Annotated in this window: 49 protein-coding genes; 29 read left to right on the top strand and 20 right to left on the bottom strand. The window is 41.7% G+C overall.

Going from position 1 to position 57,155, the window contains the following annotated elements; genetic code table 11:
• Window positions 1–100 precede the first annotated feature (100 nt).
• Window positions 101–5,776, top strand: coding sequence for a DUF8693 domain-containing protein (locus tag OQ279_RS14470; RefSeq protein WP_266070712.1), 5,676 nt, complete (start codon window positions 101–103; stop codon window positions 5,774–5,776).
• A 102-nt stretch (window positions 5,777–5,878) separates the two neighbouring features.
• On the opposite strand, the gene rsmG is transcribed toward OQ279_RS14470, so the two are convergent.
• A complete protein-coding gene (gene rsmG / locus OQ279_RS14465; protein ID WP_266070711.1) occupies window positions 5,879–6,508 on the bottom strand; it encodes a 16S rRNA (guanine(527)-N(7))-methyltransferase RsmG in 630 nt (209 codons plus the stop codon).
• Window positions 6,509–6,617: 109 nt separating this feature from the next.
• On the opposite strand from rsmG, the gene OQ279_RS14460 reads away from it, so the two are divergent.
• Together OQ279_RS14460 and OQ279_RS14455 are read left to right on the top strand one after the other, a co-directional pair.
• A complete protein-coding gene (locus tag OQ279_RS14460) occupies window positions 6,618–7,718 on the top strand; it encodes a fatty acid desaturase family protein (protein WP_266070710.1) in 1,101 nt (366 codons plus the stop codon).
• A 35-nt stretch (window positions 7,719–7,753) separates the two neighbouring features.
• Window positions 7,754–8,944 carry a pyridoxal phosphate-dependent aminotransferase gene (locus OQ279_RS14455; RefSeq protein ID WP_266070709.1) on the top strand — a complete coding sequence of 397 codons (1,191 nt, stop codon included), beginning with the start codon at window positions 7,754–7,756 and terminating at the stop codon, window positions 8,942–8,944.
• A 53-nt stretch (window positions 8,945–8,997) separates the two neighbouring features.
• Here the strand turns inward: OQ279_RS14455 and OQ279_RS14450 are convergent, their stop codons facing one another.
• The 3 genes from OQ279_RS14450 to trkA form a co-directional block, all read right to left on the bottom strand.
• Window positions 8,998–9,162, bottom strand: a complete 165-nt coding sequence (locus OQ279_RS14450; RefSeq protein WP_266070708.1) for a hypothetical protein — start codon at window positions 9,160–9,162, stop codon at window positions 8,998–9,000.
• Window positions 9,163–9,672: 510 nt separating this feature from the next.
• Window positions 9,673–11,169, bottom strand: a complete 1,497-nt coding sequence (locus tag OQ279_RS14445; protein WP_266070707.1) for a TrkH family potassium uptake protein — start codon at window positions 11,167–11,169, stop codon at window positions 9,673–9,675.
• A complete protein-coding gene (gene trkA, locus OQ279_RS14440; protein ID WP_266070706.1) occupies window positions 11,169–12,518 on the bottom strand; it encodes a Trk system potassium transporter TrkA in 1,350 nt (449 codons plus the stop codon). The genes OQ279_RS14445 and trkA overlap by 1 nt, the downstream gene beginning before the upstream one ends.
• A 133-nt stretch (window positions 12,519–12,651) precedes the next feature.
• Here trkA and ubiE point away from each other — a divergent pair, with 133 nt between their 5' ends.
• Both ubiE and porT read left to right on the top strand, forming a co-directional pair.
• Entirely contained in the window at window positions 12,652–13,380 is a 729-nt protein-coding gene (gene ubiE, locus OQ279_RS14435; RefSeq protein ID WP_266070705.1) for a bifunctional demethylmenaquinone methyltransferase/2-methoxy-6-polyprenyl-1,4-benzoquinol methylase UbiE, read from the top strand.
• Window positions 13,381–13,384: 4 nt separating this feature from the next.
• Window positions 13,385–14,092 carry a type IX secretion/gliding motility protein PorT/SprT gene (porT, locus tag OQ279_RS14430; protein ID WP_266070704.1) on the top strand — a complete coding sequence of 236 codons (708 nt, stop codon included), beginning with the start codon at window positions 13,385–13,387 and terminating at the stop codon, window positions 14,090–14,092.
• Here porT and OQ279_RS14425 read toward each other — a convergent pair.
• Window positions 14,079–14,819, bottom strand: a complete 741-nt coding sequence (locus tag OQ279_RS14425; RefSeq protein ID WP_266070703.1) for a TrmH family RNA methyltransferase — start codon at window positions 14,817–14,819, stop codon at window positions 14,079–14,081. The genes porT and OQ279_RS14425 overlap by 14 nt on opposite strands.
• 37 nt (window positions 14,820–14,856) lie before the next feature.
• On the opposite strand from OQ279_RS14425, the gene tamL reads away from it, so the two are divergent.
• The 8 genes from tamL (at window position 14,857) to OQ279_RS14385 (ending at window position 25,115) form a co-directional block, all read left to right on the top strand.
• A complete protein-coding gene (tamL, locus tag OQ279_RS14420) occupies window positions 14,857–17,421 on the top strand; it encodes a translocation and assembly module lipoprotein TamL (protein WP_266070702.1) in 2,565 nt (854 codons plus the stop codon).
• 43 nt (window positions 17,422–17,464) lie between these two features.
• Entirely contained in the window at window positions 17,465–18,532 is a 1,068-nt protein-coding gene (fbaA, locus tag OQ279_RS14415; RefSeq protein ID WP_266070701.1) for a class II fructose-bisphosphate aldolase, read from the top strand.
• 63 nt (window positions 18,533–18,595) lie between these two features.
• Complete coding sequence (accD, locus tag OQ279_RS14410) at window positions 18,596–19,453, top strand: acetyl-CoA carboxylase, carboxyltransferase subunit beta (protein WP_266070700.1); 858 nt, start codon at window positions 18,596–18,598, stop codon at window positions 19,451–19,453.
• 126 nt (window positions 19,454–19,579) lie between these two features.
• Window positions 19,580–19,849 (top strand): 30S ribosomal protein S15, encoded by a 270-nt coding sequence (rpsO, locus tag OQ279_RS14405; RefSeq protein ID WP_265164334.1) that lies wholly within the window; start codon window positions 19,580–19,582, stop codon window positions 19,847–19,849.
• 305 nt (window positions 19,850–20,154) lie between these two features.
• The gene (locus OQ279_RS14400) at window positions 20,155–22,386 is read left to right on the top strand and encodes a polyribonucleotide nucleotidyltransferase (protein ID WP_266070699.1); all 2,232 of its coding nucleotides are present in this window, start codon (window positions 20,155–20,157) and stop codon (window positions 22,384–22,386) included.
• Window positions 22,387–22,496: 110 nt separating this feature from the next.
• Window positions 22,497–23,567 carry a PepSY-associated TM helix domain-containing protein gene (locus tag OQ279_RS14395; RefSeq protein ID WP_266070698.1) on the top strand — a complete coding sequence of 357 codons (1,071 nt, stop codon included), beginning with the start codon at window positions 22,497–22,499 and terminating at the stop codon, window positions 23,565–23,567.
• A 78-nt stretch (window positions 23,568–23,645) separates the two neighbouring features.
• A complete protein-coding gene (locus OQ279_RS14390; RefSeq protein ID WP_029035204.1) occupies window positions 23,646–24,509 on the top strand; it encodes a sigma-70 family RNA polymerase sigma factor in 864 nt (287 codons plus the stop codon).
• A 207-nt stretch (window positions 24,510–24,716) separates the two neighbouring features.
• Window positions 24,717–25,115 carry a BLUF domain-containing protein gene (locus OQ279_RS14385; protein WP_266070696.1) on the top strand — a complete coding sequence of 133 codons (399 nt, stop codon included), beginning with the start codon at window positions 24,717–24,719 and terminating at the stop codon, window positions 25,113–25,115.
• A 6-nt stretch (window positions 25,116–25,121) separates the two neighbouring features.
• Here OQ279_RS14385 and OQ279_RS14380 read toward each other — a convergent pair whose 3' ends face one another.
• Entirely contained in the window at window positions 25,122–25,250 is a 129-nt protein-coding gene (locus OQ279_RS14380) for a hypothetical protein (RefSeq protein WP_266070695.1), read from the bottom strand.
• A 121-nt stretch (window positions 25,251–25,371) separates the two neighbouring features.
• Here OQ279_RS14380 and rpe point away from each other — a divergent pair, with 121 nt between their 5' ends.
• From rpe to OQ279_RS14365, 3 genes are all read left to right on the top strand, one after another.
• Complete coding sequence (gene rpe / locus OQ279_RS14375; RefSeq protein WP_266070694.1) at window positions 25,372–26,034, top strand: ribulose-phosphate 3-epimerase; 663 nt, start codon at window positions 25,372–25,374, stop codon at window positions 26,032–26,034.
• Window positions 26,035–26,044: 10 nt separating this feature from the next.
• Window positions 26,045–27,001 carry a YpdA family putative bacillithiol disulfide reductase gene (locus OQ279_RS14370; RefSeq protein ID WP_266070716.1) on the top strand — a complete coding sequence of 319 codons (957 nt, stop codon included), beginning with the start codon at window positions 26,045–26,047 and terminating at the stop codon, window positions 26,999–27,001.
• Window positions 27,002–27,385: 384 nt separating this feature from the next.
• Window positions 27,386–28,453, top strand: coding sequence for a CNNM domain-containing protein (locus tag OQ279_RS14365; RefSeq protein ID WP_266070693.1), 1,068 nt, complete (start codon window positions 27,386–27,388; stop codon window positions 28,451–28,453).
• Window positions 28,454–28,641: 188 nt separating this feature from the next.
• On the opposite strand, the gene OQ279_RS14360 is transcribed toward OQ279_RS14365, so the two are convergent.
• Together OQ279_RS14360 and OQ279_RS14355 are read right to left on the bottom strand one after the other, a co-directional pair.
• On the bottom strand, window positions 28,642–30,768 hold the full coding sequence (locus tag OQ279_RS14360; RefSeq protein ID WP_266070692.1) for a Tex family protein: 2,127 nt from the start codon (window positions 30,766–30,768) through the stop codon (window positions 28,642–28,644).
• 112 nt (window positions 30,769–30,880) lie between these two features.
• Window positions 30,881–31,243 (bottom strand): hypothetical protein, encoded by a 363-nt coding sequence (locus OQ279_RS14355; RefSeq protein WP_266070691.1) that lies wholly within the window; start codon window positions 31,241–31,243, stop codon window positions 30,881–30,883.
• Window positions 31,244–31,470: 227 nt separating this feature from the next.
• Here OQ279_RS14355 and OQ279_RS14350 point away from each other — a divergent pair, with 227 nt between their 5' ends.
• Window positions 31,471–33,024, top strand: coding sequence for a protein adenylyltransferase SelO (locus tag OQ279_RS14350; protein ID WP_266070690.1), 1,554 nt, complete (start codon window positions 31,471–31,473; stop codon window positions 33,022–33,024).
• A gap of 633 nt (window positions 33,025–33,657) precedes the next feature.
• Here the strand turns inward: OQ279_RS14350 and OQ279_RS14345 are convergent.
• Window positions 33,658–34,968 (bottom strand): NAD(P)/FAD-dependent oxidoreductase, encoded by a 1,311-nt coding sequence (locus OQ279_RS14345; RefSeq protein ID WP_266070689.1) that lies wholly within the window; start codon window positions 34,966–34,968, stop codon window positions 33,658–33,660.
• Between the two features lie 122 nt (window positions 34,969–35,090).
• Here OQ279_RS14345 and OQ279_RS14340 point away from each other — a divergent pair, with 122 nt between their 5' ends.
• Both OQ279_RS14340 and OQ279_RS14335 read left to right on the top strand, forming a co-directional pair.
• Window positions 35,091–35,585, top strand: a complete 495-nt coding sequence (locus OQ279_RS14340) for an RNA polymerase sigma factor (RefSeq protein ID WP_266070688.1) — start codon at window positions 35,091–35,093, stop codon at window positions 35,583–35,585.
• A gap of 10 nt (window positions 35,586–35,595) precedes the next feature.
• Window positions 35,596–36,234: a DUF8845 family protein gene (locus OQ279_RS14335; protein WP_266070686.1), complete on the top strand. Its 639-nt coding sequence runs from the start codon at window positions 35,596–35,598 to the stop codon at window positions 36,232–36,234.
• Between the two features lie 254 nt (window positions 36,235–36,488).
• Here the strand turns inward: OQ279_RS14335 and OQ279_RS14330 are convergent, their stop codons facing one another.
• On the bottom strand, window positions 36,489–37,292 hold the full coding sequence (locus tag OQ279_RS14330; RefSeq protein WP_266070685.1) for a lysophospholipid acyltransferase family protein: 804 nt from the start codon (window positions 37,290–37,292) through the stop codon (window positions 36,489–36,491).
• A 47-nt stretch (window positions 37,293–37,339) separates the two neighbouring features.
• Window positions 37,340–37,981: an NUDIX hydrolase gene (locus tag OQ279_RS14325; protein WP_266070684.1), complete on the bottom strand. Its 642-nt coding sequence runs from the start codon at window positions 37,979–37,981 to the stop codon at window positions 37,340–37,342.
• Here OQ279_RS14325 and OQ279_RS14320 point away from each other — a divergent pair.
• A complete protein-coding gene (locus tag OQ279_RS14320) occupies window positions 37,980–38,726 on the top strand; it encodes a peptidylprolyl isomerase (protein ID WP_266070683.1) in 747 nt (248 codons plus the stop codon). The genes OQ279_RS14325 and OQ279_RS14320 overlap by 2 nt on opposite strands.
• On the opposite strand, the gene OQ279_RS14315 is transcribed toward OQ279_RS14320, so the two are convergent.
• Window positions 38,727–39,440: an RDD family protein gene (locus OQ279_RS14315; protein ID WP_266070682.1), complete on the bottom strand. Its 714-nt coding sequence runs from the start codon at window positions 39,438–39,440 to the stop codon at window positions 38,727–38,729. It lies immediately after the preceding gene.
• A 33-nt stretch (window positions 39,441–39,473) separates the two neighbouring features.
• Between OQ279_RS14315 and OQ279_RS14310 the strand changes: the two genes are divergently transcribed.
• The 6 genes from OQ279_RS14310 to OQ279_RS14285 are packed head-to-tail and all read left to right on the top strand — an operon-like array spanning window position 39,474 to window position 45,555.
• Window positions 39,474–40,454 carry a stage II sporulation protein M gene (locus OQ279_RS14310; RefSeq protein ID WP_266070681.1) on the top strand — a complete coding sequence of 327 codons (981 nt, stop codon included), beginning with the start codon at window positions 39,474–39,476 and terminating at the stop codon, window positions 40,452–40,454.
• Window positions 40,429–41,292, top strand: coding sequence for a hypothetical protein (locus OQ279_RS14305; RefSeq protein ID WP_266070680.1), 864 nt, complete (start codon window positions 40,429–40,431; stop codon window positions 41,290–41,292). Before OQ279_RS14310 ends, OQ279_RS14305 begins: the two co-directional genes overlap by 26 nt.
• A 2-nt stretch (window positions 41,293–41,294) precedes the next feature.
• Window positions 41,295–42,041 (top strand): DUF4129 domain-containing protein, encoded by a 747-nt coding sequence (locus OQ279_RS14300; protein WP_266070679.1) that lies wholly within the window; start codon window positions 41,295–41,297, stop codon window positions 42,039–42,041.
• Window positions 42,025–43,224, top strand: a complete 1,200-nt coding sequence (locus OQ279_RS14295) for a DUF4350 domain-containing protein (RefSeq protein WP_266070678.1) — start codon at window positions 42,025–42,027, stop codon at window positions 43,222–43,224. Before OQ279_RS14300 ends, OQ279_RS14295 begins: the two co-directional genes overlap by 17 nt.
• On the top strand, window positions 43,225–44,223 hold the full coding sequence (locus tag OQ279_RS14290; RefSeq protein WP_266070677.1) for an AAA family ATPase: 999 nt from the start codon (window positions 43,225–43,227) through the stop codon (window positions 44,221–44,223).
• On the top strand, window positions 44,224–45,555 hold the full coding sequence (locus tag OQ279_RS14285; RefSeq protein WP_266070676.1) for a DUF58 domain-containing protein: 1,332 nt from the start codon (window positions 44,224–44,226) through the stop codon (window positions 45,553–45,555).
• A 383-nt stretch (window positions 45,556–45,938) separates the two neighbouring features.
• On the opposite strand, the gene OQ279_RS14280 is transcribed toward OQ279_RS14285, so the two are convergent.
• From OQ279_RS14280 to OQ279_RS14245, 8 genes are read right to left on the bottom strand one after another with little or no spacing between them, the layout of a single operon-like run.
• Window positions 45,939–47,252, bottom strand: coding sequence for a cryptochrome/photolyase family protein (locus OQ279_RS14280; protein WP_266070674.1), 1,314 nt, complete (start codon window positions 47,250–47,252; stop codon window positions 45,939–45,941).
• The gene (locus OQ279_RS14275) at window positions 47,222–48,004 is read right to left on the bottom strand and encodes a TspO-related membrane protein (protein WP_266070673.1); all 783 of its coding nucleotides are present in this window, start codon (window positions 48,002–48,004) and stop codon (window positions 47,222–47,224) included. Before OQ279_RS14275 ends, OQ279_RS14280 begins: the two co-directional genes overlap by 31 nt.
• Entirely contained in the window at window positions 48,001–48,723 is a 723-nt protein-coding gene (locus tag OQ279_RS14270; protein ID WP_266070672.1) for a lycopene cyclase domain-containing protein, read from the bottom strand. The genes OQ279_RS14275 and OQ279_RS14270 overlap by 4 nt, the downstream gene beginning before the upstream one ends.
• Window positions 48,723–49,190: a sterol desaturase family protein gene (locus tag OQ279_RS14265; RefSeq protein WP_266070715.1), complete on the bottom strand. Its 468-nt coding sequence runs from the start codon at window positions 49,188–49,190 to the stop codon at window positions 48,723–48,725. Before OQ279_RS14265 ends, OQ279_RS14270 begins: the two co-directional genes overlap by 1 nt.
• Before the next feature lie 42 nt (window positions 49,191–49,232).
• Window positions 49,233–49,712: a hypothetical protein gene (locus tag OQ279_RS14260; RefSeq protein WP_266070671.1), complete on the bottom strand. Its 480-nt coding sequence runs from the start codon at window positions 49,710–49,712 to the stop codon at window positions 49,233–49,235.
• 11 nt (window positions 49,713–49,723) lie between these two features.
• A complete protein-coding gene (locus OQ279_RS14255) occupies window positions 49,724–50,560 on the bottom strand; it encodes a phytoene/squalene synthase family protein (RefSeq protein ID WP_266070670.1) in 837 nt (278 codons plus the stop codon).
• Window positions 50,544–52,040: a bifunctional phytoene desaturase/3,4-desaturase gene (crtID, locus tag OQ279_RS14250; protein ID WP_266070669.1), complete on the bottom strand. Its 1,497-nt coding sequence runs from the start codon at window positions 52,038–52,040 to the stop codon at window positions 50,544–50,546. The genes OQ279_RS14255 and crtID overlap by 17 nt, the downstream gene beginning before the upstream one ends.
• Before the next feature lie 3 nt (window positions 52,041–52,043).
• Window positions 52,044–52,940 (bottom strand): MerR family transcriptional regulator, encoded by an 897-nt coding sequence (locus OQ279_RS14245; RefSeq protein ID WP_266070668.1) that lies wholly within the window; start codon window positions 52,938–52,940, stop codon window positions 52,044–52,046.
• A 197-nt stretch (window positions 52,941–53,137) separates the two neighbouring features.
• Here OQ279_RS14245 and OQ279_RS14240 point away from each other — a divergent pair, with 197 nt between their 5' ends.
• The 3 genes from OQ279_RS14240 to OQ279_RS14230 all read left to right on the top strand — a co-directional run bounded on the left by OQ279_RS14240 (window position 53,138) and on the right by OQ279_RS14230 (window position 56,554).
• Window positions 53,138–53,359 (top strand): DUF6095 family protein, encoded by a 222-nt coding sequence (locus tag OQ279_RS14240; RefSeq protein ID WP_266070667.1) that lies wholly within the window; start codon window positions 53,138–53,140, stop codon window positions 53,357–53,359.
• A gap of 76 nt (window positions 53,360–53,435) precedes the next feature.
• Window positions 53,436–55,754, top strand: a complete 2,319-nt coding sequence (locus OQ279_RS14235; RefSeq protein WP_266070713.1) for a TonB-dependent receptor — start codon at window positions 53,436–53,438, stop codon at window positions 55,752–55,754.
• Window positions 55,755–55,756: 2 nt separating this feature from the next.
• Complete coding sequence (locus OQ279_RS14230; RefSeq protein ID WP_266070666.1) at window positions 55,757–56,554, top strand: DUF4249 domain-containing protein; 798 nt, start codon at window positions 55,757–55,759, stop codon at window positions 56,552–56,554.
• The last annotated feature ends 601 nt before the right edge of the window (window positions 56,555–57,155 follow it).

Below are 57,155 nucleotides of genomic sequence, written 5' to 3'. Positions count from 1 at the left end.
CGGCACTGTTGCAGGCGGAAATTCAGGTTATACTTACAGTATTAATGGAGGTGATTTTTCAACAGCGACTACTTTCAGTAACCTTTCCGCAGGAGATCACGTGATCACTGTAAAAGACAGCAAGGGCTGTGAAGCTTCGGAAACGGTTAATGTTTCTCAACCCGATGTCCTGACTCTCACCAACTCTACCAGCACTCCTGTTTCCTGTAATGGAGGAAACGACGGAAAAGTAACTGTCGGCACGGTTGCAGGTGGAAATTCAGGTTATACCTACAGCATCAACGGTGGTAGTTTTTCAACAGCCACTACTTTCAATAATCTTTCTGCAGGAGATCATGTGATCACTGTAAAAGATAGCAAGGGTTGTGAAGCTTCGGAAACGGTTACTATCTCCCAGCCAGATGTCCTGACTCTCACCAACTCTACCAGCACGCCCGTTTCCTGTAATGGAGGAAGTGACGGAAAAGTAACTGTCGGCACTGTTGCAGGCGGAAATTCAGGTTATACCTATAGCATCAACGGAGGAATTTTTTCAACAGCAACTACTTTCAACAACCTTTCTGCTGGAGATCACCTCATTACTGTAAAAGACAGCAAGGGCTGTGAAGCTTCGGAAACGGTTACTATCTCTCAGCCAGATGTCCTGACTCTCACCAACTCTACCAGCACACCCGTTTCCTGTAATGGAGGAAACGACGGTTCAGCTAGTGTCGGCACTGCTTCAGGCGGGAATTCAGGTTATACCTATAGCATTAACGGAGGTGGTTTCTCAACAGCCACTACTTTCAACAACCTTTCCGCAGGAGATCATGTGATCACTGTAAAAGACAGCAAAGGTTGTGAAACTTCGGAAACGGTTAATGTGACTCAGCCGGAAGTATTGACGATGACCACCGAACCTGCAACTACACCAGTCACCTGCCATGGAGGAAGTGATGGCATGATCACCGCCGGAACTGTTACAGGCGGAACATCTCCTTACGAATTCTCTGTAGATAATGAGAATTTCTACTCCACAAAACTTTTTGAAAACCTCCCAGCCGGAAATCACACGATCTTCGTAAAGGATGCTAATGGTTGTGCAGTACAGGTACCGGTGACATTATCACAGGCGGACCTTATGAACGCACAAATCACCAAAACAGATGTTAGTTGTGCAAATGGAAATAGTGGCGCCATTAATATTTCAAACGCTTCAGGAGGGCATGGCTCTTATGAATACAGCATTGATGGAACAAGCTGGCAATCGGCTGCCAGCTTTAGTCAACTTATTGCCGGAACTTATTCCGTGGCTATAAGAGATGCAGCATACCCTAACTGTGTTGTAGTACTCAATTCAGCATTAAAAATTAATCAGCCGGCTCAACCCCTATCTGTAGTAAAGACAAACATTCAGCGAACCACCACCTATGGCACAGCTACTGGTTCAGCAACTGTAGATTTTACCGGAGGCACGCCGGGTTACACCTATGAATGGCGCAAAAAAGGAGAAACTGCAATTCTTCAAACTACAAAAACGGCAAATTATCTGGTTGCAGGAGAATACGAAGTAACGGTAACCGACAACAAGGGTTGCAAGCTTACTACTACTGTCCACATATATGATGCTATCCATGCCCCAATAATTCCCACCTCTGTATGTGGCAGTGATACCGATATTATTAGAACCTCATATTTTGAAGTAGAAGATCTTTCTGCGAAGGGCGGAGTGGGACCTTATACCTATTCCTGGAATTTTGGAGCAAATGCCACTCCCGCTACGGCTACCGGCCCGGGATCTCATAAAGTGATTTATTCTGCCACAGGAAATAAAGATGTAAAACTGACGGTTACTGATGCTACCGGAGTATCAAGAACCATTTCTATAGTACATTATGCAGGGGAATGTTTTGTTGACGACTGCGGATCAAATGACTTTGAAATCAGTCCGTTTTACATTGGGGATGCTAATGGGAACAAAATTACCAGTGAAACCTGTGATGACGATATTTCTAAATTCATCTACTTTGATCTCCCTGCAGGCCCAACCAGGTATTCCCTTTATATGGAATACATCTTTTCTATAGAACATCCCAATGGGGAAGTAACCCGCCTGAACAGGGGCAGGTGTCTGTACGATAAACAGGCAATACCTCAAAAAGTTAAAACCATTGAGGTTGACTGGAATTGCGGAGACATACTCGTTGTAGAAAATGTATACCTTACTTTTTCCAACAATAGCAAATGGACGTGCGGACAGGGCCCCAACCCCAAATGTTATTCCACCAATAGTCCCGAGACGGTACAGGCTCCGTTATTTGTCACCGTTACTGCAAATGAATTACTGTGCTACGGTTCTAAAAACGGCACTGTAACCGCAAAAGCTTCCGGAGGAAAAGCTCCTTATTATTTCAGCATTACCGGTTCAAATGGAACCTATCAAAGCTCTAATGTGTTCAATAGTCTCGAAGCAGGCACTTATACAGTTTGGGTGAAAGACAGTGAAGGCAAAAAATTTGAATCGGAGGCTGTAGAGATCATCCAGCCGCTTGCTCCAATCTCCATTGACCTCACTTCTGTTAATCCTGCCTGCTATGGTGAAAAAGGGAAAGCTACAGCTTCACCGCAGGGAGGCACTCCCTTCATTGATGAAAACGGCAATAGTTACTACGAATATCTCTGGAATGATCCAACAGAACAAACCACAGCTACTGCGATAAATCTACTTGCAGGGAACTACACCGTGACTGTGATTGATGCCAACGGCTGCCAGGCTATCGTACCGGTCACTATTACCCAGCCTGAACAGCTGACTGTTGCTGAAACTGGTCCCGATCAAACGTTTGGATGCGGATTTTACGATACTGTTCTGGAGGCAAATGCCCCTGCGACCGGCGTGGGAACCTGGACGGTAATTGATGCCCCAAATTCAAGCTGGACACTTGCCGAACCAAATAGCCCAACCTCAGCTTTTAGCGCCCCGGCAGGTATTTACACGTTAAGATGGACAATTGCCCATGCCGATGGCACCTGCGGAACAAGTAGTGACATGACGGTTAATTTTAAAGGCGATTGCAGTACTCTAGATTTTGACGGAGTAGATGATTACGTCTATATTGGAGACAGAAATAACTTTTCTTCAGATTTTTCTATGGAAGTCTGGATTAGACCGAAGTCTGTTCAGGGATTAAAAACAATTATTTCAAAACGTAACACAGCTGCATTAACTTCCAGTGGATATGACCTGGTAATCAATAATGGTGCACCCACGTTTAGATGGAATGGAAATTCGGTTTCTACTTCACACAAATTAAGCACAACCCGCTGGTACCATCTTGCAGTGGTTTTTAAAGGCAGTAGTGTTGAATTATATGTAGACGGCATCAAAGTAGGAAACTCTACCGGCTCCAAACCAACAGCCAATTCGTTCCCATTTCTTATTGGTGCTATGTATAATGCAGGGAACCCCGAAGTGCCGCAAAACTATTTTAAAGGCTGGATGGAAGAACTCAGAGTGTGGAACACCGCCCTCTCTGTAGAGCAAATAAGGTTTATGATGAACCAGCGCATTGAGCCCAATGGTAGCCTTGTAAAAGGAATAATTCTCCCCATGAATGTTCCTGAAAATTTATCCTGGTCATCCCTCGCAAGTTATTACAGGCTTATTGCTGAAGATGCTAAAGTGGCCCAGGGAATAGCAGTAGACAGGGCAAATAATGGTGTAGACGGGCATCTGCGGAATATTGAAAGCCTTCAGCAAAATACTGCTCCCCTTCCTTATATTTCCGAAGCTGATGGCGCATGGAAAACCCGGACGGCATGGGATGTTCATATAGGAGATGACGGAGAGAATTTCTGGACCTGGCCCAATGATAAGGGGATCAATGGAGAAAACATCAATTGGAATATTGCCTATGTCACCCACAAGCAAAATTCCGGAAGCCAAAATATTACGCTGCTTGGATTTTTACTAAATGGAGGAAAGTTGGATATGCTGGGTGAAAACCCTGTACGCACCTCCAGCGGAATTCAGCCTGGAACCGGAAACGGCCTCACCATAACCAAATACCTCGATCTTGGTGGTTTTATAGACCTGAATGGAGAATCACAGCTCGTCCAGACCCAGGGTAGTATTTTAGTTGGCAATGGCAGCATACAAAAAGACCAGCAGGGAACCGCCAGCAGTTACAATTACAATTACTGGACATCACCGGTGAGTATTAGCGGTCAAAACAGCGGTTACAAAATCGCTTCAGTACTAAAAGATGGTACAGATCCTGCCAATCCAAAAATTATTGACTTTAACTATCAGTTTCATTGGGCAGACAAGGCTATGGCCAGCCCTATTAAAATAAGTTCTTACTGGCTGCATAAATTCTTTGGAGATTCAAACGAATACAGCCAGTGGGAGAAGATCAATGAAAGTACAACGCTCTTAAAATCTGGAGAAGGATATTCCATGAAAGGATCTTCGGGGTACAGTGAAATTCTCGATCTTCAGAATTACGTGTTCACCGGAAGGCCAAATAACGACACCATTTCGTTAAATATCACTACCGGAAAAAATTACCTTATTGGGAATCCTTACCCATCGGCTATTGATGCCAATGAGTTTATTCTCGATAATTTGGAGGATAGAAGAAACGGCACGAATGTTTTTAACGGCTCCCTTTATTTCTGGTCGCATTTTTCAGGCAACACGCACTACCTGCCCCTCTACATTGGCGGCTATGCGGTGTATAATCTTTCTGGCGGAATTAGAGCCATAGCAAATGACGAGCGTATTAATGCTACAGGAGATGAAGGTGGTGAGAGGCCGCAACAGTACATTCCGGTTGCCCAGGCCTTTTTTGTAAGTACCGCCCTCGATAAATCTATCACTTCTCAATATGGTGTTAGCATTGATGGAGGAGAAATTTTGTTCAGGAATAGTCAGCGTTTCTTTGTTTCTGAAATTGACCCCACAAAATCGGTGTTTCATTCCCAGGAGAAAAAAGGCTTAAATGAGCCTAAATCTTCTACTGCGGAAGGCAGAAAAAGGATCTGGATCAAATTCCGTTCCCCTGAAGGTTACCACCGTCAGCTTCTGGTTACAGCTGATGAAAATACGACTTCAGGATTTGACCTTGGCTATGACGCTCCCCTTATAGAAAACAACAGGGAAGATATGTACTGGTTGTTCAATGAATTAGAGGCCATTATTCAGGGGGTGCCCGATTTTGGAGAAAGCAGGGTGTTGCCATTTGGCATCAAGACTTCCAAAGGAGGCCAAATTACCATTGCAATTGATGAGCTTGAGAACATAAGCGAAAATGCTCCAATTTTTGTAAAAGACAATGATACCGACACCTATCATAATTTACAGGAATCAGATTTTACTGCTGAAGTCGCAGCGGGAAACATCCATGACCGATACGCCATAGTCTTTAAAGGCAATCAACCTTCCGAAGAAGATCCGGGAGACCCTGATGAAGGAGGTGATGACGACGGCAGCAATGGAGGTGACGACAGCATCATCATTGAGAAACCTCAACAACCTCAACCTTCCTCAACGGGATTAGAGGTCCTTTATTTGGGAGAATCAAAGCAGCTCGTCATTAAAAATTACGATTTATTACCTGTCAAAAATGTCATTTTATACAACACTGTGGGGCAGGCAATCTATTCGTACAGCAAAAACGAAATTGAACAGGGAAGCATAATAAAATTACCGGTAGAGGTTCCGGTTAAAGGAATGTACGTCGTGCGGGTGTACCTGGAAGATTCGAGTGTGGCTCTCAAGTTCCTTGTAGATTAAATAAATTTGCCGAAATGAAAAAAGAGGTCTCAAAAATGGCATTTTTGACCAGCCCCCAATAAGTGTTCAACTTTTGGGGGCTAGATTATTTTTTGAGGTTCCTTATTTTTTATACTTCAGGGGTAGATGCACCACCTTTTTGGTCTCAAAAAAATCTTCTTCAAAGAAATCTGGCAGCTCATAGATCACGGCTTTGGGATAATCGGCCAGTTCTTCAGAAAGGTCTCCGCCTTTTAGGTAGAGAATTCCATTTTTAAGTTCGTGTTTGCTCTGTTTCGCAATCTTACCGGTGGTCCAGTGTACAAAAGTAGGCATGGCAGCAACCGCCCTGCTTACAATAAAGTCGTAATGCCCCGGCACTTCTTCTACCCTGGCGTTGGTAGTGTGAACATTTTTTAGGCCCAGGCCTTCAACCACTTCATTGACCACTTTGATCTTTTTACCAATACTGTCTACAAGGTGAAAATTGGTTTCGGGATGCAGAATGGCAAGGGGAATACCGGGGAAACCGCCTCCTGTGCCCACATCAAGGATTGATGCGCTGGGAAGAAATTCCTGAACTTTGGCAATTCCCAGAGAATGCAGCACGTGCCGAAGGTAAAGTTCATCAATGTCTTTACGGGAGACTACATTTATCTTAAGATTCCAATCCTGGTACAGTTCCTGCAGTTTAGAAAACTTATTCTTCTGATCTTTTGAGAAATTGGGAAAATATTTTTCGAGAAGCTCCAAACTTTTTTATTTTTCAGCAAAAGTAATAATTTAAAGCATTAATTGTGAAGTGCTATACTCGTAGAGAATTATAATCTTTTACCTTTGTCATTTACATACAAAATTTTTAATGAATACACCTACAGTACGTTTTTCCCGGACAGATTCAGCAAAGTTCTTCCGAACCCTTAATAGCAGGGTGAATGCCTATTTCAAAGAAAACAACCTTTCAAAAAGTGGAAACTGGAAGCTTCACCTCAAAGCCGTGGTCATGTTTTCCCTTTTCTTAACTCCATACTTTCTCATTCTTACCCTTGACATTTCTCAATGGTGGATGTTATTACTTACTATAGTGATGGGAATAGGTATGGCCGGTGTGGGTATGAATATTATGCACGATGGTAATCACGGCTCCTACTCTTCCAAAAAATGGGTAAATAATCTAATGGGTGGTACGATCTACGTTTTGGCAGGAAACGTTTACAACTGGCAGGTACAGCACAATGTTCTGCATCACACTTATACAAATATTCACGGCCACGATGAAGATCTGGATGCCGGCAGGATCATACGTTTCAGCAAACACGCCAAATGGCACAGCTTTCATAGGTTTCAGCAGTATTATTCCATATTTTTATATGGGCTACTTACCTTTAACTGGGCACTCACCACCGATTTTAAGCAAACCAAGAGGTATCTTGCCCGTAAACTTTCTTACGGAAAAATGCCAAATCCGGTAAAGCAATGGAGCATCATAGCCATCACTAAACTTATATACGTGGCTATCTGGATTGTCATCCCAATGCTTATCCTGTCTATCGCCTGGTGGAAGATCCTTATTGGGTTTTTCATAATGCATTACACTGCAGGCCTTATTTTGAGTGTGGTATTTCAACTGGCTCACGTTGTAGAAAAAACCGACATGCCTTTACCCGATGATACCGGTTCTATGAAAAACACATGGGCCATTCATCAATTATTTACCACGGTAAATTTCTCTACCAAAAATAAGTTAGTCAACTGGTTTACCGGCGGATTGAATCACCAGGTAGAGCATCACATTTTTCCGAATATTAGTCATATTCATTACAACAAACTATCAAAAATAGTGAAGGAAACAGCTAAAGAATGCCAGCTGCCTTACAATGAGTATAAGACCACCCGGGCAGCCATTACCGCACATTTTCGCCATTTGCGCGAAATGGGAATGAAGCCTTCAGTATCATCTTAACTATTAATCTACCATAACTATCAACCCTTTTTAACATGTACCAACTATCTGATCGCATTAACAACATGTCTACCTCTCAAACCCTGGCAATGGCTGCCAAGACCAGAGAGCTTAAGGCAGAAGGAAAAGACGTTATAGGCCTTAGCCTGGGAGAACCCGATTTTAATACTCCCGACTTTATTAAAGATGCCGCCATACAGGCCATCAATGAAAATTACAACGCCTACACGCCGGTAGACGGTTACGTGGAGCTAAAAGATGCTATTATCAACAAGTTCAAGAGAGATAATGGCCTCACTTATGATCGTTCCCAAATTGTTGTTTCAACAGGAGCAAAGCAATCCCTGGCCAACGTTGCGATGGTAATGCTCAACCCTGGGGACGAAGTGATCCTTCCCTGCCCTTACTGGGTGAGCTATGCCGAAATTGTGAAGCTGGCCGAAGGAGTTCCCGTAGAAGTACCTACTTCAGTTGAATCAGATTTTAAGATGACACCTCAGCAACTTGAAGCTGCCATTACGCCCAAAACTAAAATGTTGTGGTACAGTTCTCCTTCAAATCCAAGTGGGATGGTTTACAGCAAAGAAGAACTTCGTGCTTTGGCCGATGTGCTGGTAAAACATCCGCAAATCATTGTGGTGAGCGATGAAATTTATGAGCACATTAATTTTGTGGGAGGGCACGCCTCTATGGCAGAGTTCGAAGATATGTATGACCGTGTAGTCACTGTAAACGGAGTTTCAAAAGCTTTTGCCATGACCGGATGGAGAATTGGCTACATAGGAGCCCCAGCCGAGATTGCGAGAGCCTGTAACAAAATGCAGGGCCAAATCACCAGTGGTGCCAACTGTATCGCACAACGTGCGGTGATCACTGCATTAGAAGCTCCTGTAAGCAAGATCCAGTACATGATCGACAGGTTTAAAAGCCGCAGAAAGTTGATCATTGATTTAATGTCGGGCATTGAAGGTTTTGCCATTACAGAGCCAGAGGGTGCTTTTTATGTTTTCCCAGATATTTCCTATTTCTTCGGAAAGACCATCAATGGCTACGAAATTAAAGATGCAACCGATTTTTCTATGTTCATTTTGGAAAGAGCTTTGGTAGCTACAGTAACCGGAGATGCTTTTGGAAGCCCAAACTGCATCAGGTTCTCTTATGCCGCAAGTGAAGCCGAAATAGAAGAAGCCATGAATCGCATTAAAAATGCTATTTCTGAAAAATAATTTCTTCTGAAATTTATAAAAAAATCCCTGCTGAAGAAGTAGGGATTTTTTGTTTATGCCTGAAGCATTTTGAACACAAGACCTCCCAAAAATGCCATTTTTGAAGAACATTCTATTCCTGAAGTTTGAAAAAGGGCATTCTCGTCACGGATTGTAAATCCGCGACATCTAAATACTGATACTTCTATTTCCCGCAGATAGAAAAGAAGAAATTTCAAAATGGAATTTTCTAATTCTCATTTCTAAAATCCCAATACTTAACCGCTCCTCTTTGTGGAATGCCTTCCGGGAAAATACTTTCCAAAAATGTCATTTTTGAAGAACATTTTCAGTCATGGGAATTCGAATTGGATCATTCTCGTCACGGATTATAAATCCGCGACATCTAAATACTGATACTTCTATTTCCCGTTGATTTCCGCAGATAAAAAAGAACAGATTTGAATAATGAAAATCACTAACTTCTTAATTTTAGAATCCCAATACTAAATCACGCCGCTTTGTGGAATGCCTTCCGGGAAAACACTTTCCAAAAATGCCATTTTTGAAGAACATTTTCAGTCATAGAAATTCGAATTGAATTCTTCTCGTCACGGATTATAAATCCGCGACATCAATAAAGATAGTTTACTGCACGAAGGTTTCCGAAGTATAAGAGAAGAAAAAATATCCAGCAAAAATCACTCACTACTCAATTCTAAATACTAATTACTGCATACTGATTAATCCTATCGGTTTCTCCAGAAGAATGGTGTTAAAAGTATGAGGACGGTAAATAGTTCAAGTCTTCCTATAAGCATAAGAAAAGAACACCACCATTTTCCCTGAGGGGGCAAAGAATCAAAATTGTTTACCGGCCCAAGGTCTCCAAATGCCGGACCTATATTGCCCAGGGCAGAAGCTGCTCCCCCAATTGCAGTCTCAAAATCGAGGCCCATGGAAGCAAGCACTAAAGCCCCAATTATGAAAGAAAGCATGTAAAGGATAAAAAAGCCCAGAATATTAAAGACAATCTTTTTACTAATACTCTTACCGTTATAATGTACCGGGAGTACAGCGTTTGGGTGCAGCGTTCTTTTAAATTCAATGAGGCCGTTTCTAATCATGATCACATGACGCATCACTTTAACCCCCCCAGCTGTAGAACCTGCGGAGCCGCCAAGGAAGAATAATCCGAAGAAAAAGACCGTCAAAAAGGTAGTCCATAAAGTATAATCTGCCGTGACAAAACCTGTAGTGGTAACAATAGCAAGAACCTGAAACAGGGAATGTCTCAAGGCACTTTCAAATTCTCCCAAAATCATAGGATGGTTTATGGAAGAAAGCGAAGGATCGGCTTTAAAAAAAACGATTAAAGCAGCAATCAGCGTAAAACCAGTAATAAAATAGGAATACCATTTAAACTCTTCATCGCGAAATACCTTTCTAAAATTCCCTTTGAACCCAAAGTAACTTATTACGAAGTTTGTTCCTGCCAGAAACATGAAGAGAGAGATAATGTACTGCACCAGCGGATTATCATTCCAGTAGGCGACACTTGCGTTTTTGGTAGAAAATCCACCTGTAGAAAGTGTACTTAGGGAGTGATTAACGGCATCAAAAAGGCCCATACCGGCAACGTATAATAATACGGTTTCAGCAAAAGTTAGTCCTACGTAAATAAACCAAAGTCTTTTGGCGGTGTCGGTAATTCTTGGTTTCAGTTTATCGGCATTGGGGCCCGGAGCCTCTGCGGCAAATAGCTGCATACCGCCAATTCCCAACAGGGGAAGTATTGCAATGGCCAGGACTATAATTCCCATTCCCCCTATCCAGTGGGTAAGGCTTCTCCAGAAAAGCAGCCCTTTGGGAACAGATTCTATATCATTTAAAATTGAAGCCCCTGTGGTGGTGTAGCCAGACATGGTTTCAAAAAAGGCATTTGTGAACGAAGGTATTCCACCGCTTAACACATATGGCAGGGTACCACTTAGTGCCATAAAAACCCAACCAAAGGTAACGATGAGATAGCCATCCCTTTTTTTGACCTCTTTCACATGCCCCCTGGTAAAAACCATTGCCAAAGCCCCAATTCCCATAGTAATTAGTGCTGCCTGCAGGATTCCCCAGGTTACTCCATCCTGATAGTAAAAACTAACTCCGGCAGCAGTAAGCATGAACCCCCCGTTGCAGACCATGAGCACCCCCATGATATGACTAATTATAGGCTTATTAAGTCTCGGCATTAGAGGAACAATTTTTCTACTTTGTGAATGGCATGTGGCAAACAACAAATTACAATCCGGTCACCGGGAAGAATTCTAAAATTACCCAAAGCAATCACTCCTATTCCATCTCTTATAACTCCACCAATAATTGCTGATCGCGGAAAGTCAAGATCTATAATTTTTTTATTGGAAACCTTTGAAGTAGGTTTAACTATGAACTCCAGCAGCTCAGCATCCATATTACTAAGACGTGTCATTGCAACCACCTCTCCTTTTCTTATGTACCTGAATATATTACTGGCGGCCAGTAGTTTTTTATTGATAAGCGTATCTATCCCTATGGAGTGACTTAACTGAAAATAGTCCATATTCTCAACAAGTGCAATGGTTCGCTTTACATTCTTGGATTTAGCAACAAGGCAGGTCATAATATTGGTTTCAGAATTTCCTGTTACCGCAATAAAGGCGTCCATATCCTGAATGCTTTCTTCCTCAAGCAACTCCACATTACGACCATCTCCATGAATGATAAGGGCTTTTGGCAGTTCATCGGCAAGATCAAATGCTGTATCCTTATCGCTCTCTATGAGCTTCACATTCATTTTCTTTTTACACAAATCCATCGAGGCTTTACGGCCTATCTTGCTTCCTCCCAGAATCATGACATTTTTCATGTTCTGGCGTTTCTTTCCCGTAAGCTTATAAAGATCACTTACTCCCCCACGTGTGGTTACAAAGTAAACCTGATCGCCCTCTTTAAAAGTAGTAGTTCCCCTGGGAATAGTTGTCTCTACAGTATCCTTCCGCCGAAGTGCAATTGGCATAAAATGAATCCCCGGAAAAATCTTGGCAGTCTCTTTAACCGATTTCCCTAAAAAAGCAGCCGATTCAGAAAGTGTTAGTCCCACCATAGTAAGGGCTCCATCTTCAAACTCGTAACTATCATTAAACGCAGATTGATTCAGAAGAAGTTCAATTTCACGGGCGGCTAATGCTTCAGGAGAAATGAGTTCATCAATTCCAAACTGGGTAAAACCTATCTCGTCCTTTCCGTCCAAAAATTCGGTATTGGCAATTCTGGCAATGGTACGTTTTGCACCTAATTGCTTTGCCAGAACACAAACAGTAATATTTGTTGTTTCACTACTGGTAACACCTATTAACAGATCTACGTCTTTTACCTGCGCATCTTTGAGCACCGAAATGGAAGTAGCATCTCCTCTTAGAGTCCGAATATCCAGATGGGCATCGGCATAGATAAGATTCTCACGACTCACATCAATAAGAGTGATATCCTGCGATTCATATGACAATAGCTTGGCTAAATGGAATCCTACCTCACCGGCACCGGCAATGATTATTTTCATAAGGAACAAGTAAGTTCAAGAGGCACAAAGTTAATGTATTTCAATCGAGCAAAACAAAATACCACATAAGTATTTGGTTTACAGGCTCAGCATTTGATAGATAAACATGTATCTTTGGCGAAAATTTTTTGGCATGAGCAAGAAGGTTACCCCATACAAAGATTCCAGTTTAAACAAGAAGAAACAGGTAGAGCAAATGTTTGATACCATTTCTACCAACTATGATGGTTTAAACAGAGTTATCTCTTTTGGAATTGATGTAAAATGGCGTAAAAAAGTTATTAATATAATTTCTGAAACCAATCCTGAATCTGTTCTTGACATCGCAACCGGAACAGGAGACCTCGCCATTAGTCTGGCAAAAACAGGTGCAAAAGAAATTGTGGGTCTTGATCTTTCTGAAGGAATGTTGTCTGTAGGAAGAAAAAAGATCGAAGAAGAACAACTTACAGAGCGAATCAAGATGATTCAGGGAGACTCTGAAGCTTTACCTTTTGACGATAACAGTTTTGATGCTATTTCAGTTGCTTTTGGGGTTCGTAATTTCGAAAATTTAGAAAAGGGCTTATCAGAAATTCTGCGGGTTCTAAAACCGGGCGGAATTTTTGTCATTTTAGAGACCTCTGTACCTACTAAATTTCCGTTTAAACAAGGTTACCAATTCTACTCTAAGAATCTTCTTCCCCTAATTGGTAAATTGTTTTCAAAAGACAAAGTTGCCTATAGTTACCTTAGCGAAAGTGCCGCCGCTTTCCCTTACGGCGAAAACCTGAACAATATTTTGCATGAAATTGGGTTTATAGAGGTACAACACAAGCCTCAAACAATGGGAGTGGCGACTATTTATTCGGCATCAAAATAAGATCATGAAGAAGTTTTTAATTGCAGCAATTGTATTATTGGCAGCTTTACCAGCACGTGCTCAGCTTTTTGGCGGGGAAGATGTGATCAATAATCCAAATTTTGATATGCAGCGATTTTCCTGGGGATATTTTCTTGGATTCAACACATACGACTTCGATTTTGACTATAAGGACTATATTCAAGGATCAAATCAGGGTAAAGATTTTCATGTAGACCGCACTATAGGTTTTAATGTGGGTTTAATCGGGAATATGCGCCTTAGCGATCACCTCGACCTGCGCCTGGAACCCGGAGTCTCTTTTAACAGAATTAATTTTATCTTTAATAAATCTGACCCTACAGATTCTTTTAGGGAAATAAACTCCACTTTTGTACACATCCCTCTTTTGCTGAAATTCTCCACTACCCGCATTAACAACTTTAAACCTTTTGTAGTAGGTGGAGTGTCTACTTCTCTTAACCTCTCCAGTAACGAGAATAACCCCGAAGACAACAGCGATGGCCAGTTTAGAATGACCACAAATAACTTTTATTACGAAATAGGTTTTGGTATAGATCTATATTTATACTACTTCAAGTTCACCCCATCAATAAGAGGAGTATTTGCTATCAATGATGAATTTGTACGGGATGATACTCCAGTATTCAACTCAGATAACATAGAAAAAATGTCTTCTCGCGCTGTCTTTATTAATTTTACTTTCCAGTAGGTTTCCTTCGGCTAAATTCACTTAAGAAAATGGCAGCGGCAGTCGCCACATTTAGGCTTTCTGTCATGGCTTTTCCAAATTGTGGGATGTTCAGCTTTTGAGTAATGAGTTGTTCTACTTCAGGTGAGATACCGTTACCCTCGTTACCTAGAACTACTACTCCTTCTGGAGAAATCGGTTCCCGGTAAACATTCTTACCTTCCAAAAATGTGCCGTAGACAGGTCTTTCTTTAGGGAGCTCTCGCAAATATTCAGCTAAATCAAGGTAATGAACCTTTACTCTTGAAATAGACCCCATGGTGGCCTGCACCACCTTTGGGTTATAACAATCTACCGTACCCTGTGAACAAATAAGGTCTTCGACCCCAAACCAGTCGCACAACCTAATAATAGTCCCCAAATTACCGGGATCCTGCACATCGTCTAATGCTACCTGCAATCCTTCAGCTTTAGGCTGCACTACTTCAGGAATATGAAAAATTGCCAATGCCGTTTGCGGACTTTGCTGATTGCTTACTTTTTTGAGATCGCCTTCAGTAATGAGATAGGTTTTTTCTTCCGCAGCATCAAAGATATCTTCAGCAGTAAATAAAGAATGAAGTTCTAAAGGGGAAGAAAGCAGTTCAAAAATGCCTTTTTTGCCCTCTATAACAAATAACCCATGCCTCGCCCTGTACTTTTTTTGAGACAGGCTTTTTATAAGTTTAATTTGGCTTTTGCTAAACATACCAAAGTTGTATTTTTGAGCACATTAAATAGGCTACTTGAAACATTTACGGGCAAAAATATCATTAATTCTTTTAATTGCTTTATTTCTTTCTTCCTGTAACGCTGTAAAAAGGGTTGAAGACGATCAAAGACTTCTAAAAGAGAATACCATTTATGTGGATGGTGAGGAGGTCTCTCAAAGAAATATTTACAACCAGCTTTACCAGGAGCCAAACAAATCTTTCCTGGGGCTACCGCTACAGCTGTACCTCTACAATCTCGCCAACCCCAATCCCGATACTACTTATATTAACTGGCTTCAGAAAAAACCGAAGAGAGCCGAAAGACTGGCAAATATTCTTTCTGAAAAGCAGGTAGTACGGCTGGGAAACATTTATGTAAATATTAATGAGTGGTTAAAGGAAACCGGCGAACCTCCTGCAATTGTTAGTGAAGAAAAAAGTCAACGATCTGCAGAACGGCTTAAGGCGTGGTACTGGAACAATGGCTGGTTTAATGCAGAGACTGGGTACGAGATCATTCCCACCAAGAAAAAGAGGGCGAAAATAAATTATTTTGTTACGCCAAAGCAACCTTATTATATCGATTCTGTCACTACAAAGATTGCTTCGGCGGTGGCCGATTCCATTTATGAAGCCCATAAGAAGAACTCCCTGATAGTGCCCGGAGTTCAATACAAAACCCAGGATTACGGAGCCGAGCGAGAACGACTGACTCAATTATACCGGAATAATGGGTTGTATCATTTTGAACAGGAATATATAAGTTTTGAGGCCGACACCATAAATACTGATCATAAAGTAAACTCTGCCATAATTATCCAGAACCGGGAAGCAACGGTAGATGGCGTGGAAACAAGAATTCCTTATAAGGTGCACAAGATAAGCAAGGTGAATATCTTCCCAGATTACCGCTATGAGAACCGCACCGAACCTATAACAGATACTGCCTCTAATGAAGGCTACAACCTTTACAGTTTTGAAAAGCTACAGTTTAAACCGGGGGCTCTTACCAATGCAATATTCATTACCCCGGGCACCATATATTCTGATGCCGATAGGACACTAACTTACAACCGACTCAACCAGCTAAGGATCTTTAAATACCCGAACATTCAATACATGGAGGATCCTACCGATACCACAGGCACAGCACTTGTTGCCAATGTTTTTCTCACTCCGCGTCAAAAATATTCTTTGGGTTTTGATTTTGATCTTTCCCAAAGCAACATTCAAAAATTCGGTATTGGTTTTGGGGGTTCACTTTTAATCCGGAATGTCTTTAAGGGAGCCGAAATTTTAGAGATCTCTGGAAGGGGAAGTATAGGATCTTCAAAAGACGCTGCAAATGACTCTGATCGATTCTTTGACATCACCGAAATTGGTATGGATGTAGATCTTACCTTGCCGCGTATTTTATTTCCTTTTTCAACCGAAAAATTTATTCCAAAGTACATGTATCCTTTTACCACCCTGGGTGCAGGTGCCAGTACGCAGACTAATATTGGTCTTGACAAGCAAAGTTTTACTGCTGTTATGAACTATAGATGGCTGCCCAACGATAAACTTACCCACCTCCTTGACCTGGTAAATGTGCAGTATGTACGCAACCTGAATGTAGATAACTACTTCAACGTATATCGTAATTCATACCTGGAAATAAACGAAATAGCAACTTCAGAAAATGTCAATGCTCCCGAAGAATTTTACACCACAAATGAACAGGGAGAGCGTTTTCTCATGATTCCTGAAGGTGCCGATGGTTTCTTACGCGCAGCACGCCTGGGAGAGGTTCAGGGGCTAACAGGGAGCCAGTCTGAAATTCTTAGCGATCTAAGAGAGCGAAAAAACCGGCTAACCGAAGATAACCTTATTTATGCAACCAATTTCTCTTATATCCTCAACAAAAAAGAGAATATCTATGATGAAGATTTTTCCCGGTTACGAATAAAATTAGAAGCAGCAGGACACTTTCTCTCTGCTGTATCCAGGCTCGCAGGGATCAAAAAAGACGAAACCGGCAGGTACAGCATTTTTGGAGTGAATTTCTCCCAATACGTTAAAACTGAAATTGACTATATAAAACACTGGGATCTGGGACGTGACAATGTAATTGCCATAAGGACTTTTGGAGGTATCGCCATTCCCTATGGAAATTCGAATAGCATTCCCTTCATAAGATCATTTTTTGCCGGAGGGCCTAACGATAACCGCGCCTGGCAACCTTATTCCCTTGGCCCCGGAAGTAGCGGTGGCCGAAATGAATTCAATGAAGCCAACATGAAGATAGCTTTAAGTGCTGAATACAGGTTTAATCTTTTTGGCGACCTTAACGCAGCCGTTTTTGCAGATGCAGGAAATATCTGGAATGTTTTTGATGTTGTAGAAGAAGAGGCTTCAACCTTTACGGGCCTTCCCGACCTTAAAGAACTTGCACTGGGAACAGGGCTGGGCTTCCGGTATGACTTCGATTTTTTTGTTCTGAGGTTTGATGTAGGTTTTAAAACTTACAACCCTGCCCTTGAACCAGAAAACAGGTGGTTTAGCGGGTACAAACTTTCAAAAGCAGTATTTAATGTAGGGATCAATTATCCTTTTTAACCCGACTATTTTTCTTATTTTTGTTAACCAAATAATAATAATTATGAGTTATAATATCAAACCCGGCGTTGCTACTGGCCAGGAGGTACAGGAAATTTTTAAATACGCAAAAGAGAAAAATTTCGCACTTCCCGCTGTCAATGTCATAGGCTCAAGTACTATTAACGCGGTACTTGAAACAGCAGCCGAATTAAATTCCCCCGTCATCATACAGTTCTCCAATGGAGGAGCACAATTTAATGCCGGTAAGGGTCTTTCTAATAAAGATGAGAAAGCCGCTATCGCAGGAGCTGTTGCCGGCGCAAAGCACGTTCATGAACTGGCAGAGGCTTATGGAGCAACAGTTATCCTTCACACAGATCACTGTGCGAAAAAACTTACAGGATGGGTAGATGGAATGCTTGATGCTAGTGAAAAGCATTTTGAGCAGTTTGGAAAACCTTTATTCAGTTCTCACATGCTCGATCTTTCTGAAGAATCTCTTGAAGAGAACATTGAGACTTCTAAGAAGTATCTTGAGAGAATGAGCAAAATGGGAATGACCCTCGAAATTGAACTTGGAGTTACCGGTGGCGAAGAAGATGGAGTTGACAATACCAACATTGATTCTTCGAAGCTTTACACCCAGCCAGATGAAGTTGCCTACGCTTATGAAGAATTGAGCAAAGTGAGCAATCAATTTACCATTGCTGCAGCTTTTGGTAACGTTCACGGGGTTTATAAGCCCGGAAATGTAAAATTGACTCCTGTGATCCTTAAAAATTCACAGGATTTTATTTCTGAAAAATACGGTGTTGAAAAAAATACTATAGACTTCGTTTTCCACGGCGGAAGCGGTTCTACAGTTGAAGAAATAAGAGAAGCTATTGGCTACGGAGTTATCAAAATGAACATTGACACAGATCTTCAATATGCTTATTTAGAAGGAATTCGCGATTACATGGGCGAAAATGCCGATTACCTAAAAGGTCAAATCGGTAATCCTGAAGGTGCAGATTCTCCAAATAAAAAATACTACGATCCAAGAAAATGGATTAGAGAAGGAGAGGTAACTTTCAAAAACCGTCTAAAAAAGGCTTTTGAAGACCTTAATAACATTAACACCCTGTAATAAAACTAATTAGAGGTATGGCCTGAATATTTTCGGGCCATACCTTTTTTAATCTCATTCACCATGGCTTGGTTTAGAAGAACACAAAAGGGAATACAAACTGCCACCGAAGACAAAAAGGATGTGCCCAAAGGTTTGTGGTATAAATCCCCTACCGGAAAGATTGTAGATGCAGAGCAGCTGGAGAAAAATTTTTATGTAAGCCCCGAAGATGGTTATCACGTAAGAATTGGAAGTAATGAATACTTCAAGATCCTTTTTGACGATAATAAGTTCACAGAACTTGACAAGAATCTATCGTCACGTGACCCGCTGGATTTCGAGGATACAAAAAAATATACCGATCGCCTGGAGGATGCCCAAAAAAAGACTGGTTTAAAAGATGCCGTTCGCACAGCAGTAGGAAAATCAAAAGGTAAAGACCTGGTAGTAGCCTGTATGGATTTTGCCTTTATAGGCGGCTCTATGGGTTCTGTAGTTGGAGAGAAAATCTCCAGGGCTGCAGATTATGCCTTAGAACACAAGCTCCCACTTATGGTCATCTCAAAATCTGGAGGAGCCAGGATGATGGAGGCAGCTTATTCTTTAATGCAGCTGGCAAAAACCTCAGCCAAACTTGCCCAACTGGCCGATGCCAGAATTCCTTATATTTCCCTCTGTACAGATCCTACAACAGGTGGTACCACAGCATCTTTTGCAATGCTTGGAGATATAAATATTGCCGAACCCGGTGCCCTTATCGGTTTTGCCGGCCCTCGTGTAGTAAAAGATACTACCGGTAAAGACCTTCCAGATGATTTTCAAACTTCAGAGTTTCTTATGGAACATGGATTTTTAGATTTCATCACTAAAAGATCTGAACTTAAGAATAAGGTCAACCAATACATCGATCTTATTCAAAATCAACCCATACGGGCTTAAAAATGACATTTTAGGCTGTCAATCAGAAAAGTAATATTTTACCCTGTTAATATTTTATAATATATTATATTTGCGGCCTGGCAGAAAACCTGTCAATACATAAAAATCATTAAAATTAATATTGGAATGTATTTAACTAAAGAAGCAAAAGAAGAACTTTTTGCAAAACACGGCAAAGGAAAGAACGACACAGGTTCTGCCGAAGGACAAATTGCCCTGTTCACTCATCGTATTGAACATTTAAGTCAACACTTAAAGAACAATCGTCAGGATTTTAATACAGAGCGATCACTGGTAAAATTAGTAGGTAAGAGAAGAAGCCTACTTGATTATTTAATGAAGAAAGATATCTTGAGGTATCGTGCGATCGTTAAAGAATTAGGATTAAGAAAATAACTAAAAGGGGCTCTCGCGGCCCCTTTTTTTATACCATTTCTTCTTTACACACAGCTTTTTTAAAAATTTATTATTGGTTTTTCTTTTCCTTTGAAAAATCTCCGTAATTTTTAAGCTGAAAAAATTCAGTAATAAAAGCTCATTTTTGACACCTCTGGTTTTTTACCTGGCAGGTGAGAAAACAAAAGGCAGTTTTTCATTGGTCTTCACAACCCACAACAACAACACAACCTGTCCCGTTCAGAATTAACGGGAGACCATTGTTTAACAACCTGCAAATGAGCAGGAGTAGAATTAAAAAATTTATGATTCCAAAGACATTTAAGGAGGTTATTGACCTTGGAGATGGCAGGACTATTTCCATCGAAACCGGAAAATTGGCAAAACAGGCCCACGGTTCTGTTGTTGTTCAAATGGGAGACGCTATGCTACTTTGTACCGTAGTTTCTAACTACAACAAAAGCACGGCAGATTTCTTTCCGTTAACAGTAGATTACAGAGAAAAATTTGCAGCCGCGGGTAGATATCCCGGCGGATTCTTTAAAAGAGAAGCACGCCCAAGCGACGGAGAAGTTCTTGTAATGAGAATTGTTGACCGCGTTTTGCGTCCCCTTTTCCCTTCAGATTATCGATATGAGACCCAGGTGATGATCCAGCTGATGTCTCATGATGAAGAAGTAATGCCCGATGCACTTGCAGGACTGGCAGCTTCAGCAGCAATTCAGCTTTCAGATATCCCATTTGAAACTGCAATTTCTGAAGCCCGTGTGGGAAGAATCAACGGCGAGTTCGTGATCAACCCAAGCCGTAGCCAACTGGCAGAATCTGACATTGATATGATCATTGGTGCCTCTGCCGATTCTGTAATGATGGTAGAAGGTGAAATGAAAGAGATTAGCGAAGAAGAAATGGCCGAGGCTATAAAATTCGCTCATGAAGCCATCAAAGGTCAAATTGAAGCCCAGCAACGCCTTGCCGATGCTTTTGGAAGAAAAGAGACCAGGGAATATGCTGTTGCAGAATCTGATGAAGATCTGTACAACAAAGTTCGCGAAGCTGCTTATCAAAAGATCTATGATATCGCTAAAGGTGCTCATAGCAAACATGAACGTAGCGATGCATTTTCTGCAGTAAAAGACGAAGTTCTTGAAATGTTCTCTGAAGAAGAACTTGAAGAGAAAAAAGATCTTATAAAAGGTTACTTTAACAAAGTAGAAAAAGAAGCAGTTAGAGAATTGACCCTTGCTGAAGGTTTGCGTCTTGACGGAAGAAAGACAGATGAAATTCGCCCAATTTGGTGTGAGATCGATTATCTTCCTTCTGTACACGGTTCTGCCATATTCACCAGAGGTGAGACTCAGGCACTTGCTACAGTGACCCTTGGAACTTCCAGAGAAGCAAATATGATAGATATGCCTACCCACCAGGGTGAGGAAACTTTCTATCTGCACTACAACTTCCCTCCTTTTAGTACAGGTGAGGCCTACCCAATTCGTGGTACATCACGAAGAGAAATTGGTCACGGTAACCTTGCACAAAGAGCCCTTAAAGGAATGATTCCGCAAGACTGCCCATATACTGTAAGGGTTGTTTCTGAAGTACTTGAATCTAACGGATCCTCATCTATGGCAACCGTTTGTGCCGGTACAATGGCAATGATGGATGCAGGTATTCAATTGAAGAAACCGGTATCTGGTATTGCTATGGGACTTATTTCTGATGGAGATCGTTTTGCAGTACTTTCTGACATCCTTGGAGATGAAGATCACCTAGGTGACATGGACTTTAAAGTAACCGGAACAGCCGACGGAATTACCGCCTGCCAGATGGATATTAAAGTAAAAGGACTTGCTTATGAGATCCTTGTTAAGGCCCTTAAACAAGCCAGAGCAGGAAGACTTCATATCCTTGATAAACTTACCGAAACTATTGCTGAACCAAAAGCAACCGTAAAAGCTCACGCTCCAAAAATGGAGAAAGTGGAAATACCGGGAGAATTCATTGGTGCTGTAATTGGGCCTGGAGGAAAAGTTATTCAGGAAATGCAGAAGGAAACCGGAACTACCATTGTAATCGAAGAAGTCGAAGATATGGGAGTGATCGAGATCCTTGGTGTAAACCAGGAAATGATCGACGAAGTCAAAAAACGTATCAAAGCAATCACTTTTAAACCTGAAGTTGGTAAAGTATACGAAGTGAAAGTGGTTAAGATGCTTGATTTTGGTGCTGTAGTTGAATACAAGGAAGCAAAAGGAAATGAAGTACTTCTTCACGTTTCTGAACTTGCCTGGGAACGCACAGAAAATGTGAGCGACGTTGTCAACATGGGCGACGAGTTTGAAGTAAAATATCTGGGTATGGATCCTAAAACAAGGAAACCTAAAGTTTCCAGAAAGGCTATCCTACCTAAACCAGAAGGATATTCTCCAAGACCTCCACGAGACAACAATCGTGATAGCGGGAGACGCGATAACCGTGATAATCGCGGCCGTGATGACCGTTCAAGAGGAAACAGAGATCGTAACGACAGGAACTAATTCCTGCCAAACCGAATAAATTTTAGAGGCCGCCTAAAAAGCCCCGTTAGTGTCAAACTGAATTCCAGAAGACCTTACAGCAGCTTTTTAGACGGCCTCTTCTCTATTTTATGAATAACAGGAAAGTTTTAAAATACCATTCTTATGCCGGGCTCATTGCCGGATTTGTTTTAGTTTTAATGGGATTATCTGGAGCCATTCTGGTTTTTCAGCATGACATAGACAATTACCGCTGGCAGGAATATATTGAAGTAGATAACTTTTCGGGCTTACATATTGACCGCGGTATTTCGACAATTCAGAAAAATTATCCCGGCTGGGACACCCGACTCATTCATTTTGAAGAACAGGAAGCACTCATCTTCAATTTGAGGAATTCTAACGAAAGACTTTTTGTCTTTGTGCACCCATCCAGTGGAGAGGTTATCAAAGAGCTCAACGAACTCACCACTTTTACCCGTTGGTTGTTAAAGTTTCACTATTCCCTCCAGGCAGGCCCTATAGGCCGCACAATTGTGTTTATTGTTGGCATTCTGTTCCTATTTTCGCTCATCAGCGGAATTTACCTCTACCGGAAAAGCATCTTTAAAACACTATTTTTCAAAACCCCGGTACTCACGAAGAACAAACGCACTTTTTATTCTTCCCTGCACCGCATTGTAGGCACCTGGGCTTTACTACTTAATTTTATTTTGGTGATCACCGGCATTTTACTTTCGTGGAGCGTTGTTGTGGCCGGTTTTAAAACTTCAGCCGCACCAAATTCTCCTGCTGTTACAGTACAGGTGGCAAGTTTACTAAAAGAAATGCAGCAGGAACTTCCCGATTTCCAACCCACCTACATCAGGCTTCCGCTTCGCCCTGATGCCAACCTCGTCATTTATGGTTTTTTTGATGATGACCCTTTCTTTTATTCTGAATTCTTCAACTATGTTAGTGCCGACTATCTTTCCGGAGAAATTAAAGGAGTCACAAAAATCCAGGAAGCCAACCTGGGAACAAAAATTTTAAGTACCGTACTCCCGTTGCACTTTGGGCAATATGGCGGCATTTGGATTAAGCTTCTGTACTGCCTTATCGGCCTTAGCGGCCCCTTTTTATCTATTACAGGCTTCCTGATCTGGCGACAGGGAAAACAGGTCAAAAGGCGTCGAAGGAAAAAAATTTTTTATTATCTTTAATTCTTGTAACATTTCCAACCCATCTTACGTATAACTAATACAAGAGTTATTCATAATTAAAATCCAAGGAGACGTTAGATGAGACAACTTAAAATTACGAAGCAGGTAACAAACCGTGAAACTGCTTCGCTGGATAAGTATTTGCAAGAAATTGGTAAAGTTGACCTGATCACCGCAGATGAAGAGGTGGAGTTGGCACAACGAATTAAAGCGGGTGATGACCGTGCTTTGGAGAAACTAACAAAAGCGAACCTTCGTTTTGTGGTATCTGTGGCGAAACAATATCAAAACCAGGGATTAACCCTTCCCGACCTTATAAACGAAGGAAATTTAGGATTAATAAAAGCTGCCAAGCGATTTGATGAAACCCGTGGTTTCAAATTCATATCCTATGCCGTTTGGTGGATTAGACAGTCTATTCTGCAGGCTCTTGCAGAGCAGTCTCGTATTGTGCGTTTACCGCTCAACAAAATTGGTTCAATAAACAAGATCAACAAAACTTTTGCTTTCCTTGAGCAGTCACATGAGCGTCCGCCAAGTGCCGAAGAGATCGCGAAAGAACTTGATATGACTATTAATGATGTTAAGGAATCAATGAAGAATTCCGGGCGTCACGTATCTATGGATGCTCCTTTGGTAGAGGGAGAAGATTCTAACCTTTATGATGTACTTCGTTCAGGAGAATCTCCAAACCCCGATAGAGAACTCCTACATGAGTCTTTGCGTACAGAAATTGAAAGAGCTCTTGAAACCCTTACTCCCAGAGAAGCCGATGTTATTCGTCTTTATTTTGGACTCGGAGACCAGCATCCAATGACTCTTGAAGAAATTGGCGAGACTTTTGATCTAACAAGAGAAAGAGTAAGACAAATTAAGGAAAAAGCAATTAGAAGGTTGAAACACACCTCAAGAAGCAAGATATTAAAGACATACCTGGGTTAATTCCCGGTAAAGAAGCAACAGTTGATTACTGTTCGTTTTTTGATTGATTGATGAAGAACCCGGAGCTGATTACTCCGGGTTCACCTTTTTATAAAAGTGTCAAATATGGCATTTTTAAGAGAAATATTTAGACAAGAAGTTAAGCATCAACTACTTGTTTGGTTATCTTCTCATTTTTATTATTTTTGGCAGCCCAAAAATATAATCATGAATTATGCAATAAGCTACGTAAGCACCGTAGCTTCAGGAATTTCTGAAAATGAAATTGAGAACCTCCTTAAATTAACCAGCTCCAATAATAATCAGGTTAAGATCACCGGTATCTTATTATACTCAAATGGCAACTTCTTTCAGGTTTTAGAAGGGGAAAAAACAATGGTGACAGACCTTTTTGAGAAGATACAACAAGATAAAAGGCATTATAACCTCATTCCTATTTTCAAAAAAGAAATTGAAGGTCAAAAATTTGATACTTATGAGAACTTGTTTTTAAGCCTGGATGCCGCTTACAACAGGGAAGAATTAGATTATTACAAATCTCATGTAGAAAAACTCGACCCCTCAATCCGAAATTCAGTAAACTATGTGCTGGAGAATTTTTCTTAGGAAATTCTACTGTTCCCAGCTAAAGTTGATCACTCCCGTAGCTATAAGAATAATGACAATGACCAGAAGGATCACAGCAATAAAACAGCCCATTTTACCATAATTCCTTTTTCCACTTCTTTCTTCTACTTCCATAAATGCTTTTTTAGGTTGTTAGTCACTTAAAGATACAAAAATCCTGATACAGCAATTCCCCTTCCCTCAGCTAAGGCTTTTAGTATAATTCTTGTTACTTTTGCAGCACAACAACACCAACATGAAAGACAGACTTATAGCTCCCTCCCTTCTGGCTGCCGATTTTGGAAACCTGCAGCGCGACATAGAAATGGTCAACAAGAGTGAAGCCGACTGGTTTCACATCGATATTATGGACGGAGTATTTGTTCCGAATATCTCTTATGGCATGCCCGTACTGGAAGCCATTAACAAACACGCAAAAAAGGTTATTGACGTGCACCTTATGATCGTTGATCCAGACAGGTACATCAAGGAATTTGCTGCGCTGGGAGCCAATAATCTTTCGGTGCATTACGAAGCCTGCACCCATCTGCACAGAACCTTACAGGCTATTAAAGCTGAAGGTATGAAAGCAGGTGTAGCACTTAATCCACACACGCCGGTACAACTATTGGAAGATGTGATTGGAGATATTGACTTGGTTTGTATGATGAGTGTAAACCCAGGTTTTGGCGGGCAAAGCTTTATTGAGAACACTTACAAAAAGATAAAGCAACTAAAAGAAATCATTGAACGTAACGGTGCTTCTACGCTCATTGAGATAGACGGTGGCGTCACAGATAAAAATGCAGCCCAACTCATTGAAGCCGGTGCAGATGTTTTAGTCGCTGGTAGTTTTGTTTTTAAAGCCGAAGATCCTACACGAACCATTAAAGAGCTAAAAGATCTTGTCAATAAATAAAGAGGAAAACATGTTTGATGTGATCATAGTTGGTGGAGGGCCTATTGGGATAGCCTGTGCCCTGGAGGCAAAAAAGAATGGTCTCTCCTATCTCATTTTAGAGAAGGGAACCCTGGTGAATTCCCTCTACAATTACCCGTCTAACATGACCTTCTTTTCAACTTCTGAAAAGCTTGAACTGGATGAAATCCCTTTTATTAGTACCAATCCAAAGCCCCACAAGCAGGAAGCTCTCGAGTACTACCGAAGAATTGTAACTTCAAACCATCTTAAAATTAACCTTTTTGAGAGGGTAGAAAAAATAGAAACTAAAGATAACCTGCATAAGATCACCACTTCTAAGGCAAGCTACCGCTCCAAAAATGTCATTATTGCGACAGGTTTTTACGACATTCCAAACTACCTGAATATTCCCGGGGAAGATCTCCCAAAAGTTGCGCATTATTACGGCGACCCTCACTTTTACGCCACTCAAAAGGCAATCGTGGTAGGCGCCAGTAATTCGGCTGTCGATGCCGCACTCGAGATCTACCGTAAAGGTGGAGATGTAACTATGGTGGTTAGAGGCCCTGCCATTGGGGAACGTGTAAAATACTGGGTCAAACCCGATATAGACAACCGCATCGATGAAGGCAGCATAAAAGCTGTTTTTAATGCTGAAATTAAAGAGATCAGAGAATCTGAAGTTGTTATCACTTCCAAAGATGGGGAACAGGTACTGGAAAATGACTGGGTACTCCTGCTCACCGGTTACCGTCCAAATTTCGAATTTTTAAAAAATATCGGGATCGATCTCTCCCAGGACGGTAAAAAAATTCCGCAGTACAATTCTGAAACCATGGAGTCTAACGTAAAAGGCATCTACCTCGCCGGAGTAATTTGTGGCGGCACCGAAACTCATAAGTGGTTTATAGAAAATTCGAGGGTTCACGCCAAAATGATCATGCAAAACATTGTAGGGAATTAGCAAACCTGGCAACGGCAGCTTTCATTTTTCGAGTTCTTCTTCATTTTTATGCTACCCATTCCCTTCCTGAAGAATTTTTATTCCGAATATGAAATTCTTCGTATCTTTGCACTCAGTTTAGTAGATTCTGAAAGAATAGCAGCAGGCACCTAAAATTTTTAAACCCCTGCTCCAAAACCCTGATGATCTTCAGAAGCTTACTGAAATTATTATCATATGGACCCTGACCCCGATAATTGCGATACGAGTTTTAAAGGACTTTCCCGTCTTTGCCCTTCTTCTTATTTCATTCTTTTTGACTTTAAATTTCCTGATTGTTCTCTTTTATCTTTAAAGAGTTCAGGTTATTCTGCATAATCACTTTATAATTTACCACTTATAGTTATGGGACTCCTATTGACTTACCTTTTTATTGCCCTTTTCACCTCTTTTATATGTTCTATTGCAGAGGCAGCATTGCTGTCTACTCCGGTCTCTTATGTAAAGGCCAAAATAGAAATGGGCAGTAGAACTGCCAAAAATTTCCTCTCATTAAAAGAAGATGTAGACCGGCCACTTTCGGCAATACTCTCACTCAACACGGTAGCGCACACCGTTGGTGCCGCCGGCGTGGGTGCCCAAGCCACAGTTGTATTCGGCGAAGCCTACTTTGGGATTGTTTCTGCTGTATTGACCATTCTTATCCTCATCTTGACCGAAATCATTCCTAAAACACTGGGTGCCAACTTCAGCAAAGAATTAATGGGTATTACCACTAAAGTAATCAGGCTCATGATAGTGATTACTTATCCTTTGGTGATCATGTCTCTCTTTCTTACCAGGTTTTTATCCCGAAAAGAAAAGGAACTAACCACCAGCCGTGAAGAAATTTCGGCTTTAGCTTCTATTGGAACCGAAGAAGGGATTTTTGCCGATAAAGAAAATAAGATCATTCAAAACCTTATCCGACTTAAAACCATACGGATTTCAGAGATCATGACACCCCGAATCGTAGTAGTACTGGCCAATGAAGAGATGACCCTGCAGGAATTTCTGGTCAATAAGGAATTTCTCCACTTCTCCCGAATCCCGGTTTACAGTGAGAGTAGAGAAAATGTCACCGGCTATGTCTTTAGGGAAATGGTTTTTGAAAAGCTGGCCGAAGATCAATTCCACCTGAAACTTAAGGATATTAGAAGAACTATTTCAACTTTTGCTGAAACAGACACCCTCTTTAGTGTATGGGAAGAATTGCTTCACAAAAAAGAACAGATCTCTCTTGTAGTTGATGAATATGGCGGTATTGATGGTATAGTTACTCTTGAAGATATTATTGAAACCTTACTAGGTTTTGAAATTGTAGACGAAAAAGACCGGGTAGAAGACATGCAGCAGTACGCGATGGAGCGTTGGAAAGCAAGGCAGAAAAAATACCAGCTCCTGCGACAGGATCCCAAAAAATCTACTGAATAAGGTGCCAAAAAGGGCAAAAAACCTGACTCTTTCTGCGGAAAATTCATTCCGGCTGCCATTCCAAGGCTATCTTAGAGATTTGGAATTTGACTGGAAATTGGTACTTTCCCAGTTCTACCTTTGTACTTCTAAAATCTAACCTTTTTTTCTTACTTCTAAAATCTACCTTCGATGAGTCCTAACTTCAATTAGTCGATCATCGACAGCTGGATACGTTTTCTCGCCTCATCTACCTCCATCACGGTTACCTGTACGTGTTGGTGCAACTTTACAACAGAATTTACGTCACTCACAAACTCGTTTTTTAGTTTGGAGATATGCACGAGTCCGCTTTCCTTGATCCCGATATCAACAAAACAACCAAAGTTGGTGATATTGTTGACAATTCCCGGTAGTTTTAATCCGGGTTTGAGGTCGCTAATGCTCTTCACGTTAGGATCAAATTCAAACACTTTTGCCGACTTCCGTGGATCTACTCCCGGTTTTTCCAGCTCGCGCAGAATGTCTTTAATAGTAGGCAAACCTACAGTGTCAAAAATGTAATTTTCAGGAGTAATTTCTGAAATGAGTTTTTTATTCCCAATTAGTTCTTCTATCTCAACTTTAAGATCTGCAGCCATTTTCTCTACTATGGAGTAACTTTCAGGATGCACGGCCGAATTATCGAGCGGATTTTTAGAGCCAGGCACCTTCAGGAACCCTGCTGCCTGTTCAAAAGCCCTTGCGCCAAGGCGTGGCACCTTCAGCAGGTCTTTTCGGGAAGAAAACTCGCCTTTTTCCCTTCGGTAAGTAATGATGTTTTCGGCCAAAGACGCGCCAATGCCCGAAACATAACTTAGCAACGGCGCACTTGCACTGTTCAGGTTCACACCTATAGCGTTTACACAACTCTCCACTACGCGATCAAGTTCATTTTTTAGCTTTGTTTGATCAACATCGTGCTGGTACTGCCCCACTCCGATAGATTTGGCATCGATCTTTACCAGCTCGGCCAAAGGATCGGCCAAACGACGGCCAATGGAGACGGCGCCACGCACGGTAACATCAAAATTCGGAAATTCGGCCCTCGCAATTTTCGAAGCCGAATACACCGAAGCGCCGGCCTCGTTCACTACAAAAACCTGCACATCCCTGTCAAACCGGATATTTTTAATAAAAAATTCGGTTTCGCGCGAAGCCGTACCATTCCCAATCGCTATGGCTTCAATGTTATAAGCATTGACCAGGGATTTTACCTTTTTTGAAGCCAGGGCAGTTTCTCTTTGCGGTGCATGCGGAAAAATAGTTTCATTGTGTTGCAAATCACCCTTCTCATCAAGGCACACCAGCTTACAACCCGATTTAAAACCGGGATCAAGCGCCAGTATCCGTTTGCTGCCCAAAGGCGGTGCCAGCAGCAACTGCCTTAGATTATCGGCAAAGACCTTTATGGCTTCAGTATCAGCTTTCTCTTTTGCAGCCGATAAAGCTTCGTTTGAAAGTGCCGGAAAAAGCAACCTCTTCAGGGCATCATCAATGGCTTCTTCTATATATTGGGTACAGGAATTTCGCTGGGGTTTCAGAATAAATCCTGATACAATCCTGTAAGACTCCTCATGCTCCACCTCCAATTTCACCCGTACAAAACCTTCCTTTTCTGCCCTAAGAATGGCCAATAGCCGGTGAGAAGGAATATGATTCAGCTTTTCTTCCCATTCAAAATAATTCTGAAACTTTTGCGCATCTTCCTCTTCAGATTTCTTTTTGATCACTTTGGAAGAAATCATGGCTTTCTGCTGAAAAAGCTTCCGAAGCCGGTTCCGAACTCCCTGGTGTTCATTGATCCATTCAGCAATAATATCTTTAGCGCCCTGCAAAGCGGCTGCAACATCAACAACATCTTTAGTGACAAATTTCCTGGCTGAAGTTGCTATGTCTCCCGAATTTTGGGCCATTAGGATCTTAGCCAAAGGTTCAAGTCCCAGTTCACGGGCAGTATCAGCCCTTGTTTTGCGCTTTTTCTTAAAAGGCAGGTAAAGATCTTCAAGCTCTACCAAATTTCCTGAAGCTTTGATCTTCGACTCCAGTTGCGGAGTGAGAAGCTCCTGCTCGGCGATAGATTTTAAAACCGCTTTTTTCCTTTTTTCCAGTTCCTCATATTCCTCTTTAAATTGCAGGATCTCTGCAACCTGCACCTCATCTAAATTACCCGTCATTTCTTTTCGGTAACGGGAAATAAAAGGAATAGTAGCATCTTCTTGTAAAAGTTGAAGCGTGTTTTCAACGCTTTTCTTCGGAAGACCTGTACGGGTTAAAACAAAACTGACTGGATTCATTGCGGCTAAATGTAGTGGAAAATGGCAAAGATAAAAGCCTTGAGAGTCTTTCCATAAAAAAAGCCTCCCGAAAATTAATTCCGGAAGGCTTTATTTTAGACCCTTTAGGCTGTTATACCAGCACTACATCTTCAACTTTTGAAGAGGAGCCGTATCCGGCCAAAATTCTTCCGTAGAATTTAAGGTCGGCATCACTATTTTTAAAGCTCTTTCGAAGACTTGCCACAGCTTTTGCAAGCGGGATCTTGTGAACTTTAATTTCAGGATAAGGTGAATTTTCTTCTTCATTTTCCACGCCTACTTCAATGCTGTTCGTCTTTTTGTCATAGCAAACAAAAGCAGCCTGGTAGTTGTGTTTAATAAGTTCTTCAAGAGAAGCAGGAAGTTTATCGCATTCCCTGCACTCTTCAATCTGGTGCGGCAATAGGTTGAGCACCTGATTCTGAATTTCGTTTTTACTTTGATATGAGATCATTTTCCTTCAATTTTTTTCTAAAAATAATCCAGATCAGGCTGTCCAAAATACTTTTTAATTTAGGTTTAACTTAATTTCTTGTCATTGCCTAAGCTGCTGTTAATTTTCTAAAGAAAATTCTTACTCTTGAATTTCAGCGGCTATATTTTGTAAGTGAATAATTCTCTGCGGAAGCATCTTCTTTCAAACCTGCTTAAAAGTTTTGTATTTTGGAAAAAAATTGCACCATGACCGCTATAGCAGAAAAAAAATTCCGGAATGATTTCACGCAGCAGTTTGAAGGAGATGAAAGTGGTGACCGCACTCCCCGCCAAACCCCGGGGAAATTATACAGCAAGGCAATCCCAACCCCGGTTGCTGCGCCTAAATTATTGGCCTGGTCAAAGAATCTGGCTGAAGAATTGGGAATAGCGGATCCTTCTACGGAAGATGTGCAAATACTGGCCGGTAATAAAATTACTGCCTCCATGAACCCTTATGCAGCCTGTTATGCAGGGCATCAATTTGGAAACTGGGCAGGGCAACTGGGCGATGGCCGTGCGATTACCCTGGGGGAATGGGGTGTCAAAAATGGCATTTTTGAGCTGCAATTAAAAGGTGCGGGGCCAACTGCTTATTCGAGACATGCCGATGGGCGGGCGGTTTTGCGATCTTCGGTTAGAGAGTATTTGATGAGTGAAGCTATGCACCACCTGGGAGTTCCCACCACCCGGGCTCTGGCTTTAGTGGAGACCGGAGACAAAGTGCTGCGCGATATGTTCTATAATGGAAATCCCGAATACGAACCCGGTGCTATTGTATCTCGCGTAGCCCCCTCCTTCTTACGCTTCGGAAACTTTGAACTACTGGCTGCCCAGGGCGATAAAGAAAAAATGAAACAGCTAATAGACTGGACCATTGACCGATATTTTCCGCATCTTACGGAAGAAGATCGCATCCTCACCTGGTTCCAGGAAGTAGTCGATAAAACGGCATTTTTGATGACCGAGTGGCAACGGGTGGGATTTGTACATGGGGTGATGAATACTGATAATATGTCTATACTGGGGCTAACCATTGATTACGGGCCGTTCTCTTTTCTTGACCACTATGATCACAACTTTACACCCAACACCACCGACCTTCCGGGCCGCCGTTACGCCTTTGGGAACCAGCCTTCAATTGGTTACTGGAACCTTGGCAGGCTCGCCAATGCCATTTCTTTACTTTTTGATGACACCGAAGGTCTTGAAAATGCGCTCGACTCCTACGAAAAGATCTTTTGGGATTACTATTATGAAATGATGGCAAAAAAGTTAGGCTTTCAACCCCCCGGAAAAGAGGAAAAGAAAATCATCGCGAGATTTGAAGCAGTACTTTCCAGTATTCAGCCAGATATGACCCTCTTCTATCGGCTTTTAGCTGAAATACCTTCTGAAACCGTACCTGAGACCCTGCTGAACCACTTTGCACCTTCATTGTACAGAGATCTCCAGCCCAAAGAACAGGACGAGTTGGTTGCTTTATTGACAGACTACTCAAAAATGACAAAAAATGACGGGCTTTCGGAAGAAGCCAGGAAGAACCTGATGAACCAAACCAATCCCCGCATCATCCTTAGAAATTACCTACTTCATGAAGCCATAGAGGAACTGGAACGGGGAGAGAATAAATTATTTGTAAGGCTACAGGAAGCGATGAAGCAGCCTTACGCAACAGATGGCTTTGAGGATTTTGTAAAGAAAAGACCGGAATGGGCAGAGACTAAAGCCGGCTGCTCCATGCTCTCATGCAGCTCATAGCCTCAAAATTTTAACTAATTTGTTAATATACTAAAATCACATTTGTAGGTTTTATTCTCAAATTCAGATATTTAACAGGACAAAAGTTGGTTAAAGCACAAAAAAATCCTAATTTTATAGGAAATCTTTAAGACGATTTTATAGTATTAACCTAATAAATGATTCACCATGAGTGCTCAAAGAAGAAAATCTGAAGATAAAGAGAAGGCGACTACATTCGAGGTATGGTCTGATCATTGCGCTGTGGCTGCTTTTTTCATATTCCTCGTCTTATTGATATTCATCTCCTGAAATAAGTCATTTACATTCTAAACATTTGAGTGGAAGCGTTCTACAAATACGTTTTTATACAGGATTGCTACCTGAGGTATTTTATATGCCATTCTCCCTCGAAAATTTAATCAACTTCACTTTTTGATGTACAAATAAGAGGCTTCAAAAATGCCATTTTTGAAAAGTTTTCTGCCATTTTTGCCATCTTTCAGGATATCAAATTAATTCCGGCAAAAGTAAATTTTGGCTGTAATTTCCTTAAATCTTCAAAAAGCACTTGTTTAAGCTTTTGAACATTTTCAGCTTTAAAATTCCGCAGAGAATTTGCACAGAAGATCTTTCAGGATAAAAACTGAAATACTAGACCTTTTTTTGATCTACTTCCAGGTTTTCCTTGTTACTTTTAAACGGCCTTATGATCAATCTTGCCGCTTTATCAAAGTTCACGTAATTGTAGACCCAATTAAAGAAAGTAATGAGTCGGTTTCTAAAGCCGACAAGAAAATACAGGTGGATAAACATCCAGATAAACCAGGCAAAGAAGCCGCCAAATTTCAATTTTCCGAGATCTACTACGGCTTTGTTTCTTCCCACAGTGGCCATGGTACCTTTGTCATTATAAACAAAGGGTTCCATTTTTTCCCCTTTTAGGATGCGCTTAAGGTTCTTTGCCAGGTGTTTCCCCTGCTGTATCGCGGGCTGCGCAACCATGGGATGCCCTTTTGGATAATCTTCATTGCTCATAAGAGCAATGTCTCCAATGGCGAAGACATTCTCGTAACCTTTCACCTGGTTAAACACGTTAACCTCATAACGATCGGCCCTATCTACCAGTGCCGATGCATTCAAACCTTCTACCGGTGCACCCGAAACTCCTGCCGCCCATATAAAAGTGGAGGTGTTAAACGTGAGGTCTTCTTTATTTGTAGTCACTTTTTGACCATCGTACTCCTGTACCATCACATTAAGATGGATTTCTACCCCGAGATCTTTAAGGAATTTTTCGGCTTTTTTGGAAGCTTCGGGACTCATTGGCGGCAAAACCCTGTCTAGCCCCTCAATAAGATGGATTTTCATTTCGGAAGGATCGAGATCCCGGAAATCTCTGGGCACTATGTGATTGCGCACTTCGGCAATAGCGCCGCAAAGCTCCACTCCGGTGGGGCCGGCACCGGCAATCACAAAGTTGAGCAAAGCCTTCCGTTTTACGGGATCTGATGTGATTACTGCCTGCTCAAGATTTTCAAGGATTAAACTGCGAATATTAAGTGCCTGCGGAATGGTCTTCATCCACATGGCATTTTTCTGAATGCTCTCATTTCCGAAGAAATTAGTGCGCGAACCTGTGGCCAGTACAAGATAATCGTAAGCCAGCTCGCCAATGGAGGTTACAATTTTATTTTCTTCAGGAACAATACGCTGAACTTCGGTGAGCCTGAAATAACCATCTGTACTGTGGCGGGTGATCTTACGTAAAGGATAAGCTATAGAATCGGGTTCGAGGCCCGAGGTGGAAACCTGGTACAACAAAGGCTGAAAGGTGTGATAGTTGTGACGGTCCAGCAAAACCACCTGCAATTTCTCCTTTAAAAGGTGCTTTGCAATTGAAATTCCTGCAAAACCACCACCTACAATGACCACACGAGGGTATTCAGAAATGGGAATATTCATCTTATATAAGCCTTTCTTTCAAAGTTAGAGCTTTCCGCAGAATAAAAAGAAGATTAATAAATTTTAAGGGAATTGTAACAAGATCGCTACTTTCACTACTAATTAAGAACCTAAACAATCTTGTGAAGAAAGAACTGGAACATGAATTTGTAAGTCATCTTGAAAAGCACCAGAACATAGTGCACAAGATTTGCCGCATGTATACCAATGACCAGGAATCTCACAATGATCTTTTTCAGGAAATTACCATTCAACTTTGGAACGCCTACCCAAAATTTAGAGGTGATTCAAAATTTAGCACCTGGATGTACAGGGTAGCTCTTAACACGGCTATCACCCTCTATAGAAAATCGAAAAAACAACTGCGCACCCAGAATTATGACGAGGTAAGTTTTAAAATAAAGGCAGATGTTTATGATGATGAGGTTGAAAAACAACTACAATTAATGTATAAAGCGGTAAAAGAACTAAATGATATCGACAAGGCTTTGGTCTTTTTATACCTGGAAGACCAGTCTTACCGGGAGATTTCTGAAATGCTGGGGATATCTGAAGTCAATGCACGCGTGAAGATGAACAGGATCAAAAAGACCCTAAGAAATATTTTAAATCCGTAGTACCTACCACATGGATGAACTAGAATTTTTAAAACAAAACTGGAAAAAGCAGGAAGAGAATCTTCCAAAGCTTTCTTATAATGAGATCTACAAAATGATCTGGAAGAAATCCTCTTCCATCGTTAAATGGATCTTTGTAATTAGTATTGTAGAGCTGCTTCTTTCTTCTTTGTTCACCATTTTTATGGCCGATGCCGATTACTGGGAGCAAATGGAGCAACTACACCTTAAAAAGATCCAGATTGGAATGTATGTGATTAGCTACCTCATCACCTTCTATTTTATCTATTGCTTCTACCGCAATTACAGGAGAATTTCTTCTACAGACGATGCTGCAACGCTCATGAAGAATATTCTTAGAACCCGAAAAACTGTAAAGACCTATATCGCATACATCCTTATTTCAACCGGATTATATTCTGTAATTATTACCTACTATACCATCCAAAACCACCAGCTGGTACAGGAGGTGACCGATTCTTCCAAATATACTTTTGATGTTGTAGACTGGATTAAATTTGCCGTAGCCGGTTGCATTATACTCGGTGTATTCCTCCTCGCTCTATGGCTGTTTTACAGGTTGATCTACGGAATACTTTTGGGCAGGCTCAAAAGAAATTACAAAGAGTTGAAAAGGCTGGAAATGTAAATATGGTGGTTTCTTACGTAGAACTACTTCGGAAGTTACTCGTCGCGGATTACAAATCCGCGCCATCAGGATCATTTTAAATCTGAACACTGAGCACTCTTTTAAAAAAGCTCGTCGCGGATTGCAAATCCGCGCCATTCAAAAACTGCTAACTGACCACTGAATACTGAATCAATTCTTAGAAAAACGCGTCGCGGATTGCAAATCCGCGCCATTCAAATCTGAACACTGAGCACTGAATACTGAACACTCTTTTAATACTCCCACTGTCGGGTTTTGTTCAGGGCCTCCATCGCTTCCAGTTCTTCCTGCGGAATTACCTTCAGGAAAGACGGATGTTGTTCAATAGCATATTCCAGTTTTTCTACAATTTCCTCAATGGTTTCGTTATCATAATCAATCACCAGTGGTTCCTTGATCTGAAAACTCTGTAAAATGCCTTTTTTACGAACCCTTAATCCTTTTTTGTCAAAAGAACGCCTGAAACCATCAATAACAATAGGAATAACAACCGGTTTATATTGTTTTATGATATGGGCTGTACCTTTTCTAATGGGTTTAAAAGGCTTTGTGGTTCCCTGCGGAAAGGTGATCACCCATCCATCTTCTAAAGCTGTTCCGATATTTTTATGATCGTTGGGATTTACTTCCCGCTGTACTTCTTTCCCTTTTTCGCGCCAGGTCCTTTCTACCGAAACTGCCCCGGCGTAAGCCATTATTCGGGTGAGGAGGCCTGAATTCATGGTTTCCTTGGCCGCAACGTAATAAATATTGAGCTTTGGTTGCCATATATAACCCACGTTCTTGATAGAATCTACCCTCCCGCTTAATGCAGCATTAAATACGTGAAACATTGCAGTGACATCGGCAAAATAAGTTTGGTGATTTGAAACAAAGAGTACATTATTATCGGGCAGGTTTTTGATTATTTCAGATCCTTCGATCCTGAGTTCATTGAAACCTCTGTATCGCCTGTGTGAGAGCACTCCGAAGATGCGGATGAGCCATTTTTTCAAGTAAAGATAGTGCCCAAAAGGATTCTTTTTCAACATCCCCATTTATTCCCTGAGATTTTTACGAAACAACAAAGATACTTAATTAAAACTTACAGCAGCTGCCTGAGGATCTCTTTCATCTCACTCAACATCATTGCGGTAGCACCCCACACTACATGCCCGTTAAGAAGAAATGCAGGCACCTCAATATTTGTGGCGTATGAAGTAGAGAGGGTCTCTTTAATTAAACAGGATTCACTCATAAATTCCTCAAGCTTAATCTCCAGTACAGCTTCTACTTCATCCTCCTGTGGTATGAGCACCGGAGTCTTCTTCATAACTCCCATAAATGGATGTACCCAAAAATTACTTGGCGGGATATAAAGCCTGGTCATCTCCCTTACTATTTCAACCTCGTGTTGTGGAATTCCTACTTCTTCTTCTGTTTCACGAAGGGCTGTGTGCGCAAGGTTACGATCCTCAATTTCCACCCTGCCTCCCGGAAATCCTACCTGGTTGGAATGTACTCCCTTATAGGTTTTTCTAAGGATCAAAACAAATTTTGTTTCTCCCTGTGGCCCCGGATAAAACACCGATAATACCGCCGCCTGCTTCGGGTTTTGCTTATCAATATTCAGATTTTCCAGTTCTTTCATCCGCAGCATTGGCGCCAATTTGAAGTGCGCGTCATCGCCCGAAAGATTAATTTTCCTTAAATTCGGACTTAGATTAAGAAAATCCTGAAAATTCATGAGATCTAATTTTTTGCTGATATTAATTTTGGCCACTGCCGTTTTTGCAAGTTGTGAAGATAAACAATCTTCTACAAAAAATGAGGTGGAAACCATGTTAGAGGAACCCGTACAACCCGATTCTGCCCGTGTAGATAACACCAAGGTAGATGAAGTTGTAGAAGCTGAAGTAGAAAAGAAAGAAAAAAGGAAAGGGCCACTACTCGTGCAGGAAGAATTGATCCCTTTCCTGATGGAGTACGGGAAAAAACACGATGAGAATAGGGTGCGGATCAAAACCCGCTTTGGAAATATTGATGTCGAATTGTTCCGGGATACTCCTCTTCATCGCGCAAACTTTCTTTATATGGTAAACCAGGATTATTATGACGGCACTTTTTTCCATCGTGTTGACGAAGGATTTGTTATTCAGGGAGGAAATTCAGATAACCCCGATACCAATATTAAGCGCCACCGGATTGGAGACTTCTTAATTCCGAGCGAATTCGATGCCGGGCATAGGCATGTGCGAGGCGCTCTTGCAGCTGCAAAATATGCCGAGCAAAATGTAAGTAAAGCATCTTCCCCTTACGAATTTTACATAGTTCAGGATCATGATGGCTCCCCACACCTCAACAATGATCATACGGTATTTGGACGTGTGATCTCGGGTATGGACGTGGTTGACGAGATCAACAAAGTCCCTACAGACGATAGTGAGTGGCCCCTGCGCAACATCCACATTGAAATGGAAATCCTTGATTAATTACTGCCTCGTGTAATAACTGTAATCTTTAAGCACAGTCTTAAGGAACTGTACCGGTTTATCTTCGGGAGTAACCCCAAGTAAATCTGAAACCCTGTTAGAAAGTTTAGCAATAACCCTGTAATTGGAGCTGGCAAGGGATGATCTGTAAATCTCTTTGATCTCCTGCACATCACGATCGGAAAGCATAGTGACCTGCGGGTAAACCGGCCGGTAATCATCAGGAACATTTACCAGCAGGGTATTATCCAGCCCGGTGCGTACCCTTTCAGAAATAACAGTGGTACCAGCGGCAAGATCTCCAAGGCGCTGCCCTTTTCCGTTTAACAGGATAGTAACCACTGCCACGCTCCCACTGGTGATGGTAATATCTACAATTCTCAATAACCAGCGCACCATATAATTGGAAAACGCAGGTTTTGAACCGTCAAGTTTCACTACTCTTAACTGTAAAGCTGCCTTACCCGGGGATTGCCCATTCCACAAACTCTCCCATAGCAAAAAATACAGCAGCAGGGGTAGCAGCACCACACTCATAAAGAGCCATTCCTGCCCCTGATTGCCATCCAGCCCTCCCATAAGCATGGTTACTATAATGACGTAAGCCAGCATCATAAGGCCATCAATAAGATATGCGAGAATACGCTCTCCTACCCCCGCAACATTTTGTGTAATACTTATATTTTGAGCTGTTTCAATTTGAAAATTATCCATTTAATATGTTTCTTTGAGACAAAATAGCAAAGAATGCGCGAGGCCGCTTTTGTGAAGCAAAATAAGGATAAATGGCAAAGATTTGAAAGGGCCCTGCAAAATAATGCTCTTTTGCCTCCCGGCGAACTCTCCTCGCTCTACCTTGAGGTGACAGATCATCTAAGTTACGCACAGACTTTTTATCCCGGCAGCAATACGCTGCACTATGTCAACGGCCTGGCTTCAAGGGCTCATCAAAAGATCTACAGGAATAAGAAAGAACCTAAAAACCGGTTTGTAACTTTCTTTACTGAAGAATTCCCCCGTGAGTTCTACCAATACCAAAAGCAGTTACTACTGGCTTTCCTGGTGTTTGTACTTTTTGTCGCAGCAGGAAGTTTCTCTGCAGCAAGTGACGGTGCATTTGTACGTTCTATTTTGGGAGACGCATACGTCAACATGACTCTTGATAATATCGCTAATGACGACCCCATGGCCGTATACAAAAAAATGGGGGAAATGGAAATGTTCCTGGGGATCACCATCAACAATGTGAGAGTGGCTTTGATGGCTTTTGTCTTGGGGATTTTCGCAGGCTTGGGAACCCTGTTCATCATCATGCAAAATGCCATTATGCTGGGCTCCTTCCAGTATTTTTTCTATGAAAAAGGCCTGCTATGGGAATCGGTAAGAACCATCTGGATCCACGGGACCATAGAGATCTCTGTGATCATAGTTGCTGCCTGCGCTGGTCTGGTTGTAGGGAAAGGAATTCTTTTTCCCGGCACCTACTCCCGCCTTACTTCGTTTATTAACGGAATAAAAGCCGGACTCAAGATCGTGATTAGCACCGTTCCCTTCTTTATCCTCGCCGGATTTCTTGAAGGCTTTGTGACCCGACATACAGAAATGCCCGACTGGCTGGCGATATTAATTATTTCCGGCTCCCTTGCCCTTATCCTGTTTTACTACGTTTTTTATCCAATCATATTACACCGAAAACTACCTGATGAACCAACCAATTCAATTCCGTAAACAGCGCGAGCTGGGAGATATTATTACTGATACCTTCAAATTTATACGCCAGAATTTCAAGCCACTTTTCAAAGCCATATTCAAGATCACAGGACCTGTTTTTGTCATTCTCATCCTGGCGATAGGTTATTATTCTTACCTGGGAATGGACCTGTTCTCTAATCCATTTTTGAATGATAGTTCAGAGGTGAATATTGAAATGTTCATCATTGCAATATTTGTTCTTTTCTCCTCAATGGTGGCATTTTACATACTACTTTATAATACCGTACTTCATTTCATAAAAAGTTATATTGAAAATTCGGGAGTCGTAGACTATTCTGAAGTTGTTAGAGGTGTAAAGAATGACTTCGCGAAGATGCTGGGTCTTATTATACTGGTAGCGATCATCACCTTTTTCGCCTTCTTTTTATGTGTGCTCCCGGCAATTTATGTTTGGGTTCCATTATCCCTTGCGCCGGCAATGCTCATTTTTGCCCGCACCTCAGTAATAGATTCCATTAGTTATTCCTTCAGCCTTATTAAAGACAACTGGTGGAATACATTTGCCACACTTTTTGTGATCACCCTGCTCATTTACATCATAAGCCTTATTTTTCAGTTCCCGCTTATGGTCTATATGTTCATCAAAGCCATGACTATGTCGGAGGAGGGCAGTATTGCAAATCCTGCCGATCTTGTGGACTGGGTGTATGTGTTCTTTAATGTTCTTTCTTCAGTCTTTCAATACCTGCTTGCGGTTATTGGGGTGGTAGCTTCAGCTTTTATTTATTACCATCTTGATGAGAAGAAGAACGCCACAGGTACTTACGAACGTATCTCAAACCTGGGGTCTTAAAAATGGCAAAATTCTTCCTCATTTTTTTCTTCGGATTTAGTCTTTCGGTATTTGCCGGTGAGCTTGTAATGCCGATGCAAACTGCGGAAGAAGAGCTGGTGCCTTTAGATTTTTCCGAAGAAACCATTGAGAAATTCCAACAAGACCCAGATTATGATTATTCTGAAGTAACGGCCGAAGATAACTGGTGGACAAATTTCAAGCGTTATTTAAGCCTGCAATGGCAACGGTTCCTGGATTGGATCTTTGGAGATTATGAAGCTCCATTCCTGCTCGCTTTTTTCCTGAAGATCCTGCCTTATCTTTTGCTTGGTTTACTGCTGGCTCTTGTGCTCTACCTCTTTACAAAATTAGCTCCCGGAAATAACATTTTTGGAACCCCATCTGGCGGAGAGGTTCATTTTAGTGAAGAAGAAAAGATCATTAAGACCCGAGACATCAGGAAATTAATAGATAAAGCCGTAGCAGCCGAAAATTACCGGCTTGCCATACGCTATCATTTCCTTTACATCCTTCAGCAGTTATCCAGAAAGGAATTAGTGAGCTACGATGCGGCAAAAACCGATGAAGAATATGTACTGGAAATCCAGGATACACAACTTCAGAATAGATTTAGAAGATTGAACCGGATCTACGATTTTGTGTGGTATGGAGATTTTGCCACCACGGCTACAGATTATCAAAAGATAAAAAAGGAATTTGTTACAACCGAAGAAATAATACAACCACAGCATGAGCAAAGCCTATAAGATCTCTCTCGCCCTGCTCGTTTTGCTGCTGGTGTTTCTCACCTGGCTGGAAGCGAATGAACCGCAGGAAATTAACTGGATCCCCAGTTATGCTGCCTTAGATAAGATTCCGCTGGGCACAAAAGTGCTTTTTGAAAACCTCAAACAGCAGGATCTTGACCTGCAGGAAGTCAATATTCCTCCCTATGAATTTCTGAACGACTCTACTATCTCCGGAACCTACTTTTTCCTGAACAACAGCCTTGGATTTGATGAACCAGAATTAAAAAGAATACTTACCTGGGTTGCCAGAGGAAATACCGCATTTTTCATCGCCGAAAATTTTAGCCAGAATCTTCTTGACACTTTAAACCTGAAGATGGAAACCCTGGTACCCAAAAAGGGCATTTCTTCAAAACCTTTTTTGAATCTTAAAGATCCGGCTCTTGAGAATAATCGGCCTTTTCTCTTTGATAAAGAAACTTATCAGGATGTTTTTATCATACCCGATTCCTTACCTAAAGATGTGCTGGGAGTAACGCAGCTTCAGCAAGATTCAGCTAAAATAACTGCTCCAAAAATCAACTTTTTGAGGGATACTGTGGGGAAAGGAATGGTTTATTTACATTCCACACCAAAAGCCTTCAGCAATTACTTCCTGCTACAGGATAATAATGCAACTTACGCTGAAAAAGTTTTTGCTTATCTTCCTACCCAACAACCTGTATTTTGGGACCACTACTACAAGACCGGCAAATCTTTTTACACCTCTCCCCTGTTTGTGATCCTGAACAGTAAACCACTGCGCTGGGCCTACTATTTTGTGATTATAGGCAGCCTGCTGTTCATCATTTTTGAAGGGAAGCGCAAACAGCGAAGTATACCTGTCATTAAACCGCTGCAAAATCAAACGCTCGACTTTACCCGGACCATCGCCGGATTGTACCTTGACCGCGCGGACTATAAAAGTATAGCATCAAAAAAGATTGCCCTATTTTTGGAATACGTGCGCTCTCAATATCGCGTTGCTACTAACGAAGTAAACCAGGGTTTCTACGATCGCGTAGCGGCAATGAGCGAAAATAACACCAAAGAAGTAGAAAGATTATGGCAATTTATGGAGAGACTTGAGAAAAAAAACTCGGTATCCAAAGAAGAATTGCTGGAGTTAAACAAGGCCATTTCGGCTTTTAAAAAGAAGTAAATGGAAAACGAAGAAATAAAGAACGACGAGATCACTTTTGAAAACCGTATTCCGCTTGAGGAATTAAAGTCGGCCGTAGAAAGCTTGAAAAAGCAGTTATCGGGAATCATCATTGGGCAGGAAAGGTTTATTGAACTTCTTATCGTGGCCCTGCTTGCCGATGGTCATGTACTCATAGAAGGTGTCCCCGGTGTAGCGAAAACCATCACTGCCAAATTGTTTGCCAAAACCCTTAAAACCGGATTCAGCAGAATACAGTTCACGCCCGATCTTATGCCGAGTGACGTGCTGGGAACTTCGGTACTTAATTCCAGGACTTCGGACTTTGAATTTAAACCGGGTCCGGTGTTTTCAAACATTGTTCTCATTGATGAAATTAATCGCGCTCCGGCAAAGACCCAGGCGGCACTTTTTGAGGTCATGGAAGAGCGACAGATCACCATAGACGGCAAACAGCACAGCATGCCACCGCCATTCATGGTGATTGCCACTCAAAACCCCATTGAACAGGAAGGAACTTATGCCCTTCCCGAAGCGCAACTGGACAGGTTCCTTTTTAAGATCAATGTAGATTATCCTTCAATGGAGGAAGAGATTGAGATCTTGCAGTCACACCACGAGCGGCAGGGAATTTTACCCCAGGAAAAAATTGAAGCCGTTCTCGATCCTGAAAAACTACAGGTGCTGCGCACGCAAATCCAGGGGATAAGGATAGAAAAGAAGTTACTTGGTTACATTGCTGAAATTATTAGTAAGACTCGAAATCACCCGCACCTTTACCTTGGGGCTTCACCACGGGCTTCCATTGCAGTTATGAATGCGTCTAAGGCAGTAGCGGCTGTAGATGGAAGGGATTTCGTCATCCCCGAAGATATTAAGAAGGTACTGGAGCCGGTGCTTGGCCATCGCATCATTTTGTCTCCCGAACGTGAAATGGAAGGCAGCACCACGGCCGGTGTTATTGATATGATCACTCATTCTGTAGAAATCCCGAGATAATTGGTACATTTTTTCAAGTCACTATATCTCCATCAACGGTTCTTTGTGATCGTTTTCACCCTGGCGGCAGGTTTCCTGTTTTCCTATTGGATCCCGTGGCTTTATCCGGTTTTATGGATCCTGACTGTCCTATTCCTACTCATTGTCCTGGCCGATATTGTTGTCTTGTACAAAAGCCCCGGGATCACTGCTGAAAGGATCCTTCCCGATAAATTTTCCAACAGCGATGAAAATTCAGTGGAAGTTTTGCTTCGGAATCTGTACAGTTTTAAAACCCAGGTAGAAGTTATTGACGAAATCCCCGTACAGTTCCAAAAAAGGGATTTTTCATACCTCACCAAATTACCTTCAGGGATATCAACCTCTTTCAACTATTCCCTGCGACCGGTGGAGCGGGGAGAATATTTCTTCGGAAGTTTAAATGTCTTTGCCTCCACTCCGCTGAAACTGGTCAAACGCCGGAAGAAGTTTGGAAAAGAACAAATGGTGAAAGTCTACCCTTCTTTCATTCAGATGAAAAAATATGATTTCCTGGCTATAGATCGCAAGATCTCACAACCCGGATTGAAGAAAATAAGGAAGATTGGGCATACCATGGAGTTTGAGCAGATCAAGGACTATGTAGCGGGAGACGATGTGCGCAGCATAAACTGGAAAGCCACTGCAAAACAGGGAGGGCTTATGGTGAACCAGTACCAGGATGAACGGTCGCAGCCTGTGTATTCTGTGATAGATACAGGCCGTACCATGAAAATGCCTTTTAATCATCTTAAGTTACTCGATTATGCAATTAACAGCGCCCTCGCATTTTCAAATATTGCTCTAAACAAGAAAGACAAAGCCGGTTTGATCACATTTTCCAGCAAAATGGAAAAGATACTCCCTGCAAGTTCCAAAAAAGCCCATTTGAACCTGCTGTTGGAATCCCTCTACAATGTTAACACACAGTACCGGGATTCAGACTTTGGACTTTTGTACACCCATTTAAACCGAAGACTTGCACAGAGAAGTCTACTCCTGCTATACACAAATTTTGAACATCTAAGCGCCTTGCACCGGCAAATGCCCTACCTGTTGGCTCTATCAAAAAAGCACCTGCTTGTGGTCATCTTTTTCGAAAATACCGAACTGGAAAATTTCATCTCTTCCCCTGCTAAAAAAGTGCCGGATATTTTCAATCAAACCATTGCTGAACAGTTTAGCTACGACAAACGATTGATGGCAAAGGAGCTTCAAAAACACGGAATCCAAACCATTCTCACACGACCCGAAGATCTAACGGTGAACACTATCAATAAATATCTGGAGATCAAAAAGAGGGGAATTCTTTAGGTTTTTCGGGAGGTAAGAAGGAAGATGCAAGAGTTGAGATTTTTGGTTTTCATAGAAAAAGAATGTCTTCATCATATGTAATCTGGCCTCCAATCATATCCTGTACCTACGGCACAGAGAGTTTCCATGTCGTTTCTTTACCCACAGTTCGTCCCTACGGGACGTAGAATTCATCAAAATAAATTTCCGCTATCCACATTGTGTCCCATGAGACCAAATTATCCTCAAATTTTTTTTCCCGTTAGGGACAGCATACGGTAGAATTAAGAAAAAAACCAAGTGTGCCTTTAGGTACGGGATAGTTTTCATGCGGCTTTTTTCACCTACAGCTCGTCCCAACGGGACGTGAAATAAACATTTGGAACACCACTCCACTGTCTTATCTAATTAAGAGCCTTCTTATAGGTTTCCAGCGCTCTTGCCCTGGCAAATTTGTGGTCAACAATCGGTTCCAGGTAACCGGCTCTAAAATCTTTGATCCAGGTTTTCACGTATTCGAGTTTAGGATCAAATTTCTTGAGTTGTGATTCGGGGTTAAATATTCGGAAATAAGGAGCAGCATCACAACCGGTACCAGCAGCCCACTGCCAGTTCCCATTATTAGAAGCCAGTTCGTAATCCAGAAGTTTTTCAGCAAAATAAGCCTCCCCCCAGCGCCAGTCTATCAACAAGTGCTTACATAGGAAACCTGCAACCACCATACGGACCCGATTATGCATCCACCCGGTTTCATTTAATTGACGCATGCCGGCATCTACAAGAGGATAGCCTGTTTCTCCCCTGCACCATAATTCAAATTCCGTTTCATTGTTTCGCCACTGAATGCGGTCGTACTTTCTTCGGAAGTTATGATGCTCTACATGAGGAAAATGATAAAGGATCATCATGAAGAATTCCCGCCAGATGAGTTCGTTAAGCCAGGTTTCATTTTGCTGTAGCGCCTGTTTGACAAGGTGACGAACACTTATAGTCCCAAACCTTAAATGAGCTCCGGCCTTGCTGGTACCATCAATGTAAGGCAGGTCCCGATTCTTGTGGTAGTACTTTATTAATTCTTTAGAAAGATCTGCTTCGGCAACTTCAGGATCTATAGTCTCAAATCCAATTTCAGCTAAAGAAACGATTGGTTTATTTGGCCTTTTTAGCAGGTTAGACAAAAAATCTTCCGAAGCAAAATCTGGAACAGCTTTTTGGTACAGCTGTTCTTTCCATTTTTTTGAATAGGGCGTAAAAACGGTATAAGGAGTGCCATCGGGTTTAAGGACATCATCCTTCTCAAATATTACCTGATCTTTATAGCTATGGAATTCAACCCCGTGAGCTAATAAAAATTCAGAAACTTCTTTATCTCTTGTGCGGGCGTAAGGCTCGTAGTCATGGTTGATGAATACTTCCTGAACAGGGTACTTAAAAATGAGCTTTTCAAATGCCTTTTTTGGCAGGTCATGAAGTACAAGCAAGGAAGCCCCGAAATGAGATAATTTAGCATTTATCTTCTCCAGCTGGCGATAAATAAAATTAACCCGCCGGTCTTTTTTGTTTGAAAGCGTATTGAGAATGGCAGGATCAAAAATAAAGATAACCTGCACAGGGCGGCCACTGTTGAGAGCGTGGTAGAGTGCAGTATTGTCAAAGAGCCGCAAATCTCGTCGCAGCCAGCAAATCGCTATGCCTTCTTCTCCTTCATTTTTTGCCATGGTGAGTATTTTCTATTCTTATATCCGTGGATGTTACTGCTGATAAAAAGTACGACGGCGGCAGCAATAGCTGTATAAAAAATAAGATTTTCATCCCCTTTATTTGCAATTCCCACAGCGACCAGCCCCCAAACACCAACCAGCGCAAATTCTCTCATATTGCGTATCCAGGTAATTAAGAGATTTATAATTGTAGCAACAGCAATCATAATCAAGGTCCATAATACTTCAGAAATTCCGAAGCCATTCCAGCCAATGTCGGTAAGATATGCAGCAGTATTTGCTATTAATGCTACGGTGATCCATCCTGAATAGAGCGAAAAAGGCCACCAAACAAAAGCGATCTCAGATACCGGCTTGTCGTCTAGCTCCATCCTGGTTTTGAAAACAATGATTAAAAGAGAAATAAGCAGTAGCGACATTACCAGTACCGAAAGTGCCGTGAGATGGTTTAGCCACGCAAATATCCAGCTCATGTTAAGGAGGCAGGTGATCACAAACCACCAGCCGATTGTGGCTGCTATTTTCCTGCCGCGCGAAGAGACGATTTGATAGGTTACAAAGCCTGCCAGCCCTAAATAGATCAAGCCCCAGATGGAAAAAGCATATCCTGCCGGTGTGAAAAGATTCTCATATTCGGCAGAAACAGATCCCATGGTTTCACCGTTGATAGCCCCGGTGTTAGACAGGTAGTTTAAGGCTACCATGAGGAGAAATGCAATAATATTTGCTATCTGGATGGTCTTTTTCATAATAATGTGGTTTTTAAATTGGAGGCTGCAACGGCTTTTTTGCGATTTAAAAGATATCTGTAGATAAGAAGGTTCATCAGGATCAATTCGGCACCATAAAAAGCATCTTCTACAGGAATGGTTCCAACGCGAAAATTCATAAATTCTTCAGCATTGTACCACACAACCGGTTCTTCGATCCAGCTTCCGGTAAGCACCCCATTGACGAGAAAAAAAGGGATTAACAGCACTCCATAGATCATATAGAACCTTGTTAACCATGAAATTTTCAGAACAAACTGTGCGTATAAAAGCAGCAAAGCGAAACTGATAAAGGTAGTTGCCGTGTATACTCTTTGGAAGTAAATAATTCCAAAAATGAATAAAAATGCCACCAGGCAAAGCGTGATGATTTTTTGCATTTTTGGGCCTCCCAATTTGTCGAGGAAGAGATCCAGGCAGTGAAATGTAAAGACGCAGGCATAAGGAATGCAGAAAAAGAAAAGTACCTCCTCTACAGGTAGGTTTCCTACTTTAATACCTGTAAGGTAACGTTCATTAAAGCCCCAAACGCCCATTTGGGTAAATAACATATCCCACAGCACGAAGGCTAGTCCCGTAAGAAAAACCGCCGGAAAGAAAGCGCCCCAGGTCTTGTGAAACTTCAGTTTAGGATGAAAGGAAAACAGGAACGGAATAATTATCGTAAAAAAGTTAACCAGCAGGTAAGTGTATTGCATCAGGCAGTTTTTCTTTGTTCCCTAAAATATTTCATTGGCACCCACAGCATTCCGAAGCATTCCCCATCCTCTTTACCTATATGTTTATGATGCATTTTATGGGCCCGACGAATGGCTTTAAAATAGGGATTGTCTGCCTTGCGCAACACTTTAAATCGCTGATGGATAAAGATGTCATGAACAAAAAAGTACGCCATCCCGTAAAGTGTAATTCCCAGTCCTATCCAGAAAAGGAAATTATAACCGGCTTCCATACCCAGGTAAAGGCACACAATGCCGGGAACCGCAAAAATGAGGAAAAAGAAATCGTTGTGTTCAAAGAAACCCTTTGACTCTTTTTTGTGGTGGTCTTTGTGTAAAGTCCATAGCAGCCCGTGCATGATGTATTTATGGGTAAACCACGCAACACCTTCCATAGCAAGAAAAGAGGCAAGGACTATAAGAAAATTTATTGCAATTGTTTCCATCATATTTTTTTTAGTAATTCCAATTTACTGAATTTCAACCGGCTAATCCAATTTTTCTTTTTCTGAAGTTGTAAGACCTTTTGAAGTTTTGAGGTACTTCAGGATCATGTTTTGAAGTACAGGATCTTTAATATTCCCCACCCCATTGAGCAACAAGCGCTTGTCTTCATCCAGGTTATCTCTATACCCCAAAAAACCCGGGGCTTCGGCCTGTACGGCAAATCTCAGGAAGCGCAGTTCAAGATTATTTTTATCGGCTGCAATTGCGGTGCCCAGAATGTCTTTCCCTTTATTAAAGTGCGACATCTTTTTAAACGGATTGCCTACATACTTGGCCATCATCATATGTCCCGCTGCTTTATACCCCATCATCACAGGATTTGTAAAAGTATTTGCTTCTGAAATTTTCAAAAGACGTTCTGCTGCCTCCTCATTTTCTACAGCACGGTCATACAACATTCTTGCTTCTGAAAGATTTATATCCTGAGCGAACATTCCGCCAGTCATCAGCAGAAAAATCATGATAATATTTTTCAAACCATTCTCATTTTGCATTCCAATAAACTATTGATCATCAAGCCCACTTTCCTGCCATTATTTATTCTAATCCTGCCTGATAGTACACGCTTTGCCGGCAATCTCTTGATCTTTTTAAATAAGGACTGATAGTAAACATATGCCAGGTAAACGCCACCTTTTGATGAAGCAGGAAGCATCTTTATTCCCTGCAGGGCAATGCTAAAATCTTCTTCGATCTCCTGTTCGATTTGCTTTTTAGCCTCCCCAGAAAAGTTTTCCATATCAACCTCGGGAAAATAAGTTCTTCCCAAAACATGGTAGTCATCTTTCAGGTCTCTAAGAAAATTTACTTTTTGAAAGGCAGCACCCAGCTTCATAGCATAGGGTTTAAGCTCTGCAAACATTTTTTTATCTCCGCCGGTAAAAACGTGCAGGCACATAAGGCCTACCACTTCGGCAGAACCTAAAATGTACTGCTGATATTTTTCATCGGTATAATCCACTTTTTGAAGGTCCATTTCCATGCTCTGCAAAAATGTATCGATAAGCTGAGTATCTATGTCGTACTGATGTACCACTTCCTGAAAAGAATTCAGGATAGGATTTGCAGAGATCTTTAACTCGAGAGCTTCATAAGTATCTTCACGAAATTTTCTAAGCAGGTATTCCTGGTCATATCCTTCAAAACTGTCAACAATCTCATCGGCAACCCTTACAAATCCGTAGATAGAATAAATTGGATCACGCAGCCGGTCATGCAAAAAATAGATTCCCAGCGAAAAACTGGTACTATAGGAGCGTGTAGTGAGCCGGCTTACCTGTACCGACAAATCATCAAACAGTGACTTCATACTTCTTCTTTTTTAATTCCTTAATAACTTGTTCTGCCGCGATCTTGCCCGAGATGAGCGATGGAGGCACTCCCGGCCCGGGAACGGTAAGTTGCCCTGTATAAAATAGGTTCCGGAGTTTTTTGTTCCTTATTTTCGGCTTTAAAATGGCAGTTTGTTGCAAGGTATTTGCCAGCCCGTAGGCATTCCCTTTGTAGGAGTTGTAATCTTCAATAAAATCGGAGACACAATAACTCTCCTTATAATCTATCTTTCCGGAAATTTTTCGCCCTATTTGTTTTTCTAATCTCTTGATCATGATTTGAAAGAACTTTTCCCTGGTTGGTTCTTCATCCTTTAATCCAGGCGCCAAAGGCATAAGCAGGAAAAGGTTTTCGTGGCCTTCGGGAGCTACAGTGTCATCGGTTCTTGAGGGGCAGCACACATAAAATAAAGGTTTTTTTGGCCAGTTAGGTTCTTTGTAGATTTCAACTGAATGCTCAAAAAGATCTTCATCAAAAAAGAGGGTATGATGCTCCAGCTCAGGAATTCTTTCTGAAACTCCCAAATAATAAATAAGACAGGACGGCGCAAAGGTTTTATTTTCCCAGTACTTTTCGCTGTAATTCTGATGTTCCTTCTGAAGTAATTTCTCCTCAACATGGTGATAATCGGCAGCTGCCACAACTGCATCAAACTCAATTTCTTCGCCGTGTACTTTTAGGCTTTTCACGCTTTTATCAGTTGCGATGATCTGCTCTACGGGTGCATCAAGATAAATTTGCACTCCCTGGGCTTTAGCAACTTTGACCATTGCTTTGATCACACTTCCAAACCCACCCTGCGGGTACCAGGTACCCAGCTTGAGCCCCGCATAATTCATAAGGCTGTAAAGGGCCGGCGTATCCTGAGGCATAGCTCCCAGGAATAACACAGGAAATTCCATAAGAGCGATCAGCTTTGGATCTTTGAAATATTTGCGCACGTGTTTACTAAAAGAGGAAAACACCTGCAATCGCATAGCCCCTTTTATAAGATCAAGGTCTACAAACTCGGTAAGGGAAATACCCGGCATATACACCAGTCTCTCCATGCCCTGCTCATATTTATACTGGGCCTCTTCCATGAATTTATCGAGTTTGGCGGCACTTCCTACTTCAATACTCTCGAAAAGCTCCCGTAACTGATCGTAATTTTCTAGTATGCTCAATTTTTCATTCTGCGGAAATACCACCTCAAAAGAAGGGTCCAAAAGGTCAAGTTTATAGAGATCCTGCACTTTGTACCCAAAGTCGCCGAAGAATTTTTCAAACACATCGGGCATCCAGTACCAGCTTGGTCCCATGTCAAAAGTATAACCACCTGAAGTTTTTAACTGCCTGGCTCTTCCGCCTGCACTGCTGTTCTTTTCGAATAAGTGCACCTCGTGACCTGCTGCCCCAAGATAAGAAGCTGCACTCAACCCAGAAAAACCTGCTCCTATAATTGCTATTTTTGACATCTTTTAGGCTACTTTAATATGTTTTAGTTCACGTTGCAGGTCTTCAACTTTTGCAATTTTCACCAGGTTATCACGGGTCGAAATTTCTTCGGAATCTGTTCCCCTGCCTGCCACAAAAATCTTTCTTTGCCCGGCCACCTGCTGGAGCTCTTCCAGGTATTCTTCAATATATTCAGGCAAATTACACCTAACCATAAAAAACAGCAGGTTATTAATATGAAGATCATTAAGGCATTTCTCTACTGAAGCCAAAGGCACATTTGCCCCCAGGTAAATCACATTTCTACCTCTGCTCCTCAATAAAAAGTTAGAAAACAGAAGCCCAAGTTCATGAAATTCATCTTCTGGTAAAAACAGCAACCAGGGTTCTCCTCCTTCAGTAGTTGCCGGCATAGAATCTATTGCGGTAAACATTTTTTGTCGCAAGAGATTAGAAATAAAATGCTCCTGGGAAGGAGGAATATCATCTACAGACCACATAAGGCCCACCCGGTCTAACAAGGGGCAAATAATTTCCATATACATTTTCTCAAGGCCAAACTTTAAAAGGCAGTGAGAAAATACCTTTTCGAAGTTGGCCTCGTCATAGCTCATCCCGGCAGCAATAAGCTGGTTGATGAAATACTGATAATCATTCTCTACCCCGGCCTCTTTTTCATACTCCATTCTCATCCGGAAAAGTTCTTCATCGCTTAGAGCACAGAGTTTGGAGATTTTATTTCCGGTAGGTAATAAAGCAACTATATTAAGGAGCCTTCGCAACTGCGCACCGTCATAGTAGCGCGTATTCCCTTCAGATCGGTGAGGGTTAAGCGCATTATAGCGCTTCTCCCAAATACGAATCGTATGAGGTTTTATTCCTGAAAACTGGGAAAGCTGACTTATGGAGAACTGATCCATTGTTTAAATATTTTAACCCAAATTTAAACATAAAATGTTTTGATATATGTTAATTCTGGATTAATATTACCAAAAAATATTTGTACACCCGGCAGCAACAAAAGCTTGCATCGATCTAAATATATGAAAATAAGCCTTTTGAAAGGAGCAGAGTAATTAAAAGAAATTTTGTAAAGGAATAATTATCTTTGAGAAATATGAAACATACCAATAAAAGCCTGTTGCTAAAAGGCCTTAAATTTCTCGCCGGTGCACTACCTCTAAGCTTTGTGGGGCCTGTAGTACTCTTTAGTTCCTTTAAAAACACAGATAACCCCTGGTTTCTTCCGGTTCTTATTTTCGCATTGATTGCTATGGCCGCAGCCATTTACCTCATGTTTAAGGGAATAAACACAGTAATGAAAGCGCTGTTTGATTAGGTGTCAAAAATGACAATTTAAAAACACTTTCTTGAAAAAATTAATCTTCTTCTCTTTGCTCCTCTCCTGCATTTCGATGTGGGCACAGGAAACCCTCGTGATTAATGGTGTGGTAAAAGATGCCCAGAACAACGAGACCCTGGCCGGGGTAAATATTCTTTTCCCTGAACTACAAACGGGAACGGTGACCAATGACTACGGATTTTACTCCATAAAGGTTCCTGCAGGTACCCATAGAATTGAGGTGTCTTACCTGGGATACCAGTCGGTTTCACAAAGGATAGATGTGCAGAACGACATAAAACTGAACTTTCAGCTAAGTACGGCAGCGCAGGACCTGGAAGAGGTGGTGATCACCGATGACAGTGAACGGCTTAACATAAGGAAGCCTGAAATGAGCGTAAATAAGCTCGAAATTGCTACTATACAGAAGCAACCTGTAGTTTTTGGAGAGGTAGATATTGTAAAATCCCTGCTTTTACTTCCCGGAGTTTCAAATGCGGGAGAGGGTTCTTCAGGTTTTAACGTACGCGGTGGTGCAGCCGATCAAAATCTTATTTTGCTCGATGAAGCCACTATCTATAACTCCAGCCACCTGTTTGGATTGTTTTCGGTATTTAATCCCGATGCCATAAAGAACCTGAAACTTTATAAAGGAGGTATACCCGCCAAATACGGCGGAAGGGTATCTTCTGTCCTCGATATTTATCAAAAAGATGGAAATAGTCGGAAATTTGAGGCTAATGGAGGAATTGGACTCATTTCCAGTAGATTGCTGGCGCAGGGACCAATTGAGAAGGAAAAGAGTTCATTTCTAATTGGAGGCCGAAGTTCATACGCTCACCTATTTTTAAAACTAACTGATAATGAAAATTCTGCGTATTTCTATGATCTCAATACCAAGCTGACTTTTAGGCTCGACCAAAGAAACACTATTTTATTTTCGGGTTATTTCGGGAGGGATGTGTTTAATTTGAGCGACAGTTTTAAAAACATTTATGGGAATTCAGTTTTCAACCTTAGATGGAATCGGGTTTTAAAAGATAATATCTTCAGCAATCTTTCTCTCATATACAGCGATTATTACTACGGTCTCACCTTAGATTTTGTAGGATTCAACTGGAACAGCGGGATAAAAAACTTCAATTTCAAATATGATCTCGACCATTATCTCAACAGGAACCTGAGCCTGGACTACGGTATTCATTCTACCTGGTATGAGTTTAACCCGGGAGAAATAGAGCCCAATTCGGCTTCTTCAGGAATTATTCCGAGAGAACTTATCAAGAAATACGCTTTAGAATCGGCTGTATATTTATCGGTTGAACATACAATTTCTGAAAAACTTTCCGCAGAATATGGTATTAGGTACAGCAACTTTTTGAGAATGGGACAGGAGGGGCTCAACCTTTATGATGAAAGTCCGGTAACATACAACGAGCGGTTTGGGATTTATCAGGAAGCCGATCCTGTAGACGTAAAGACTTCAGAAAAAAGTGAGGTGGAGCGCTCTTTTGGAAATTTTGAACCCCGGCTTGCCCTGGCCTACTCTTTTGCTGAAGATCAAAGCGTGAAGCTTAGTTATAACAGGATGACCCAGTACGTACACCTTATAACCAACACCAGTTCTCCTACGCCTCTAGATGTATGGACGCCTAGTGGAAAATATATCGAACCCCAATCCCTGGACCAGGTAGCAGCAGGATATTACAGAAATTTTGCTAATGATGAATATTCGCTTGAAATTGAAGGCTATTATAAAACTCTGCGAGACCGACTTGATTACATAGACGGTGCAAACCTTATTGCAAATGATGCTATAGAACAGGTGATTTTACCTGGAGAAGCCCGGGCTTATGGCGCAGAATTACTGCTGAAAAAAAATAAAGGAAAATTCACCGGATGGCTTGCCTATACCTTATCAAAATCTGAACAGCGCACCCCCGGAAGAACACCTATAGAGCCCGGAATCAATAATTCGGAGTGGTATGCCACCGCTTACGATAAGACGCATGATGTTTCATTAACTGCTACTTATGAGGTGAGTCAAAAATGGGATTTTAGCGCCAACTTTATTTACCAAACAGGTCTTCCCACAACTTATCCTACCGGACAATATGTTTTCGAAAACATGACGATCCCTGTATATGCGGATCGAAATAGTAACCGACTTCCTGATTATCACAGGTTAGATATTTCAGCTACTTACACCCCAAAAAAGAGATCGGCAAAAGCTTATAGTTCTTCATGGAATTTTGGACTCTACAACGTATATGCACGTAAAAATGCGGTTTCGATTAACTTTAGGGAGAACGATGATACCTCGGTCAATGAAGCTGTAAAACTTTCGCTTTTCGGCATAGTGCCCTCTGTGACCTACAACTTTAAATTTTGACGATGAAAAAAATTGGGTTTTTACTGCTGTTTATGATGCTCATCTCATGTGAAGAGGTGATAGATATTGATTTGGAAGAAGCTGAACCACGACTCGTCATTGAAGCCTCTCTGGTGTGGAATAATGAAGAAGAAACGAATATACAGAGCATTAAACTTACTACAACGGCACCTTATTTTGATGACGAAGTACCACCGGTAACCGGCGCCAGTATTAAGGTTACTTCGGAAACAGGCCAGGAATACCTTTTTGAAGAGGTAAGCGAGGGAATTTACCAAAATGACGATATCACCCCTGAAGAGAATATTACCTACCAGCTAGAGGTGATCTATGAAAACGAAGTCTATACTGCCACAGAAGAGTATTACACCACTCCCGATCTGCTTTTCGTCGAACAGGAACTGGGTGGGTTTTCAGGAGATGAATATGAGTTTAAAGTATTTTATGAAGACCCTGCAGATGCAGAGAATTTCTACTTTTTTAGATACCTGAACGAGCAATATTCACTTCAAATATATAAAGACGAATTCACGAATGGCAACCAGACTTTTGCATTTTTTAGTGACGAAGATGCAGAAGAAGGTGATTTAGTGCTGTTCGAAATCCAGGGAATCTCCGACGGATTTTACGATTACATGTTCATACTGCGTTCTCAGGCCGGGACTTCGAATGGCGGTCCTTTTCAGACTCAGCCCAGCATTGTGAGAGGAAACATTGTAAATCAGACCAATCCTGAAAATTTTCCTTTCGGATATTTCAGGCTTTCTGAAGTTGACGTTCTCACTTATGAAGTGAAATAGTAATACGTTAAATTCTGCTGAATTCTGTTATATTACCTGAAGTAAATTTTGAGGAAAGAATACCCTCCCCGTCCTTCGAACTTCCCTTCCCTGAAAAGGAGGGATGTTGATATTCGGTTTCAAATACAACTTTCACGTTTGTCAGTTTCCCTTCTCTCTGATGAGGGGTGACCACAGGCCTGGGTGGTGCATCTTTCCGGGAAGTTGTTTTGGTTGACCCGGCACGGATTGCAAAATCCGCGCCAGCGGGGTGTGCGCATTTATCAACCTGCCACTTGTCTGAGGAGGGGTGGATCCGCCGGGAGGTGGAGACGGGGTGGTGCATGTTTCCAGGAAGTTGTTTTGATTAACCCGGCACGGATTACAAATCCGCGCCAGCCACATTTCGGAAGTGAGACCCTCCCCATCCGCCTGCGGCGGATTGCCCCTCCCTAGAAGGTAGGGGTGCTGAGATTTGGTTCCAGATTAAGCTTTTGTACTGCAATCCCCACACTCTGAGGAAAGGGTAGCCACAGGCCTTGCTGATTTTAGGGCATAAAAAAACCCTTCATCAAATAAATGATGAAGGGTTTAAAAGAAAGGCGGCGACATACTCTCCCAC

Source organism: Salinimicrobium profundisediminis (assembly GCF_026241755.1).
Classification (GTDB): domain Bacteria; phylum Bacteroidota; class Bacteroidia; order Flavobacteriales; family Flavobacteriaceae; genus Salinimicrobium; species Salinimicrobium profundisediminis.
Note: the sequence above shows the minus strand (reverse complement) of the source record. Positions and strands in the feature narration are given on the sequence as shown.

What these genes read in the sequence shown, in the direction of transcription:
- OQ279_RS14460 (WP_266070710.1), top strand. Translation starts at nt 6,618, where the DNA reads ATGAATACACCTACAGTACGTTTTTCCCGGACAGATTCAGCAAAGTTC.
- OQ279_RS14455 (WP_266070709.1), top strand. Translation starts at nt 7,754, where the DNA reads ATGTACCAACTATCTGATCGCATTAACAACATGTCTACCTCTCAAACC.
- OQ279_RS14445 (WP_266070707.1), bottom strand. Translation starts at nt 11,169, where the DNA reads ATGCCGAGACTTAATAAGCCTATAATTAGTCATATCATGGGGGTGCTC.
- trkA (WP_266070706.1), bottom strand. Translation starts at nt 12,518, where the DNA reads ATGAAAATAATCATTGCCGGTGCCGGTGAGGTAGGATTCCATTTAGCC.
- ubiE (WP_266070705.1), top strand. Translation starts at nt 12,652, where the DNA reads ATGAGCAAGAAGGTTACCCCATACAAAGATTCCAGTTTAAACAAGAAG.
- porT (WP_266070704.1), top strand. Translation starts at nt 13,385, where the DNA reads ATGAAGAAGTTTTTAATTGCAGCAATTGTATTATTGGCAGCTTTACCA.
- OQ279_RS14425 (WP_266070703.1), bottom strand. Translation starts at nt 14,819, where the DNA reads ATGTTTAGCAAAAGCCAAATTAAACTTATAAAAAGCCTGTCTCAAAAA.
- fbaA (WP_266070701.1), top strand. Translation starts at nt 17,465, where the DNA reads ATGAGTTATAATATCAAACCCGGCGTTGCTACTGGCCAGGAGGTACAG.
- accD (WP_266070700.1), top strand. Translation starts at nt 18,596, where the DNA reads ATGGCTTGGTTTAGAAGAACACAAAAGGGAATACAAACTGCCACCGAA.
- rpsO (WP_265164334.1), top strand. Translation starts at nt 19,580, where the DNA reads ATGTATTTAACTAAAGAAGCAAAAGAAGAACTTTTTGCAAAACACGGC.
- OQ279_RS14400 (WP_266070699.1), top strand. Translation starts at nt 20,155, where the DNA reads ATGATTCCAAAGACATTTAAGGAGGTTATTGACCTTGGAGATGGCAGG.
- OQ279_RS14395 (WP_266070698.1), top strand. Translation starts at nt 22,497, where the DNA reads ATGAATAACAGGAAAGTTTTAAAATACCATTCTTATGCCGGGCTCATT.
- OQ279_RS14390 (WP_029035204.1), top strand. Translation starts at nt 23,646, where the DNA reads ATGAGACAACTTAAAATTACGAAGCAGGTAACAAACCGTGAAACTGCT.
- OQ279_RS14385 (WP_266070696.1), top strand. Translation starts at nt 24,717, where the DNA reads ATGAATTATGCAATAAGCTACGTAAGCACCGTAGCTTCAGGAATTTCT.
- OQ279_RS14380 (WP_266070695.1), bottom strand. Translation starts at nt 25,250, where the DNA reads ATGGAAGTAGAAGAAAGAAGTGGAAAAAGGAATTATGGTAAAATGGGC.
- rpe (WP_266070694.1), top strand. Translation starts at nt 25,372, where the DNA reads ATGAAAGACAGACTTATAGCTCCCTCCCTTCTGGCTGCCGATTTTGGA.
- OQ279_RS14370 (WP_266070716.1), top strand. Translation starts at nt 26,045, where the DNA reads ATGTTTGATGTGATCATAGTTGGTGGAGGGCCTATTGGGATAGCCTGT.
- OQ279_RS14365 (WP_266070693.1), top strand. Translation starts at nt 27,386, where the DNA reads ATGGGACTCCTATTGACTTACCTTTTTATTGCCCTTTTCACCTCTTTT.
- OQ279_RS14360 (WP_266070692.1), bottom strand. Translation starts at nt 30,768, where the DNA reads ATGAATCCAGTCAGTTTTGTTTTAACCCGTACAGGTCTTCCGAAGAAA.
- OQ279_RS14355 (WP_266070691.1), bottom strand. Translation starts at nt 31,243, where the DNA reads ATGATCTCATATCAAAGTAAAAACGAAATTCAGAATCAGGTGCTCAAC.
- OQ279_RS14350 (WP_266070690.1), top strand. Translation starts at nt 31,471, where the DNA reads ATGACCGCTATAGCAGAAAAAAAATTCCGGAATGATTTCACGCAGCAG.
- OQ279_RS14345 (WP_266070689.1), bottom strand. Translation starts at nt 34,968, where the DNA reads ATGAATATTCCCATTTCTGAATACCCTCGTGTGGTCATTGTAGGTGGT.
- OQ279_RS14335 (WP_266070686.1), top strand. Translation starts at nt 35,596, where the DNA reads ATGGATGAACTAGAATTTTTAAAACAAAACTGGAAAAAGCAGGAAGAG.
- OQ279_RS14330 (WP_266070685.1), bottom strand. Translation starts at nt 37,292, where the DNA reads ATGGGGATGTTGAAAAAGAATCCTTTTGGGCACTATCTTTACTTGAAA.
- OQ279_RS14320 (WP_266070683.1), top strand. Translation starts at nt 37,980, where the DNA reads ATGAGATCTAATTTTTTGCTGATATTAATTTTGGCCACTGCCGTTTTT.
- OQ279_RS14325 (WP_266070684.1), bottom strand. Translation starts at nt 37,981, where the DNA reads ATGAATTTTCAGGATTTTCTTAATCTAAGTCCGAATTTAAGGAAAATT.
- OQ279_RS14315 (WP_266070682.1), bottom strand. Translation starts at nt 39,440, where the DNA reads ATGGATAATTTTCAAATTGAAACAGCTCAAAATATAAGTATTACACAA.
- OQ279_RS14310 (WP_266070681.1), top strand. Translation starts at nt 39,474, where the DNA reads ATGCGCGAGGCCGCTTTTGTGAAGCAAAATAAGGATAAATGGCAAAGA.
- OQ279_RS14305 (WP_266070680.1), top strand. Translation starts at nt 40,429, where the DNA reads ATGAACCAACCAATTCAATTCCGTAAACAGCGCGAGCTGGGAGATATT.
- OQ279_RS14300 (WP_266070679.1), top strand. Translation starts at nt 41,295, where the DNA reads ATGGCAAAATTCTTCCTCATTTTTTTCTTCGGATTTAGTCTTTCGGTA.
- OQ279_RS14295 (WP_266070678.1), top strand. Translation starts at nt 42,025, where the DNA reads ATGAGCAAAGCCTATAAGATCTCTCTCGCCCTGCTCGTTTTGCTGCTG.
- OQ279_RS14290 (WP_266070677.1), top strand. Translation starts at nt 43,225, where the DNA reads ATGGAAAACGAAGAAATAAAGAACGACGAGATCACTTTTGAAAACCGT.
- OQ279_RS14280 (WP_266070674.1), bottom strand. Translation starts at nt 47,252, where the DNA reads ATGGCAAAAAATGAAGGAGAAGAAGGCATAGCGATTTGCTGGCTGCGA.
- OQ279_RS14275 (WP_266070673.1), bottom strand. Translation starts at nt 48,004, where the DNA reads ATGAAAAAGACCATCCAGATAGCAAATATTATTGCATTTCTCCTCATG.
- OQ279_RS14270 (WP_266070672.1), bottom strand. Translation starts at nt 48,723, where the DNA reads ATGCAATACACTTACCTGCTGGTTAACTTTTTTACGATAATTATTCCG.
- OQ279_RS14265 (WP_266070715.1), bottom strand. Translation starts at nt 49,190, where the DNA reads ATGGAAACAATTGCAATAAATTTTCTTATAGTCCTTGCCTCTTTTCTT.
- OQ279_RS14260 (WP_266070671.1), bottom strand. Translation starts at nt 49,712, where the DNA reads ATGATTTTTCTGCTGATGACTGGCGGAATGTTCGCTCAGGATATAAAT.
- OQ279_RS14255 (WP_266070670.1), bottom strand. Translation starts at nt 50,560, where the DNA reads ATGAAGTCACTGTTTGATGATTTGTCGGTACAGGTAAGCCGGCTCACT.
- crtID (WP_266070669.1), bottom strand. Translation starts at nt 52,040, where the DNA reads ATGTCAAAAATAGCAATTATAGGAGCAGGTTTTTCTGGGTTGAGTGCA.
- OQ279_RS14245 (WP_266070668.1), bottom strand. Translation starts at nt 52,940, where the DNA reads ATGGATCAGTTCTCCATAAGTCAGCTTTCCCAGTTTTCAGGAATAAAA.
- OQ279_RS14240 (WP_266070667.1), top strand. Translation starts at nt 53,138, where the DNA reads ATGAAACATACCAATAAAAGCCTGTTGCTAAAAGGCCTTAAATTTCTC.
- OQ279_RS14235 (WP_266070713.1), top strand. Translation starts at nt 53,436, where the DNA reads ATGTGGGCACAGGAAACCCTCGTGATTAATGGTGTGGTAAAAGATGCC.
- OQ279_RS14230 (WP_266070666.1), top strand. Translation starts at nt 55,757, where the DNA reads ATGAAAAAAATTGGGTTTTTACTGCTGTTTATGATGCTCATCTCATGT.